The sequence below is a fragment of the Paenibacillus barcinonensis genome (genome assembly GCF_003217495.1).
In the GTDB taxonomy this organism is placed as follows: Bacteria; Bacillota; Bacilli; order Paenibacillales; family Paenibacillaceae; genus Paenibacillus; species Paenibacillus barcinonensis.
In genome coordinates this window covers 1-50,738 of the sequence record NZ_QJSW01000015.1, presented here as the reverse complement: position 1 = coordinate 50,738, position 50,738 = coordinate 1, and the positions used below count along the sequence as shown (strand labels likewise).

The 50,738-nt window shown below is 47.2% G+C and carries 37 protein-coding genes, 1 pseudogene and 3 CRISPR repeat arrays; of the genes and pseudogenes, 32 read left to right on the top strand and 6 right to left on the bottom strand.

All coding sequences use genetic code 11. The features are described 5' to 3' along the window. The 3 genes and pseudogenes from DFQ00_RS29270 to DFQ00_RS20045 form a co-directional block, all read left to right on the top strand. Positions 1-990 (top strand): annotated as a pseudogene (locus DFQ00_RS29270) (hypothetical protein); the annotation flags it as partial. A 216-nt stretch (positions 991-1,206) separates the two neighbouring features. Beyond that, a complete protein-coding gene (locus DFQ00_RS29585; RefSeq protein WP_208643806.1) occupies positions 1,207-1,479 on the top strand; it encodes a hypothetical protein in 273 nt (90 codons plus the stop codon). A 40-nt stretch (positions 1,480-1,519) separates the two neighbouring features. Then, positions 1,520-1,780 (top strand): hypothetical protein, encoded by a 261-nt coding sequence (locus DFQ00_RS20045; protein WP_110898263.1) that lies wholly within the window; start codon positions 1,520-1,522, stop codon positions 1,778-1,780. A 504-nt stretch (positions 1,781-2,284) separates the two neighbouring features. On the opposite strand, the gene DFQ00_RS20040 is transcribed toward DFQ00_RS20045, so the two are convergent. Both DFQ00_RS20040 and DFQ00_RS20035 read right to left on the bottom strand, forming a co-directional pair. After that, complete coding sequence (locus tag DFQ00_RS20040) at positions 2,285-5,092, bottom strand: DUF5689 domain-containing protein (RefSeq protein ID WP_425271046.1); 2,808 nt, start codon at positions 5,090-5,092, stop codon at positions 2,285-2,287. A 201-nt stretch (positions 5,093-5,293) separates the two neighbouring features. Beyond that, positions 5,294-5,770 (bottom strand): RNA polymerase sigma factor, encoded by a 477-nt coding sequence (locus tag DFQ00_RS20035; protein ID WP_110898262.1) that lies wholly within the window; start codon positions 5,768-5,770, stop codon positions 5,294-5,296. A gap of 210 nt (positions 5,771-5,980) precedes the next feature. On the opposite strand from DFQ00_RS20035, the gene DFQ00_RS20030 reads away from it, so the two are divergent. The 8 genes from DFQ00_RS20030 to DFQ00_RS19995 all read left to right on the top strand — a co-directional run bounded on the left by DFQ00_RS20030 (position 5,981) and on the right by DFQ00_RS19995 (position 19,049). Then, positions 5,981-6,694 (top strand): response regulator transcription factor, encoded by a 714-nt coding sequence (locus DFQ00_RS20030; protein WP_110898261.1) that lies wholly within the window; start codon positions 5,981-5,983, stop codon positions 6,692-6,694. Then, a complete protein-coding gene (locus DFQ00_RS20025) occupies positions 6,691-8,157 on the top strand; it encodes a sensor histidine kinase (protein ID WP_110898260.1) in 1,467 nt (488 codons plus the stop codon). The genes DFQ00_RS20030 and DFQ00_RS20025 overlap by 4 nt, the downstream gene beginning before the upstream one ends. Continuing rightward, positions 8,154-9,311: a hypothetical protein gene (locus tag DFQ00_RS20020; RefSeq protein WP_110898259.1), complete on the top strand. Its 1,158-nt coding sequence runs from the start codon at positions 8,154-8,156 to the stop codon at positions 9,309-9,311. The genes DFQ00_RS20025 and DFQ00_RS20020 overlap by 4 nt, the downstream gene beginning before the upstream one ends. 215 nt (positions 9,312-9,526) lie before the next feature. Next, positions 9,527-10,201, top strand: coding sequence for an ABC transporter ATP-binding protein (locus DFQ00_RS20015; protein WP_110898258.1), 675 nt, complete (start codon positions 9,527-9,529; stop codon positions 10,199-10,201). Between the two features lie 32 nt (positions 10,202-10,233). Beyond that, on the top strand, positions 10,234-11,601 hold the full coding sequence (locus DFQ00_RS20010; RefSeq protein ID WP_110898257.1) for an ABC transporter permease: 1,368 nt from the start codon (positions 10,234-10,236) through the stop codon (positions 11,599-11,601). A gap of 69 nt (positions 11,602-11,670) precedes the next feature. Next, entirely contained in the window at positions 11,671-12,747 is a 1,077-nt protein-coding gene (locus tag DFQ00_RS20005; RefSeq protein WP_110898256.1) for an efflux RND transporter periplasmic adaptor subunit, read from the top strand. Between the two features lie 670 nt (positions 12,748-13,417). Next, positions 13,418-15,862, top strand: a complete 2,445-nt coding sequence (locus DFQ00_RS20000) for a glycoside hydrolase family 6 protein (RefSeq protein ID WP_110898255.1) — start codon at positions 13,418-13,420, stop codon at positions 15,860-15,862. 607 nt (positions 15,863-16,469) lie between these two features. After that, complete coding sequence (locus DFQ00_RS19995; RefSeq protein ID WP_244213933.1) at positions 16,470-19,049, top strand: rhamnogalacturonan lyase; 2,580 nt, start codon at positions 16,470-16,472, stop codon at positions 19,047-19,049. A 112-nt stretch (positions 19,050-19,161) separates the two neighbouring features. Here the strand turns inward: DFQ00_RS19995 and DFQ00_RS19990 are convergent, their stop codons facing one another. Next, positions 19,162-19,785: a histidine phosphatase family protein gene (locus DFQ00_RS19990; protein WP_110898254.1), complete on the bottom strand. Its 624-nt coding sequence runs from the start codon at positions 19,783-19,785 to the stop codon at positions 19,162-19,164. Positions 19,786-19,963: 178 nt separating this feature from the next. Between DFQ00_RS19990 and DFQ00_RS19985 the strand changes: the two genes are divergently transcribed. The 13 genes from DFQ00_RS19985 to DFQ00_RS19925 all read left to right on the top strand — a co-directional run bounded on the left by DFQ00_RS19985 (position 19,964) and on the right by DFQ00_RS19925 (position 32,395). After that, entirely contained in the window at positions 19,964-20,578 is a 615-nt protein-coding gene (locus tag DFQ00_RS19985; RefSeq protein ID WP_110898253.1) for a Type 1 glutamine amidotransferase-like domain-containing protein, read from the top strand. Between the two features lie 80 nt (positions 20,579-20,658). Then, on the top strand, positions 20,659-21,741 hold the full coding sequence (locus DFQ00_RS19980) for an AraC family transcriptional regulator (protein ID WP_244213932.1): 1,083 nt from the start codon (positions 20,659-20,661) through the stop codon (positions 21,739-21,741). 239 nt (positions 21,742-21,980) lie between these two features. Next, on the top strand, positions 21,981-22,832 hold the full coding sequence (gene licT / locus DFQ00_RS19975; RefSeq protein WP_110898252.1) for a BglG family transcription antiterminator LicT: 852 nt from the start codon (positions 21,981-21,983) through the stop codon (positions 22,830-22,832). A gap of 199 nt (positions 22,833-23,031) precedes the next feature. Then, positions 23,032-24,969, top strand: a complete 1,938-nt coding sequence (locus DFQ00_RS19970) for a beta-glucoside-specific PTS transporter subunit IIABC (protein WP_110898251.1) — start codon at positions 23,032-23,034, stop codon at positions 24,967-24,969. 27 nt (positions 24,970-24,996) lie between these two features. Then, entirely contained in the window at positions 24,997-25,761 is a 765-nt protein-coding gene (locus tag DFQ00_RS19965; RefSeq protein ID WP_110898250.1) for a ChbG/HpnK family deacetylase, read from the top strand. 175 nt (positions 25,762-25,936) lie between these two features. Beyond that, a complete protein-coding gene (gene melA / locus DFQ00_RS19960) occupies positions 25,937-27,442 on the top strand; it encodes an alpha-glucosidase/alpha-galactosidase (protein ID WP_110898249.1) in 1,506 nt (501 codons plus the stop codon). A gap of 205 nt (positions 27,443-27,647) precedes the next feature. Further along, positions 27,648-28,007, top strand: coding sequence for a PadR family transcriptional regulator (locus tag DFQ00_RS19955; RefSeq protein WP_110898248.1), 360 nt, complete (start codon positions 27,648-27,650; stop codon positions 28,005-28,007). Further along, complete coding sequence (locus DFQ00_RS19950; RefSeq protein WP_110898247.1) at positions 28,004-28,708, top strand: permease prefix domain 1-containing protein; 705 nt, start codon at positions 28,004-28,006, stop codon at positions 28,706-28,708. Before DFQ00_RS19955 ends, DFQ00_RS19950 begins: the two co-directional genes overlap by 4 nt. 32 nt (positions 28,709-28,740) lie before the next feature. Then, a complete protein-coding gene (locus tag DFQ00_RS19945) occupies positions 28,741-29,265 on the top strand; it encodes a DUF4825 domain-containing protein (RefSeq protein WP_208643805.1) in 525 nt (174 codons plus the stop codon). Positions 29,266-29,393: 128 nt separating this feature from the next. Next, positions 29,394-30,164, top strand: a complete 771-nt coding sequence (locus tag DFQ00_RS19940) for an amino acid ABC transporter substrate-binding protein (RefSeq protein ID WP_110898245.1) — start codon at positions 29,394-29,396, stop codon at positions 30,162-30,164. A gap of 154 nt (positions 30,165-30,318) precedes the next feature. Beyond that, on the top strand, positions 30,319-30,978 hold the full coding sequence (locus tag DFQ00_RS19935; RefSeq protein WP_110898244.1) for an amino acid ABC transporter permease: 660 nt from the start codon (positions 30,319-30,321) through the stop codon (positions 30,976-30,978). A 33-nt stretch (positions 30,979-31,011) separates the two neighbouring features. Then, a complete protein-coding gene (locus DFQ00_RS19930; RefSeq protein ID WP_110898243.1) occupies positions 31,012-31,767 on the top strand; it encodes an amino acid ABC transporter ATP-binding protein in 756 nt (251 codons plus the stop codon). Between the two features lie 286 nt (positions 31,768-32,053). After that, positions 32,054-32,395, top strand: coding sequence for a DUF4190 domain-containing protein (locus DFQ00_RS19925; protein WP_110898242.1), 342 nt, complete (start codon positions 32,054-32,056; stop codon positions 32,393-32,395). Between the two features lie 285 nt (positions 32,396-32,680). Here the strand turns inward: DFQ00_RS19925 and DFQ00_RS19920 are convergent, their stop codons facing one another. The 3 genes from DFQ00_RS19920 to DFQ00_RS19910 all read right to left on the bottom strand — a co-directional run bounded on the left by DFQ00_RS19920 (position 32,681) and on the right by DFQ00_RS19910 (position 38,594). Beyond that, a complete protein-coding gene (locus tag DFQ00_RS19920) occupies positions 32,681-34,867 on the bottom strand; it encodes a YhgE/Pip domain-containing protein (protein WP_110898241.1) in 2,187 nt (728 codons plus the stop codon). 75 nt (positions 34,868-34,942) lie between these two features. Continuing rightward, positions 34,943-35,521 carry a TetR/AcrR family transcriptional regulator gene (locus tag DFQ00_RS19915; RefSeq protein ID WP_110898240.1) on the bottom strand — a complete coding sequence of 193 codons (579 nt, stop codon included), beginning with the start codon at positions 35,519-35,521 and terminating at the stop codon, positions 34,943-34,945. Positions 35,522-36,321: 800 nt separating this feature from the next. Then, a CRISPR array of direct repeats spans positions 36,322-37,784; the repeat unit is 33 nt; unit sequence GTCGCACTCCGTATGGAGTGCGTGGATTGAAAT. 579 nt (positions 37,785-38,363) lie between these two features. After that, complete coding sequence (locus tag DFQ00_RS19910; protein ID WP_110898239.1) at positions 38,364-38,594, bottom strand: helix-turn-helix domain-containing protein; 231 nt, start codon at positions 38,592-38,594, stop codon at positions 38,364-38,366. Positions 38,595-39,428: 834 nt separating this feature from the next. Next, a CRISPR array of direct repeats spans positions 39,429-40,532; the repeat unit is 32 nt; unit sequence GTCGCACTCTACACGAGTGCGTGGATTGAAAT. 224 nt (positions 40,533-40,756) lie between these two features. Here DFQ00_RS19910 and cas3 point away from each other — a divergent pair. The 8 genes from cas3 (at position 40,757) to DFQ00_RS19870 (ending at position 50,496) form a co-directional block, all read left to right on the top strand. Beyond that, on the top strand, positions 40,757-43,225 hold the full coding sequence (gene cas3 / locus DFQ00_RS19905) for a CRISPR-associated helicase Cas3' (RefSeq protein WP_110898238.1): 2,469 nt from the start codon (positions 40,757-40,759) through the stop codon (positions 43,223-43,225). Between the two features lie 81 nt (positions 43,226-43,306). Then, complete coding sequence (cas5c, locus tag DFQ00_RS19900) at positions 43,307-44,029, top strand: type I-C CRISPR-associated protein Cas5c (RefSeq protein ID WP_110898328.1); 723 nt, start codon at positions 43,307-43,309, stop codon at positions 44,027-44,029. Then, positions 44,026-45,987, top strand: coding sequence for a type I-C CRISPR-associated protein Cas8c/Csd1 (gene cas8c / locus DFQ00_RS19895; protein WP_110898237.1), 1,962 nt, complete (start codon positions 44,026-44,028; stop codon positions 45,985-45,987). The genes cas5c and cas8c overlap by 4 nt, the downstream gene beginning before the upstream one ends. Then, complete coding sequence (gene cas7c, locus DFQ00_RS19890; protein ID WP_110898236.1) at positions 45,988-46,860, top strand: type I-C CRISPR-associated protein Cas7/Csd2; 873 nt, start codon at positions 45,988-45,990, stop codon at positions 46,858-46,860. After that, positions 46,847-47,506, top strand: a complete 660-nt coding sequence (gene cas4 / locus DFQ00_RS19885) for a CRISPR-associated protein Cas4 (protein ID WP_110898235.1) — start codon at positions 46,847-46,849, stop codon at positions 47,504-47,506. Before cas7c ends, cas4 begins: the two co-directional genes overlap by 14 nt. Next, a complete protein-coding gene (cas1c, locus tag DFQ00_RS19880) occupies positions 47,503-48,534 on the top strand; it encodes a type I-C CRISPR-associated endonuclease Cas1c (protein WP_110898234.1) in 1,032 nt (343 codons plus the stop codon). The genes cas4 and cas1c overlap by 4 nt, the downstream gene beginning before the upstream one ends. Before the next feature lie 9 nt (positions 48,535-48,543). After that, on the top strand, positions 48,544-48,834 hold the full coding sequence (gene cas2, locus DFQ00_RS19875; RefSeq protein WP_110898233.1) for a CRISPR-associated endonuclease Cas2: 291 nt from the start codon (positions 48,544-48,546) through the stop codon (positions 48,832-48,834). 183 nt (positions 48,835-49,017) lie between these two features. Then, positions 49,018-49,796: direct repeats of the CRISPR family, unit length 33 nt; unit sequence GTCGCACTCCGTATGGAGTGCGTGGATTGAAAT. Between the two features lie 178 nt (positions 49,797-49,974). Then, positions 49,975-50,496, top strand: coding sequence for a hypothetical protein (locus DFQ00_RS19870; RefSeq protein ID WP_110898232.1), 522 nt, complete (start codon positions 49,975-49,977; stop codon positions 50,494-50,496). Positions 50,497-50,738: the final 242 nt, after the last annotated feature.

Genomic DNA, 50,738 nt, shown 5'->3' with positions numbered 1-50,738 from the left:
GTGCTGGGCCACAATGCGTATGGCGAACTCGGTCTTGGACATACACAAGCCATGACTTCGCTGATACAGAACAGGAATATGAGCAATGTAGTGGCCGCAGCTGGAGGATTCAATGCAACGTTTGCCATGAAGTCTGACGGAAGTGTATGGTCCTTTGGACAAAATGACAAAGGCCAGCTGGGAGACGGAACTGTGACCAACCGATTGGTACCCGTAAAAGTGCTTGGTCTAGATAACCCGACTCTAAGCAGTATGCAAGTTACACCATCTTACTTTACTGTTGATCTGGGTGAAGATCAGAATGATGAAAATAATTTTGAAGAGGGAGATGTTACCGTAACGGTATCTGTATATGGAACAGATGGAGTTCAAGATGATTCTTTTACAGAAACCAAGACGCTTAAAATTACAAATTCCAGTGATGTGTCACAAGGTGTAGACGGAGATACTAGTCAGTCATTATTACAAGACATTCACTTCATTAATGGAGTTGCTACGTTTTCGCTAACTTTGGATGCGGAAGGGCTTCATGAATACGAATTTGAGTTAGAAGGATTTGAAGATACACAAAAAGTTACTTTAAATGTTGAATCTAAAAATGAAGAAGTGGAAAAAGTCTTAACGTTTGTTTCTCTGCCATCTAATCAAGCTATCAGTGGAGCGTCTTTCAGTGCTCAACCAGTCCTCAGAATCTTAAATCGAAACGGAGAGCCAGTACCAAAGGCTGTAATTACAGCCGAGATTGCAGGTGAAGCTAGAGGCTCACTTATGGGTGTGGTCCAATTATCTTCAGATTCAGAAGGTTACATTAGATTTGAGGATCTGGGAGTTGTCATTGAAGAGTCTGAGGGAGAAATAGTCATTAACTTTAATGTAGCTGACAGTGATTACTTTATTGCTAGTCCAACGATTAAAATTAGTAGTCCTGTTGGTCCTAGTGGTATTGCTCCAAGTAGTTCTAAATCTATCAGATCAATAAAGCTTAAATAGAGAGAGAGGTTCAGGTTTTCCAGGAAATTAAATGATTTAGATAGCAAAGAGCGGGTAGACTAATGATATTTCATAGTCGCTGCTCTTTGTTTTTATATTTTTTTGAATAAATATAACTGTATTTTCTTTCTATTTACACTTGTATTATTCATTTATCCGTAGAAGATACCGATGCTCTATTTAAAGGGGGCGTGAATCATTTTACGGATGATGCTTTTGATTATCACGGGTGCGCTCAGCATTTGTGGCGGATTAACTTTTTTGAAATATTCGATCGTACTGATCGCTGCTACTATAGATGCTGGACTACATGCCTTTTCTGGACCGTCGCTTGGTCGTACATTATGGAGTATGGTAGTAACCTTGCTCCCGTTTGTAGTGGCTATGTATGCTCTGCATCGTAAACGAGAATATCTGTTTATCAAAATTATGGTGTACCTGTTCATCGGGGCCTGGCTTTTGGGCTTTATTTGGTTGATTAATTCATAATATCAAGGCTTTATAAAACATAAATAAAAGGTGATTAGATATGGAAAAGTATTATTTTATCTGGATCGTGTTTGTGGTAGCGGTGTTACTGTACAGGATGATCTTTCAGAAGTTTAAACAACATCATCGGGAAAATATCGGGCTCAGCGCTATTCTGATTATATTCACGGGAAGCAGCTATCCATTGGCGCAGATGAATCTTTTTTTCGTCATTGCTGTTATTGCACTGGGGGTTTATTGTGCGGTCTGGAACAGTATTCTTTTGACGAGAAATGGTTACGAGAAGCCGAGTTTGAAATGATTTTTGGCGCAGGCGAGCTAACGATCCGTACGGGCGCTATTGGTTGCAAATCCTTCGATTTTCCTCACTTTGAAGCGAAATGGAGCTGAATTGCTCGCGCCGAAAACAGACCTGTCATATCACCGCCAAAAAGACAGCTTAATGCTGCGATCAAGCCTCTTGCTAATTACCGTTTTCGGACCGCAATCCACATTCCTGACATGCTTATGTCGAGCATTAACGCCAGTTTCCATGACTCCTGTGTGAGCGGAATGACTGTTGAGCATAATCCTGCCCGTCCTCATAACTCTAATTACCTAGCTCCGTTGTTGAAAAATAACACAAAAAACCGAAACCAGCAGGCCGACTTTCTGGCCTGTGTGGTTTCGGTTTTTTCGTTCCAGCTTGCGTTGCTGGTTAGCATGTTATTATCTTCGCAGCTTCGTCCGCTTCTAATTCTGCTGTTGTTACTTCGATTGGGCGTTAACACCCAATCCTGCTTTTACTCTAAACGCTGCTTCTACACTAGCTCGCCAGTGGCAAAGCCCCTTTACTTACCTGAACCGTAATCGTTTCCGTGCTGGTCACACCTGCGGCATTTACAAGCTCCGCACGGTATGTGTACGTTCCGTTGGCACGACCGCTCAGGTCGGTTTTTGCCATTTGTGCAGATGGCGTAGCGGCAGTCAACGATTGCGTGTCGATCAATACATCATTTTCATACAGGCGATACTCAGTTGCGTTGGTGCCCCACCAGAGGTTCATTGTTACGGTGTATTCACCATCGCCATCCCAGTTGTTCTGAGACAGAACGGCTTTACCTGGAGCAGCATGTGCAATGTTAATCGTCAACTCGTCACTGCGAGTAGCACCTTTGGCATTGATCAGCTCGGCAACGTACGTGTAGGTTCCGTTGGCCTTGCCGTTAATCACTGTTTTGGCAAACTGTGAAGAAGGGGTAGCGGCCGTTAATTTCTGTGTATCCACGAGCACGCCGTTCTCATAGAGCTTGTACTCAGTGGCATTTTCGCCCCACCACAGATTCATGCTGACCGTGTAGGAGCCATCGGACAATCCGCTCGCGTATCCGCTATCGGACGAAAGCACCGGTTTACCCGGCGCTCCTTCAGCTGGAGTGGAAGGCACTTCGCCTCCACCTTGCTCTTCCGCAGCGACAATATCATCGAGACTTCTAGGCTTCAATTGATATACATCCTTGAAAATCGCTGCAATACCCGTGATATCAAGCTTGTCACTAGCAGCGTAAGGGAAGCTGGTCTCACTCACACCTGTGCGTGTATCCACACGGACATGCGTGCTTGTGCCGTCCTCGGCTACCGCATCGAATTCAAATGAACCGGCAGGCGTAGCGCTGGTGATGCTCTGAACCGTCACGTTTTTCAATTGAACAAGCTGCCCCTGATTGGCATCGTTGATTGTGGTAACGAGAGCTGGAGCAGGAACAGTAGCTGTTCCGGTTTTTTCAATCGCAACTACATCCGTTAATTCGAATTCACTGTTATAGATCGTGGTTGGTGCAGTCACTTTCACTTTGTCGCCCACATTGAAGCCGCTGGTGTTCTGGAACACATAGATTCCTGCGGTGTCATCCTGAAGATAGAAGGCTTGTCCGCCAAATAAACCCGGCTTGCTTGTGACTACACCTTCCACTGTTACCGTTGTGCCCACTGCTTTGGTACGTGCTTCAGCTACGGTAATTGCTGCCGGAATCGGTCCTTCTTCCTCTGGTAGCGGCTGTGCAGGCACATTGGCAATGCTCACAGCGCTCGTAATGAGGTTGCTACCATTCTGACGCAGACGCAGGCTGGCATTGCCGTTTGTACCGGGCTTGATGCGTACATTCAGATCCTTGATTGCACGACCTTTGCTATCGGAGGTTACGCTGAACGTTGCACTGTATCCGTAAGAGCTAGGCCATGTACCATTTTCATTCTGGATCATGGCTACCTGGGTTCCACCAGTCAGATAGATCCCTGCGCTGTACCCGGAAACGGTTGTGTTCGGCGCCATATTTTCAACAACGACACGAATCTGGAAGTCCTCCGCGTTAGGCAGCGTATCCTGCTTCACGAAGCTGTAAGCGGCGTTAGCACTGGATGCAGGGCCGCCATAAGAGCCTGGCTTGAACGTAGAGCGGTCGTACCATTTGTATCCGGCGGCAGGAGCAGCCCAAGGCTCAGCTTGCGGCTCGGTAGAAGCGGCAGGCTCCTCAAATGGAAACAGTGCTGTAGCTGTATCCAATGTAAGGCCGTTTACTTCGGACAGTTTAGTGTAGTTTTCTTGTGTAGCGAGCCAGTTTACGGTATTGACGAGCAATACGGCATCATCAACCTCTTTGAAACCGTCATACGTCGTTTTGCGTGTGCCTGTTTCCTCGCGCAAATATTTTGGTGAGGCGTCTTCCACCGGGGAAGAATCTCCGATGAAGGCTGCTTTACCTGCCCCCAGCTTGGACACCGCGACATAAGGGCCTTCTTCCATGCCCCCACCATTGTATACGCCTTGGTCTACGGCGTTATTCCATTTGGCGTTGGTTTTGGGCAGATACACGATGCCCTTGGCTTTCTCGGGGTCTGTGATTGCCAGTGTGGAGCCTGCATGCATGGCTACAGCAGAGACACCTTCGGTGATGCCAAAGGCTTGATCCGCTGGCACGATAATGTTGGCATTGATGTCACCAAGAGCGTTATAACGGAAACGAACACCGAAGTTATCGGACAGCCAATCCGAGCTGGTGATATTTTGCATCGCTTCGGAGCTGCGTTCCTCTGTGCTCATGCCCTTGGCCGGGTCCTCGTATGCACCGCGGCGGTATCCGTTAATGACTTCAGAGCCATCCCATCGGTTTTTGTTACGGTCGGCATTGTAGTGGTCTCCAATAAAGAAGATGCTGCCGCCGGATTGCACATATTGCTTCAAAGCGGCCTGTTCGGACGTTTTGAACGGAATTTGAGGTTCAGCAATAACGAATACGTTATAATCTTTCAGATCATCATAGGTAAAAGGAGTCGTTTTGCGCAGCTCTTTTACGTAATAGCCGTCGTTCGCCAGAGCGTTCCCGAAATCCGAGAAGCCGCCGTCAATGACCCAATCTGCTGCCCCGGCAGTTTGGCCGTGGGAATTGTCGAACAGAACCTTTTTGCCAGCATTTTCATTAACCACCTTGGCTTGAATGAATGGAGCCGGGTCTGTCGGTCCTTCCGCATGAACCGCAGCACCTCCGTTCCATAATCCGACTTGAAGCGGCAAAGCCATAGACAATGCCAGGAGTGATTTTAACCAGACTCCCCGCAAACGTGTCAATTTACCCAACCAAATCCCTCCCAAATAGTAGTGATTCATAAGTTCGTCCATATTCTACCACACGAAAATCTCACATAGTCATAACAAAATGTAAAAATTAGAGGGATATTTGTAAAATTAGGTATTTGGTCGTGTAAATAGGTAATTGGGATGATTGAGTGTTGGGGATTGTAGGGGGACGGTGATATCAAAAGAAAGAAAAAGCCATCTCTATGAGATGACTTTGGCACGAATTCGATTGACGGCATGAAAGACAGATGATTTGATCATGCCCTCACTGCGATTGACCATCTCCGCGGTTTCTTTAATAGAGTACCCGTGGATCAGGCGCAGCTCCAAAATTTTGCGATGCTCGGTGTTGTTAATATGGGAGACGATCTCGTCAACCCCTTCATTAATCTCCATCTGGTGTGTATCCATATGATATGTGGGGACTTCAAGTCGGCTGTCACGCCGCAGGGTGCGGGTGCGTCTGCGAAAATTGTCCATAGCCAGATTACGCGCGATACGCTTGAGGTAATACAGTATTCGATCATCAGGCACAGGTGAAGTCACATTCATCATGCGGATAAAGCATTCTTGTGTTAAATCCTCTGCTTCCTGTGGTTGTTTCAGGATTTGGGATAGATACCTGGTGATTTCTGATTTATAGTTGATATAAGCATCATTGATCTGTGAGTGGTTCATAAGAAGTGAATCCCCCTTGGATATGGATCAAGCCTTGATTCCGGTCGGTATGATGTTTGTTAATGCAAGTATAGCGGTTGGTTGTTTCCAAAAGGTTCAGAGTTGTATCGGAGTTGTAACATTTCTTGATTTCCTCTGTTCAAGCAGACAGCTTGGGATACAAAATATAGGCAGATGAAATTCATAGAGCAGGGAGATTACGAATGTATTATGAGACCAAAAGAGATATTAATTATCGAGGATGAAGAGTCCATTCGCGATATTTTGTCCTATTCACTCCGTAAGGAAGGGTTCGAGATCAAGGAAGCGGCTTCGGGCAGGGAAGGCCTTAATCTGTTACGGGAGTTCAAGCCCGATCTGATTCTGCTGGATCTGATGCTGCCGGATATGAGCGGCTTCGATGTGTGCAGACAGCTGTCTGTGAATTCGAAGATTCCTGTCATCATGATTACGGCGAAGTCAGATATGCTGGACAAGGTGCTCGGTATGGAGCTCGGAGCTGATGACTATATTACCAAGCCTTTTGACATCCGTGAGGTGGTTGCTCGCATACGTGCGATTTTCCGCAGGATTGATCTGATCAGTGAAACGCTGGAGAATCAGTCCTATGAGGTGGTCAGACTGGGCAAGCATATCGAGATACGCAAGGACGAGCGCGAAGTGTGGAAGGATGGAGAACGTGCAGGACTTACGAATAAGGAGTATGATCTGCTGCTCTTCCTTGTAAACCACCATCGCAAAGTACATACACGTTCGGAGCTGCTGGACAAGGTATGGGGATTTGATTTTGCAGGGGATACCCGGACCGTGGACATTCATGTGCAGCGTATTCGCAAAAAGCTGGATAGCGGCGATCAGGGCATATCCATGATAGAAACCGTGTTTGGTGTAGGATACAAGCTGAATATTCAGGTGCAGACATGAAATGGACGATCCAGTTCAAAATGGTCGTGCTGTTCTCAGTGATCGTGTTTATCGGCTTCTCGGCACTTCTGATTCTGTCTAACAGGGTTGCTCAGGAGAATATGTACCGTGAAGTGCGTGAGGATATGGTGCAGTCCAAAAAAAATCTGGATATCGCGCTGAATCAATATTTTTTGATCCATAACAAACGTATTAGCAAAGGCTCTCTGGAGGCTGGCAGCCGGGAGCTGGAGGAGCAGATCGGATCGGCGGTAGGCGGCAAAATCACCCTCTATCGTCCTGATGCTTCAAAATACGGTACCAGTACCAGTGAGGACAAGCTGGCCAAGCAGACGGTTTTGCCAGATCTGAAAGAAGCGATGCAATCGCGAATTGCGTACACAACGATGGTAGATCAAGGACGGGTCATGGCAAGCCTTTCGTTTCCGATTCAAAGCGACCAGCAGCTTGTTGGCATTGTACAGCTTGAGAAGGATTATACGGACCTGTACCGGCGCAATCTGCGTTTTCAGGATACGATCAAGCTGTTCGCAGCAGCTATATTTGTATTTGTTTTTATCGCCTCGATATTTATTTCCCGGAAAATTACACAGCCGATTCGTGTGCTCACCAAACGTTCTGCCGAAGTGGCTCAAGGCAGCCTGAATGCCGATATTCAGATTGCCACGAAGGATGAGATCGGGGAGCTGGCTGCGAGCTTCACGGTCATGATTGACCGGGTACGGGAGCAGATTGATGTCATTGAGCGAGAGCGGGACGAAGTGAAGCAAGTTCAGGCTCGTAGCAAGGTTTTTTTTGACAATGTGACACATGAATTAAAAACACCGTTAACAACCATTCTGGGCTATGCACAGATTTTGCGGGATAACGGGTTCACAGACCCTGATTTTTTCGACAAGGGCATGAATTATATCATTAAGGAGAGCCGGCGTCTCAATACGATGGTTGCAGATATTCTGGAGGTTTCGGTGTCTTCGGCGGTCATTGAGAACTATCGCTTCTCATCGGTTGATGTCTCGGAGATTATCCGGGAAGCATGTGAGGACATGTCGATCAAGGCAGGTAAGTACAATATCGGCATTCATTATGAGCTTGAGGAAGAGCTGTATGTGCAGGGAGATCGGGACAAGCTGAAGGAGGTATTCCTCAATCTGCTGGATAACTCGGTCAAGTATAGTGATGTGAATTCCATTATCGAGGTGCAGGCTACTCGGGAGCAGCAGTTCATTGCCATCCTGATTCGGGATCGGGGAGAGGGCATTAGTGAGGAAGCGCTGAACTATGTATTTGAACCCTTTTATCAAGAGAAGGGGGTTAACCGAATAGAGAAGGGCAGTGCTGGTCTGGGGCTGTCGATTGTGAAAAACATTGTGGAGCGTCATGGAGGAACTGTAGATATGAAAAGTATCATGCGCGAAGGAACTCAAGTCCATATCCGTCTGCCAGGGGAAAGGAATACATGAAACGTATCGGCTTTTGGCGTAAACATCGTGACAAGCTAATGCTCTCAGGGCTGCTTATCGCCTTTGTTGGGGGAATATTCGGAATCGGCAGTCTGTTTAGCATTGGTCAGCTTAAACCACGCACCGAGATTTTGCCTGACAAGCAATTCGACAGCCAATTGGCTCCACCAGCAAGCAGCACAATCCAGATCGAGTCGGCGACTAAAATTCCGAATGATTTCGCCATCTATGATTTTGATATCAAAAATCGGAATTCAATTGTCGTCAACAGCACAGAGCACTCGTATTCGGGACTGAATTTGCTGCTCCTGCATCTGGATGACAATCAGGTGAAGAATATCGCAGGCAACATCGACTATGGGGTGGTGCTTAACGCTGATCGAACGAAGCTGATATATTCACAATATCGTTCGGGACAGCCGCAGCGAACCACCTTTGTGTACGATACAACGAATGGTAAGCGGACCAAGCTGAGCAACGATGATGCTTATTTCAGACGTATTATTGGCAATGAAGCATCCATCAGTCACGATGGGCATGGGTTTACTCGGACTGATCTGAAAACAGGCAAAGAGGAAATACTTTTGTCAGATAGAGATATGCTTAGAAAAGCAGGCGTTCATCAACTGGAGGAAAACTCAGGTTACACCTTTATCGTTATTGACAGTTTCGAGCTTAGTGAAGATCAGAAGCAGATGTATGCACTGGTCATGCATAAAGATGATTTTGCCATCTATCGTGTGTCTCTGGAGAAGGAACCGAAAGTGTCTCTATACATGCGGGCTAAAGGGATACAACAATACCGGATATTGAAGAACGGAGATATGATATTTCTTGGTGAAGTGGATCAGGTACAAGGAGTTTACAAGTATCAGGCGACAGAGAAAAAGCTGAATCTGCTGGCCAAGGGCTCGTTCTGGAATTTTGATCTGAGTGCAGATGAATCCAGGATTGCCTATGTCAATACGGTTGATAACCAGAAGAACGAGCTGCATATTGCCTTTCTGAATGATCAAAGCCTGACGTCCGATACGGTGTTATACCGCAATATCGACAATTTTATCAAGCTGAAATGGTTCGGGGAGGAGCTGTTCTTTATAACCAGCTCAACCAAAAAGAGTGAGTTGTATCGTTTTAGCTTCAGAGCATGGTAGTTTCGTTCCAGAGAGCTGATAGGTAAATACAGATATTTCACGATGGATTCCTGCCCGGCAGCCAAGCGTTATTCGTTTGGCTGCTGGGCTTTTTGTGTCGACTTGTTACAAGTTGGATACAACTCCGTCCAGCCATGTTACATCTGCACACTATAATGAAGAGGATGTTACATAGATATACATAATCAGGAAAAAAGAAAGGAAGACAAGCACGAATGCTTCATGTTGAACATGTATCTCATGCCTTCCGCAATGCACAAGGTGATGTGCCTGTGCTGCAAGATATTAATTTGACGATTCAGGAAGGTCAGATGGTTGCCTTGCTTGGCAGCTCGGGGTCGGGTAAATCAACGCTGCTGAATCTGATGGCAGGTTTAATGAAGCCCACCGAAGGAAAGATCTGGATTGCGGGTCAGGATATTGTACGTTTCAGTGAGAATCGCCTGGCCGAGTTTCGGCGCAGTCATATTGGCTTTATTTTTCAATCCTATGAGCTGTTATCCAATCTGACGATCCGGGAGAATGTTGAGCTTCCGCTAGTATTTATGGGAGTCAGACCCTCCAAACGTAAAGAAAAGGCTTTGCGCCTGCTGGAGCAGGTTGGGCTGAGCGAGAAGGCGAATCTATTCCCTTCCCAGCTGTCTGGCGGCCAGCAGCAGCGGGTCAGTATCGCACGCTCGCTGATCACCGAGCCTTCAGTGATCTTTGCGGATGAACCGACAGGCAATCTGGATACAGAAACGGAGGAAGAGATTATTGCTATTTTGCAGCAGCTGAACCGGGAGATGAAGACAACGTTTGTCATCGTGACTCACGAAGCGGAGGTTGCGGAGCAGATGCAGGTTGTGCTGACGTTGCAGCAGGGGAAATTGGTCGAGCAGCAGGCTTAACGCATATAAGATAGAGCATAAGGAGAGGAACAGTGAAAATACGGGATGTAGTGCGCATGGCCTGGGGACAGATCATTCGCCGTAAAATGGTCACATTGCTGTGTATGATTGGTCTGTCGATCGGATCAGCAGCGATGATTATTGCACTTAGTGTAGGGCAATCGGTTCAGACTTACAGCGAGAAAACGCTGAACGAAAACTATAAAATGGACGAAATTACGATCAGCCCGAATGAGGGAATCAAAACAGGAAATGGCAGCGGAGGCGGACAAACCAAGTTCGAGCGCGGGGCGCTGACGATGGAGAAAATTCGTATTATTCAGCGCCTTCCACATGTCGTTGCTGTAGCTCCCATGTTGAAGCTGGATATGCTTGAAATGGTGCTCCCGGATAATCGAAGTACATACGTGGAAGTCATCGGGACCGAAATGCAGACGCTGAACGGGTTTGGATACCGATATGCACAGGGAAGCGGAGCAGGGAATGGACGAATTGCTGTGGTGAACTACGGAGCGACCTATGGATTTATTGATCCCAAGGTAACCCAGAAGCTGTTTGATCAGCTGAACGCTGATCCGTATAACAATGATCTGCTGCAGCAATACAACGAGATGATGGGTAAACAGGATCAGCTGATGCAGCAACGTATTTTATTCCGTTATCAGGATTTCTCCAATACAAGTAAGACCAAGATGAGCGGATCAATACGTGTATCAGGCGAATTGATGAAGCCTTCAAATCTGGATGATATGAGCGCTCAAGGCGACAAAAAGGTGTACATACCACTGGACACGGCGCGTGCTTTACAGGATGAGCTGGGACTACAGCAGGCTGATGGCTCTGCACTGAAACGTCTTAATTCAGCGTTGGTAAAAGTGGATAACAAGCGTCATGTAGCGCAGGTGGAAGAGCAGATCAAAAAGCTGACGCTAAACACGCAAAGTAATCTGTTTCAGGAAGAAGCGATGGCTGGACAGCTGGCGATGTATCAAAAAGCGGCGATTGGTATTGGTGGTTTTATTATGGTACTGGCCTCGCTGTCAATCATTGTAGCTATGATTATGTCTACCCATCAGCGCCGCAAGCAGATCGGAGTCATGAAGGTATTGGGCGCAAATCTGTGGCAGATTCGCCAGATGTTTATTGTGGAGGCTGCCATGCTGGGGCTGATGGGCGGTATAGCTGGAGTGGGCATTGCATTTGCTGCCCTGGACGGGGTGAATCGTCTGCTTGCAAGTCAAATGGCCGATCAGACGGGTGGACCGATGACGGTGATTATTCAGCAGTCGGCATTGCCGCTCGGCATTGTTTTCGCGGTGCTTGTTGGTGTGGTATCCGGTATCTATCCGGCGATCAGTGCCTCGCGAACCAACGCGCTGAGCGTCATTAAATCCATGTGACGGCGAGAGACGAGCGGAGTCTATGGTTTTTTTCAGAGTCAAACTTATCAGTGAAAGGGAATATAGAGCATGAAGAAATGGATCAGCAGCATCATTACGATTGTACTTATGGCGGGTGCGGGATACTGGGCGTACGAGAAGTACAAACCCCAGCCTGAGGCACCCATTGAGATCCCACCTCCAATTACATTTGATGTAACGCAGGAGACGATGACACAAACCATACTGGTTAAGGGCAAATCGGTGTATACCGAGCAGATGGATGTGTTCGCTCCTTACACTTCAAGCATTAAACAATGGCATGTCAAGAACGGGGATCAGGTAAAAAAAGGAGATATTCTGTTCACGCTGGATACGTCAGCATTACAGACTGAATTGGATCAGATGCAGAGTGATCTCGACAAAGCAAAGCTGGATGTAGAGATGAATCAGATCAGCATCGACCAGGCTGGCATGACCGAAACGCTCGGTGTGACAGAGGAGGAGCGCAAGAAGGCTTTTGCGGATCGGGAAAGCAAACGCTTGGCAAATGAGCTGAGTAAGAAGGCCTTGGTGCTGAAAGAGAAAGAAATCCGCAAGAAACAGGATGTGATGAGTAAATCCACAGTCTATGCGGCAAGTGCAGGTGTCTTTCAGATGAATGAGGGAGATAGCAAAACACGGGCTGTTACGGAAGGACAGCTTCTGGGCTCCATCACCAATACGGGAAAAATGAAATTTCTGACGATTGTCGGTGAAGAAGAGATGTTCAGGCTCAAGACAGGAATGCCCGTGCAGGTACGGATGAGTGCTCAGAAGGAGCTGAAATTTAAGGGAACGGTGAGCAAGGTGTCCAAATTCGCCCGCAAAAGCTCGGATACCGATCTCAAGCAGGCTTCACAATTTGATGTCGTCATTGATCTGAAGCCGGATGCCCGCATGTATGGCGGTGTCAGTCTGGAAGGAGATATTGAAACGATGCGCAAGGACAAGGTAACGGCAGTGTCCAGCCTGGCCATTATGCGTGATCAACCGGAGCCTTATGTGCTGCTGGATAAAGGGAATGGGCAGACCGAGCAAGTAAACGTTAAGACAGGGATGGAGTCAGGGGACAAGACAGAGATTGTAAGCGGCTTGAAGCCGGGCGATGTCGTGGTTATTCCATAGATCAAGTTCCGCAAGCGAAAGCGCAAGGTGGCATAGAGTAAGAAGAGGACATGCGAAGGTTTTATCTGAAAAGGGGGAGCCTAGGCTATCTACATTTCGCGATTTCCATTGCGTGATATAAGGTTCATTGCGGTTTGCAGCCGCAGTGGACCTTTCTCTGTTATGACAGGTATTGTCAAAATCCTGCTTCAAATGTGGAAAAAAATATAATTAATTTTATATAATTCAATTTACAGGTAATATTTACATGTCGTATAATCACACTATAAAGGAGGTGAACAAGCTAGTCGAATCACCGTGAGGTGATCTTGTTTAATGCAATCTTGGTAAGCGCTTACGGTAACAGCTGCACAAGTCCTTGCTCCACCAGGTTTGACCCTTCAACTCTAACTCCTTAGAATACGGCCAGCTACACCCACACCCACCGTGATTTACTCTTACGGCTTCTTACACGGCTTCATACTCTCATGTTTTGACCCCCACACACTCACACAGCAATTCTACTGAATACCATTGACGGTTTGTTTGCTTTGGCTTTTACCCTTTATTTTGTACGGAGGTGAACGAGACACCCAGATGTTAAAGCTCTTTGTGCCATGCATTCTGCTTACACACAGAGGAACAGCGGACATGAGTCCAATTCAATCTTATTCAAGGGAAAGGTGGAACTATGAAGACAACATTGAAAACAAAATCGAAAGGCAAGAAGATGCTGCGTAAAGGTGTAAAACAGATGATGGCCGCTGCGCTGCTTGCGGCTGGAATCTTCCCGGCCATGTCGCCGGGCGTGACAAATGCGGCTGAGGCACATGTAGATAATCCTTTTGTCGGTGCAACAGCATATATCAATCAGGATTATGCTTCGCTTGTGGATACTTCCATTGCCCTCACTAGCGATGCCAAGCTGAAAGCTCAGATGGCGACGGTAAAATCCTATCCAACAGCGGTATGGATTGACCGTATGGCTGCGATCTATGGCGGGGCCGAGAACGCTGGTCGTAAGAGTGTGGAGGAGCATCTGGATGCTGTGCTTGCCCAGAAGAAGCCAGGCGTACCGATTACGGCCTCCTTTGTTATTTATAATTTGCCGGGCCGGGATTGTCATGCCCTCGCATCTAACGGGGAGCTTCCTCTAACACAGGCCGCATTACAGACGTACAAAACGGATTACATTGACGTTATTGCCGATATTTTTGCCAATCCGAAATATCAGGACATTCGGATCATTGCCATTATTGAACCGGACAGTCTGCCGAATCTGGTAACGAACCTTAGTACACCAGCTTGTGGTCAAGCGGCTTCAACAGGCATCTATGAAGCTGGAGTCAAATATGCGCTGGACAAGCTGCACGCGATTCCGAATGTATACAACTACCTCGATATCGGTCACTCCGGCTGGCTCGGATGGGATAACAACCGCTCAGGTGCGGTTGAACTGTATACCGACGTTGTAGGCGGAACGCTGGGTGGATTGAGCAGTGCAGACGGCTTCATTACGAATACGGCCAATACAACCCCGTTGTCTGAGCCGAACCTGTCCAACCCGGATCTGAATATTGGCGGACAGCCGATTCGTTCGGCCAAGTTCTATGAATGGAATCCGTACTTTGACGAAACTGATTTTACGGCTAAGCTGTACGCCGATTTTGTACAGGCCGGATGGCCTGCGAGCACAGGTTTCCTGATTGATACCAGCCGTAACGGATGGGGCGGGGTGAATCGTCCGGCTACAGCTACGGGCAACAACATCAACGATTATGTGAACTCCGGTCGTGTCGATCGCCGGGAGCACCGGGGCAACTGGTGTAACGCAAGTGGGGCCGGTATTGGGGAAGCACCTAAGGCTGCTCCAGGACCTGCGCATCTGGATGCGTATGTATGGGTGAAACCTCCGGGTGAATCGGATGGCTCCAGCTCCGAGATTCCGAATAATGAGGGTAAAGGCTTCGACCGGATGTGTGATCCAACGTATACAACGAAGGATGGCGTGCTGACAGGTGCATTGCCTAATGCACCGGTATCCGGCCACTGGTTCCATGATCAGTTTGTACAGCTGGTGAAGAACTCCTTCCCGGTTCTGTCCGAGAGCAATAGTGGGGGTAACCCTCCAGGTGGCAACACGGCTCCAGCAGCACCTGCAGCTGTAACAGCTACTGCGGGCAATGCTCAAGTAACCTTGTCCTGGACAGCTTCGGCAGGTGCAACCAGTTATAGTGTAAAGCGTGCGCTGGGCGCAACCGGCCCGTTTGTGACGGTTGCAGCCAATGTAAGCGGAACAACCTACACCAATACGGGGCTGATCAACGGTACAACGTATTATTATGTTGTGACAGCTACCAATGCAGTAGGTGAAAGTGTGAATTCGTCTGCAGTTATGGCAACACCAGCAGCAGCTGCAACAGCTCCGGCGGCACCCACGGCATTAACTGCAACACCTGGCAATGCACAGGTAAGCCTGTCGTGGACGGCTTCGGCGGGTGCGACCAGTTATAATGTGAAGCGTGCGCTGAGCGCAGCGGGTCCATTTACGACGATTGCTTCGAATGTGACGGCAACGTCATACACCAACACTTCCCTGACCAATGGTACGACGTATTATTATGTGGTGAGTGCGGTGAACGCAGCTGGACAAAGTGCCAACTCCACCGCGGTATCTGCAACGCCTGCGGGTGTCGTTGTACCGACAAGTGACTTGGTACTGCAATATCGTGCAGGAGACACCAATGCACTGGATAACCAGATCAAGCCTTTCTTCAACATCAAAAACATGGGCAATACCGCAGTTAATCTCAGTGATCTGACAATCCGTTATTATTTCTCCAAAGAAGGCACAGCGGCACTTGATTCTTCCATTGACTGGGCAGTGGTTGGCGGGTCTAATATCGTACGTACCTTTGGAGACGGGTATGTGGAGCTGAGCTTTACTTCCGGCGCTGGCAGCATTGCTGCTGGCGGACAGTCCGGCGACATCCAGCTTCGTATCTACAAAACAGACTGGTCCAACTTTGACGAGAGCAATGACTATTCCTATGATCCTACCAAAACCTCCTATCAGGATTGGGACAAAGTTACGCTCTATCAAGGTGGCAATCTTGTATGGGGCATTGAGCCATAACATTATGATGTGATGTGTAAACAGAGCTGTGTTCTGGTCACGATATGACCGGGGGCAGCTCTGTTTTTTTTGTGTAACGATCTCGGTGGGCCTTATTTGGCAAAAATGAGGCAGGTTTACATTCTAACGATCCGTGGAGACGTCATTGTCGTCGATGTGGGTCATGTTTCTCATTATCCGCTGACTTGCTGTGAAACAAGGTCACTGTGGATCGTTAGATTTTTTGCGACCAGGACGCTGAGTGTGGAGTGATCCCCCTACATATTGAGTAGTCCGCAACAAGTATGGTGATCCGTAACAATCGTGGTCATACGTAACATGTGTGCCAAGCGGAGCGTATTCCCGATATTACACTGAATATTGATCGTTTTGGACGGATATTTGCCTATGGTCGGGCCGCTATGATGTCTATAATAGTACCCGATGGGCGGTTACTCTACGTCAAGGCTTGGAGAACGGAAGGGGGATGGGATCAAGCAATCGTTACGCAGGCGTCGGAAATGAACTTATTTTGTAAAAGAGATAAATGTAAGCGCAATCATAATACACTTTTGAACACTAACATACAGCATCAATATCCATTCCATCCGAGGGAGAGTTAAGGTTGATGAACTTGAAATTAATGAAATCAATAACACGCGCAGGGCAGAAGCAAACCTCTGTATTGAGAGTCGGGGAAAGCTACGAGGACACGAATAGCAGGACGGTCAGCAATAGCAATAACGGTGGCATCATTAATGGGGGAGGCAAGGTCAACCACAACAGAATCACATACAACATCACTCATAACGTCAATCATAACAATACTCCAAGCCAGAGCAGGAAACGTCCCTGTCTGCCGCTAGCTGCTAAAGTGCTCTCGTCTGCACTTGCCGTGGCCCTTGTTCTCGGAGGGACGGCTCAGAACATCGGAGCGCAGGCATCACAGCTCCAGGGAAGTGAAGCTATGGAAGCCTTGATCAACGCCAAGGACAAAGGAGGCGGTCAGGTGACAGGCATCCAACTGGAGAAGCTGGATCGAGGGCTGGTTGCGGCATCGACGTCCGAGGGCGTTTTTCTAAGCTGGAGGTTACTTGGAGATGAGGCGACGGGCTACAGCGACAAGGGACTTACGGGCACGGATTTCAACGTTTATCGGGATGGCAGGAAGATTGCTACGGTTACAGACAGCACGAACTATGTGGACAGCGCAGGCACAACCGCTTCTCGTTATGAAGTTGCGGCGGTAAACAGCAAAGGTAAAGAAAGTAAACGCAGCACATCCGTCACACCTTGGGCGAACGGGTATATGGATATTCCTTTGCAGAAGCCGGCTGATGGTGTAACACCTGCGGGTGAAACCTACACATATTCGGCCAATGACATGAGCGTTGGCGATGTGGACGGAGATGGGCAGTACGAATTTTTCGTGAAGTGGGACCCTTCCAATGCCAAAGATGTATCACAGAAGGGCTACACAGGTAATACCTATGTAGACTGTTACACACTGGACGGACAACTGATGTACCGGATCGACCTTGGGGTTAACATTCGTGCGGGTGCGCATTATACGCAGATGCTTGTGTATGATTTTGATGGAGATGGCAAAGCCGAGCTGATGTTCAAGACTGCACCGGGCACACAGATCATCAAGTACAACAAAAAGGGCAAACCCACCTCACAGAAATACATCACATTGCCGAAGGAGGATCGCAAGGCGGGGGTGACTAACGAAGATGATTATCGCCTGAGTGCTGCTGGATACTACGATCATGTGGTGGATATGTTCAGAAACTGGCACAAGCATGAGGAGGTAGTCAAAGGAAACTGGCCTGTAACGCTGGAGGAGGCATTTGGTATCGAGAAAAAGTATAGCTATCCTCTGTCCCAGCAGGACGCAGAGAGTCTGGCCGACTACTTCATTGATGTGTACGCGCCGCAGCGCAGCGCTCGCAATGAACTGCGGAAGTTTGAAGGTTTTATAGTGAATGGACCAGAGTATATCACTGTGTTTGAAGGCAAATCGGGAAAAGAACTGCAAACCGTTCCGTATGAGCCGGAACGTCATGACGACGGCCTGATGTGGGGTGACTATGCGATGGCACGCATTGAGCCGGCAAACCGGGTAGACCGCTTCCTTGCAGGGGTGGCGTATCTGGATGGCAAGCAGCCGTCTGCGATTTTTGCACGGGGATATTACACTCGCTCTACGCTGGTGGCCTACAACTGGAATGGCAAAAAGCTGAAGAAGGAGTGGATGGTGGACAGCGGCTGGACGCCAATGAAAAATCCGTTTAATGACGGGCCGCACGGTGTAGATGGCACAGATCCGCAGTATGGTTCAATAACAACACAGGGAGCACATTATTTCAGTGTGGCCGATGTGGATGGTGACGGCAAGCACGAGATTATCTACGGCTCGGTCACGATTGACCATGACGGCAGCGTATTGTACAGCTCCACCGATGTGATGCCGCCTCAGAGTGCTGCACCGGGAACGATTACTCGTTTGGGGCACGGGGATGCATTGCATGTTGCGGATATTGACCCGGATCGTCCGGGGCTGGAGATTTTTATGGTGCATGAGGGTGGACCGTGGGCGCCTTATGGATACTCTCTGCGTGATGCGAAGACCGGCGAGGTTATCTACGGTGGGTATACGGGCAAGGACACTGGACGTGGCATGGTCGGGGATGTCGATCCAACCCGGCGCGGGCTGGAGACGTGGGCGGTTGGTTTATGGACGGCACAGGGTGAAAAAATAAGTGATCAGGCGCCCGGAACCAACATGAGCATTCGCTGGGCCGCCGATATGACTACCCAGATCGTAGACGGGGCCATTGATGTCACACCTGCGATTAAGGACTGGAAACGAGGTACATTGCTGACCGCAGCCGGAACGTTGACGAATAACCATACGAAAGGTACACCTTCGTTAGTTGCAGATGTATTTGGAGATTGGCGTGAAGAGATGCTGGTGCGCACAGCAGACAGCTCAGCCATCCGTATCTATCTGAGCACCGAGAAGACAGACCGCAAGCTGTACACATTAATGCATGATGCGATGTATCGTGTAGGCATTGCCGGACAGAACAGCGGGTACAACCAGCCTTCCTACCCGTCCTTCTATATGGCATCGGATATCGACTGGTCGAAAGTGACCCTGCCAAACGACTACGCTCCGGGGAAAGGTAAGGGGGATAAATAGGCTCAGGATGTATGTTTGACCGAATGCCCAAATAAACAAATATAGCTCTGGATATGACTGTGTACGATGAGACAGGAATATTCCAGAGCTTTTTTGTTCCCCAACGCCTCAACTATCCTTCGACGTTCTGGGTTAAGTGGTCTGCTGAAGCAAAGGACTCCAGCGTATATTGACCATCCCGGTAAATCAGCTTCGTAATCGAGCACTCGGGGACCAGACGTTTCTGCACAGCCAGAAAATTCGGATGCCAGCCATTCAGCTCCTGCTCGGAGAACGTTTGCACCAGAAAATCGGTAATCAGACCGCCGTGCGTAGCCAGTACGATGTGACTGCCCGCGGGCTCCTGAGCGGCTAGTTCGTCCAGAAGCGAGGCGAGGCGCATGCCTGCCTGCTTGGCGGAATCGCCGACATGCGGCATGAATTCCGGGTCTGCTGTGCATTGATCCCACAAGGCTACGAACTGTTCAAAGGTTTGCTCAGGATCATCGCCCCAATTCGCACGCTCACGTAACCGTGCATCTTTTGTTACAGCGGCTTGGGTAAGGGAGGCGATGGCTTGGGCCGTTTCTTGTGCTCGCCGGAGCGGACTTGCCACGATGCGGTGGATGGCATATGGAGCGTTTGCAAAATGCCTGGCGGTTAGCTGGGCTTGCTGGCTGCCTTCGGTGGTTAGCGCCACATCACCCATATCACTTTTTTTGATACCGTGTCTGACCAGATAAAAGGTTGTACTCATCCGTGAAATCTCCTTCAGGTTGAATTTTAAAATGTCAGATTAATCTGTCAACAAAGTGGAGAATGTGAATGTTTTAGTTCCACTTCCTTAGAGCTGTGATAATACGTCATCGCATCCTGCATTCAAAGGTATATAATGAAAGCATATCATAAATCAAAAAGCACGGAGGTCTATGAAGATGAAAAAATTATTTTTATCCGCTTCGTTCGAAGAGACAGCAAGTTTGTTACATACACTGGGGGAGGACTTAGCAGGCAGAAGAGTCACTTTCATCCCTACAGCTTCTGTTACGGAGTCCTATGATGCTTATGTACATGCGGGCAGACAAGCTTTGGAGCAGTGGGGGCTTATCGTAGAGGATCTGGAAGTATCCACTGCAGCACCGGAAGAAGTGACGAACAAGCTAGAGCAGAGCGATCTGATCTATGTGTCGGGCGGCAACACCTTTTTCCTGTTACAGGAGCTTCGTCGAAGCGGGGCAGAGTCGTTAATCCGGGCCCATATTCAAGCGGGGAAAATCTATATCGGGGAGTCGGCTGGTTCCATCATCCTTGCTCCAGATATTGCGTATGTGAAGGCAATGGATGACTGTGCTGCAGCACCAGACCTGTCCGATTACCGCGGGCTGAATGCGGTTGATTTTTATCCTGTGCCACATGTAGGCTGCTTCCCGTTTGTTGAATCGGCGGCACAAGTCATTGCAGAATATGAGTCCACGCTGTCGCTTGTCCCGATCACGAATGCGCAGGTCATTGTAATGAATGGAGAGCAGCATCGCATCGTTGAAGTATAACATCAGTCTCTTTTTGTTGAGGTGTATTCCAGCATAACGGCTGCTGTACTTCATACAGCAGATACAGGGAGGTGTACAGGATGGGGATGCATCCGGCTCGCTGCCAAGCGGGCAGTCTTTTTCAGGAACAGCTGAGAACAGAGGACTGGGGACCACGATTTTTCGCGTATTATTACAAGCAGTGGGAGAATTACCAGATGTCCTATCACACCCACGATTCCACGGAGATTATGTACATCATGTCAGGCGTGTGCCGAGTGGATGTGATGATGACGGATGGAAGCTCGGAGCAGGCTGTGTTGAAAAAAGGACAATTCATTCTGCTGGATGCAGGCGTCCCTCATCGGCTTTTGGTGCAGGACGGCGTGCCGTGCCGGATGCTGAATGTGGAATTTGGCTTCGTGCGTCTGTCCCCCGGACATCCCTCCATCCGGCAGCTCGCGCTTGAAGAGGATGAACTCTACACCTTCCTTACCTGTAACGTCCCTTATCTTGTATTGCCTGACCCGGAGGAGGTGTACCACACGATGAAAAGTCTGGTGCTGGAGCTGGACCAGCGCGGTCTGGTGGAGCAAAGACAGGAGCGTACGGAGCACAGGCAGCGACAAGGGACAGCTCAAGGTCGGGAGGCTTCCGGGAGTGCTGCAATTCGAATGGGCGTTATTCCCACCCAAGAGCGCACAATTCATCGTGAAGCACGGAACCTCACCTCCTTGGAGCAGGGCACGCTGGTTCGCTCGTTATTTATGCAACTGCTCGTTCGGATCGCTAGACTGCGAGGGGAGATGGAACGCAGTGCAACGGATCACACAGAGCTATATGTGAAACGCACAATTGAATTCATGCATCACAATATGGATCGCAGCATCCAGGTGAAGGACATGGCAGCGGCGGTTAATCTGCATCCGGGATATTTGCATCGCATTTTCCGTAACTCTATCCGCCAGACCCCTACGGAGTATTTGACGATGCTGCGGATGGAGAAAGCCAAGATGCTGCTGCAGCAGACGAATATCCCGATCTCCGAAATTTCGGACTACGTTGGCATAGGAAGTCGGCAGTATTTTCACATGCTTTTCAAAAAATATACAGGGAGCACACCTGTTCAATATCGGACTTCTATGGAGCGTACTCAGTGGAATTACCCGGATGAATCCGGGTAAGGAGCAAGATTGCCGGGCGGGCAGAAACTAAATGTTGAATTGAAAGGGTATTCATGATATCCTTTGTTCAAAGCAACAGCGTTGACAATAGGTTAGTGTTTAATATCATATATTGAGGATTGTGACTGTTCGGCAGGCGATACCTAAATTGTTCGTAGTAGACATGAGTTGTGCATGTTGCTGCTTCAATTTAGGTTTTTTTTATGGAGCATTAATGGGATGAGATGGGGGTGATGCAAATGAAGATCAGGAAAATCTTTAACAATAACGTCATTTTATTGACGGACGATGATGGGAATGAAATGATTGTCATGGGAAAAGGGATCGGATACAACAAACATAACCGTGATGTTATTGATTTTTCGCAAGTGGAGAAAAAGTTTGTCGTTGAAAAAGCGACGTCTGACAAATTGATCGGTCTGATTGGTGAGATTCCCACCGAACATCTGGAGTTGTCGAATGAAATTATTGAATATGCCGAACAACAGCTTGCTCTTAAATTCAGTGACAACATCTACATCACTCTAACGGATCATATCAGCTTCGCACTAAGAAGGTTACCTGAAGGCATCATTGTAAAGAATGCTTTGTTATGGGAGATCAAAAAATTCTATGCCGCCGAATACGAGGTTGCGCAGCATGCGTTGTACATCATTGAAGAGAAAACAGGTATCAAGCTACCTGAAGATGAAGCGGGTTCCATTGCCCTTCATTTTGTCAATGCACAGCAGCGTGGGCAGGATATGAAACAAACCTATCAGATGACAAAGATCGTTAACGATCTGGCAAACATCGTGAAATATCACTTCGGAATCAAGCTGGACGAAAGCTCGATCAATTACAGTCGTTTCCTCACACACTTGCGATATTTTGCGTACAGAATTTTGCATGATGAGTTGATGCCGGAAGAAAGAGATTCTTTATATGATCATGTGAAGGACAAGTACCCCGAATCATATGCATGTGCCAGAAAGATTAGAAACTACCTGGAGATTAACTACGAGAAGAAAACAACGAATGAAGAAATGGTGTATTTCATGATCCATATTCATCGGGTTACCAATCGTGAGCATGATCTTGCAGAAGAATGAACGGTTTTCGTACAAATTGTATATAAAGGGATTGTGACTGTTCGGCAGGCGAAACCTGAATTGAGGCTTGTATATTGACTAAGGTCAGTAGACGAGCTTCAGTTCAGGTTTTTATTTTGTCATCGTTGCTGATATCGTAGCGGATGATGAAGCAAGACGTGAATTGTAGTAGATATAACAAAAGTATGGGGGGAACAACATGAATCATCAAAAATTGGCTCAAAACATTGTAGACCACGTCGGGGGAAGAAACAACATTCAATCACTGACTCACTGCGCTACCCGTTTAAGATTTGTCTTGAACGATAACCGAAAGGCCGACGCAAAAACGTTGGAAAACACGGCGGGTATTCTGAAGGTCGTTGAAAGCGGCGGCCAATTTCAGGTCGTTGTAGGCAATGATGTCTCTGAGGTATACAAACATATCGTTGCAGAGGGTGAATTCGATGGAACAGCATCCAGTGAAGGCGATGTGAAAGAAAAGAAGGGTATTCGTGCGGCCATCTTCGGCTTGATATCAGGCAGTCTGACGCCATTAATCCCGGTATTTGCCGGGGCTGGTCTGGTGAAGGCCTTATTAATTGTGCTTGAGCAAGCGGGCTGGATTGCTGTGGACAGTGGAACATATGCGATATTGGCTGCGGCAGGAAACTCCATCTTTTATTTCCTGCCGATCCTGCTTGGCATTACGATTGCTAAAGTCCTGAATGTGAATTCTTATATGGCGGCAGCGATTGGAGCCGCATTAATGGAACCGAATTTTACGGCATTGACAGCAGCAGGCAGTACAACTCATTTTCTAGGGATTCCCGTATCGTTAATGAACTACGCTTCGTCGGTCTTTCCGATGTTCATCGCAGTTAGCATCTATGCGGTTCTGGAGAGGTTCCTGAAAAAAATCATGCATAAAAATGTACAATTGTTCGCGGTACCGTTCTTTTCCCTTATCATTATGGTACCCCTCACGGCTATGTTGATTGGTCCATTCGGACAGTATGTAGGCCAGTGGATCGGTGATATCGTTAATTTCCTGATTAACAGCAACTCTGTTATCGCCGGGATTATTCTGGGGGGAACGTGGTCCTTTCTTGTATTGCTTGGATTACACTGGGCGACGGTGCCTATCATTATGGGGAATCTGAGCGCCGGGGGGGATCTCATCGTACCGCTTGCGGCGACATCGGTAGCGGCTTCTATGGGTATTGGTCTAGGCGTATTCCTGAAAACAAAGGATAAGGACCTCAAGGCTTTAAGTGGTTCTGCCTTCCTGTCGGCAATTTTGTCGGGTGTTACTGAGCCTATTCTGTATGGTATTATTCTGCGTTACCGTAAAACACTCATCTATTTAGTAGTAGCTGGAGCTATCGGTGGTGGTTTGATGGGGTATCTCGGTGTAAAGCTGATTGTGTTCAATTTCTTCATTAATGTGTTCACACTGCCGGCACAGAGTCCGATGCTGTTCTACATTATTGGCATATTGACTGCCATTGCAGGCGGAGCCCTATGTGTTGTGCTGTTTGGTTATGAGAGTAAGAAAACCGATCAGGGTGCTGAAGGTACTGAGCTACAAAAAAAACAGAATAAGCAAAGTGAAAGTGAAAATAACCAGCAAGCGATTCCTGGATCATCTACGGAAAAAATGGAACGAGGCGCAGCGGGCATGGATACGAGCGGCATGATGGAATGCATGATTACAAGTCCACTCGAAGGTACGGTTATTCCACTTCATGAAGTGGAGGATGTGGTGTTCTCCTCAGAGTCGATGGGCAGAGGTGCAGCGATCATTCCCTCTAAAGGACAATTGGTATCCCCAGTAGATGGCCTCGTTTCGGTAACGATGAAAAGTGCACATGCCATCGCAGTCACTTCGGATGAAGGAGTAGAAATTCTCATGCATATCGGCATAGATACGGTGAGATTAAAGGGGCAGTATTTTACACAAAAGGTTCAGCAAGGTGACCGGGTCCGAGTAGGCGAGGTGCTGATTGAGTTTGATATGGATCGTATCCAGAAGGAAGGCTTTAAACTGACTACTCCGATTGTGGTGACAAACTCCGATCAATTCCGTGTAATTACGCCGTTGCTGTCACAAGGCAAGGTTGCTGTAAAAGAGGGACTGTTATCTGTTCGATCATAAGTGAAACAGAGAAGGGGGAGGAGCAAGATGAAGCTGATTGTTAATGCAGACGATTATGGGATCACCATGAGAGTCAGCGAAGGTATCATCCTAGGCATGAAACAAGGTCTGATTACAGATACCTCAGCACTGGTGAATTCGGTACATTTTGAGCAGAGCAGTGCCATGGCCCTTGAAGCGGGCATCACGGCTATGGGAGTGCATTTGAACCTGACGTTCATGACCCCTGTGCTGCAAGCTTCGGCTGTTCAGAGTATCGTCGATGAGTCGGGTCGTTTCTATCGAAAACCTGGACTTATCCCTACGTCCTATAATCCTGGAGAAGTCCGGGCGGAGCTGAAGGCACAGATTGAGAAGTTTCTGGCTTCCGGGTTAACGTTGAACCATCTGGATACCCATCATGGGGTGAGTGTGAAGGATGCGCAAATGCATGATTTGGTCATAGAACTGGCTCGGGAGTATAACGTTCCCATGAGAAGAGATGATATCTTGTCTCCCGAGCTGGAGGGAAGGCTTGTGGATGCAGGTGTTCGGTCCACAGATATATTATGTGTTGATCCGGCTATGCCTTCTCTTCAGGAATGCTGGTTTCGTAGTGTGTTGGAGCAGTATAAAGATACCGAATGTATCGTTGAAATTGCTGGACATCCAGGATATGCGGATGGGGAACTGCGCAGTATCTCATCACTCGCAGATGAGCGTGAGCACGATCTCGCTTTATTAATGAATCCGGCACTGCGGGAATATGTGAGACAGCAAGGGATTCAACTAATCAGCTATAGCCAGCTATAAAGGAGGTTTCCCGCAGCCGTGCCGGGGCACAATATGCAAGTTAGGATTTTTGACACCTTGCTTGTGAACAGGTCATGATTTTGATAACGCTATCTAACCCTCCATTGCTACAATGAACCCATGAAGCAAGTCATTAACCGATGCCGGAAGGTTCGGATTACGGGAGGACATGTGCATGTCGTTTAAAGTAGCATTTATTGGAGCGGGCAGTATTGGATTTACCCGGGGGCTGCTGCGGGATTTACTCACTGTACCGGAGTTTAATAACATCGAGATCGCCTTCTGCGATATTAATCAGCATAATCTGGACATGGTAACGGAACTGTGTCAGCGTGACATTCGGGAGAATGGACTGAACATTCAGATTCAGCGGTCCACGGATCGGAGAGAAGCACTCAAAGATGCGAAGTATGTATTATGTACGATTCGTGTGGGTGGACTGGAGGCTTTTGCAACCGATGTAGATATTCCGTTGAAATACGGTGTGGATCAGTGTGTGGGTGATACGCTGTGTGCAGGCGGCATTATGTATGGACAGCGCGGAATCGCAGAGATGCTGGACATCTGCAAAGACATTCGTGAGCAGAGTGCGCCAGATGTATTACTCCTGAACTATTCTAATCCGATGGCGATGCTGACATGGGCCTGCAATACATACGGCGGTGTGCGGACGATCGGGCTCTGTCACGGGGTACAGCATGGTCATCATCAGATTGCAGAAGTATACGGGTTGAAAAAAAGTGAAGTCGATATCGTATGTGCAGGCATCAATCATCAAACATGGTATATTCAGGCGTCGCATAAAGGCAGGGACCTTACCGGCGACTTGCTCGAAGCGTTTGAGAAGCACCCGGAGTACAGTCGCACGGAGAAAGTTCGGATCGACATGCTGCGCCGCTTCGGTTATTACAGTACGGAATCCAACGGACATCTGAGCGAATACGTGCCATGGTACCGGAAACGCCCGGAGGAAATCAACGACTGGATTGATCTCGGGAGCTGGATTAACGGGGAGACAGGCGGCTATTTGCGAGTTTGTACGGAGGGGCGCAACTGGTTTGAGACCGATTTTCCAAACTGGCTGAAGGATGAGCCGATGCAATATATAGCGGAAAAACGTGGTGAAGAACATGGCTCGTACATTATTGAAGGGCTGGAGACAGGGCGTGTGTACCGCGGTCATTTCAATACAGTAAACAATGGCGTAATCTCCAACCTGCCGGATGATGCCATTATTGAAGCGCCGGGTTATGTGGACCGCAATGGCATCTCGATGCCGCATGTGGGTGATCTGCCGCTCGGATCGGCAGCGGTGTGTAATGTGAGCATTTCGGTACAGCGCCTTGCAGTTGAAGCGGCAGTGCATGGAGACGACAAGCTGCTGCGGCAGGCGTTTATGATGGACCCGCTGGTCGGTGCGGTCTGCAATCCGAAGGAAATCTGGCAGATGGTCGATGAGATGCTGGTTGCGCAGGCACAGTGGCTGCCGCAATACGGTGAAGCCATTACGGCTGCTGAGGCGAGACTTGCGGCAGGCGATCTTATTCCAACCAAGACCACCAAAGGAGCTGCACGTCTGAAGGTCAAAACCGTTGAAGAGATGCAGCAGGACAGGGACGCTGCGAACAAAAACGCGGGGGAATCGGACAAAGGCAAGGATCGCGAGAAGGTTCAGCAATAGTTTACAACAGGAATCAGACCGCGAGCCAAAATGATGATCATAAAGGTGAAATTTACTTAGATAATGACAAGGGACGAAACAGCAATGGTGCTGCTTCGTCTTTTTTTTTGTACAGCATAAGACATATTACCTTTACAGACATAGTAATATGTCTTATGCTATACATATAAATGAAGGTAAGAAGGAAAGTCGGTGAAACCCACAGATGGATATACAATTGATCAACAGTGATCTGATTCGAGGCAATATTGATCCGATCATATTGAGCGTGCTGATTCCAGCGGATAACTACGGATACGGAATTATTAAGGAAATTTACCGAAAAAGCGGAAAGCAGTTTGAACTCAAGGAACCTACCCTCTATTCCAGCTTGAAACGACTGGAGAAGGGAGAGTACGTGCAGTCATACTGGGGAGAAGAGACACAGGGCGGCAGACGGAAATATTACCGGATTACGAAAGTGGGGCGTGAAGCTTATCAGATGCAGGTACAGGCCTGGCATGCGGCCAAAACATTAATCGATTGCATGATTGCGTCGGGTGAACAAGGAGAGGAGCAAGGATGAGACTTGAAAAACGGATTGATCAGCATCTGCACAGCTTGTTTGCGGGCAACCGGAATACGCCGGAGCATCGGGAACTGAAGGAAGAAATTCGCGGCAACCTGAAGGCACGGATAGAAGATTATCTATCAGAGGGAATGAGTGAGGAGCAAGCGTTTCAGACAGCGATTCAGCATATCACGAGTGTGGAGCAGGTGATGGGGGATTATCTAAGTGTAGAACGTGTTCCGTACTGGACTACATTATGGCAATCTGCCCTGATTTACAGTCTTGTGGCCTGGATTGTTACCATCCCTATGCGAGTGATGCTTGAAGGCACGGTACTGAACAATTTACTCCTGATCGTAAGCTTGGTCGTGGGGGCAGGTTATGTATTTTATTTAATCAGTAATAGGGGAAACGGAGAAAACGAATCTTCTCTGGGGCAAAAAACAATGCGCATCCGTATGCCGCTGTTGAAGCAGTGGCAACGCAGAGTGTGGTGGCTGTGGGCAGGTGTCATGCTTGCGCTGTGGGGGACGCAGGCAGCGTTGCGATTCGGAAGCAATATCTGGTTTGACCGACCGATTGAGGTGGATGGACCTTACCAGCTGGCTGTTATTCTGATTGCTTTTGCTGTACCCCTGCTTAGCATCATTGTTCCTCTAATCGTTCACCGGGCGTACCGGATTATTAGCACACATGAAGTGAGTGATGGCGTATGAAGACGAGAAACGTGTGGATTGTTTGCCTTTTGGTGATAGGATTAATCAGTCTGGTTGTGGTGGAGGGTTTTGTTAATCCGAGGCTTGCAGCAGATCAGAGCAGGTATGAAGAGCAGCAGAAGCATCCACTGACGCATGATTTTACTGCCGTGACTAAATATCAGAATGCCTACATGGGCAATTTCTCAAATCTCAGCCACTTGAACCAGAATCTCCCGCTGCATGAGCAATTAGATGGTTATCAGCTGTTCCCGGAGACGTTCACAGCTCAGATTAATTACAGCATGAACACGGATGAGATGAACGCAGTGGAGCTTGAACGGGTACTTGTGTATAACGCGGTTGCGAATTTCGTCCTGATTGATAATCTGGAGCAGGTCGCCTATCAATTCAAGGATACACGGATTGTACTTGACCGTAAGCGGGCTCAGCAGTGGGCTGGAATGGAGCTTAAAGCTTTGCAAAAGCCGGAGCAATGGGATTCGGTTGTTCGCCAGAAGCTGGTGGAACCGGTGCAGGTGCAGGCTGCATTTTCACAAATCGTTTACAAATATTAGGTATACATTGCTGAAAAATGGGCAAGATGCTCGACTCTTCTCTCATGCTATGTTATTATAAGTCTCTGATAACGTGGTAACGAACTAAAGCGTTTGGGCTTGTTTATAGACATGGAGGGGTACGAGAGATGAAGAAAAAAGCGATTTTATTATTATTTATCAGCATATGTATGATCATTATGGCGGGTTGTTCCAGCTCCGCAAGCAAGGACGATAACACGATTATTGTTGGTATTGATGACAAGTTTGCGCCCATGGGATTCCGGGATGAGCAGAATGAAATTGTAGGGTTTGATATTGATTACGCTCGCGCAGCTGCGGAGAAAATGGGCAAAAAGGTAACCTTCCAGCCGATCGACTGGTCTTCCAAGGAGTCGGAGCTGAACAGCGGCCGGATTGATATGATCTGGAATGGATATACCATTACGGATGAGCGCAAGGAGAAGGTGCTTTTCACCAAGCCTTATCTGGAGAACAGCCAGGTTGCAATTACACTCGCGGATTCCCCGATTACGAAGCTGGATGAACTGGATGGCAAAAATGTAGGCTTACAGGCACTGTCCTCAGCCGCAGATGCGCTGGCGGCAAGTCCTCTGAAGGACAAGGTCAAAGCCTCTGAGTTCAAGGATAACGTGCTTGCTCTGACAGACCTGAAGACAAAACGTCTGGATGCCGTGATCATCGACGAAGTGGTTGCAAGATATTACATGTCGAAAGAAGAAGGCACCTTCAAGCTGCTGGATGAGTCACTTGCGCCGGAGCAGTACGGCATTGGCATCAAAAAAGGCAATGAAGAGCTGCTGAATCAGTTGCAAAAGGCGCTGGATGAGCTGAATACAGACGGCAAAGCTGCTGAAATCTCCAAGAAGTGGCTTGGTGAGGACAAGGTACTGAAGTAGGTTAACCGATTAGACGGGTCAATTGACCTGAAAATAACGATGTGAGCGTTTCTCTTATGCGGAGATGTGCTCACGAAAACACTGACCCCGTATTCCATGCTGAAGCGTTATGCTTCCAAGGAGTGCGGGGTTAACAGATTAGAGGAGACTTCATATGAGTTGGGACTATATATTGACCATTTTAAAACCGATGCTTGAGGGTGCCCAGACCACGATTTTGATGTTTCTGGTTGCCATTATACTGTCGGTACCGCTGGGCTTCCTTGTCACGTTAGCGATGAGAAGCCGGTTCAAGCCTTTGGGCTGGATTGCACATATGTATGTTTATGTGATGCGCGGAACACCGCTGCTGCTGCAAATTTTGTTTTTTTGCTTTGGACTGCCGCTCCTTCCGGTCATCGGAGAATATCTGGTGTTTGATCGAGTTGTGGCAGCGGGAATTGCTTTTGTGCTGAACTATGCAGCCTATTTTGCCGAGATTTTCCGAGGTGGATTGTTGTCGATTGACAAAGGTCAGCATGAAGCTGCGAAGGTGCTTGGATTAACGAAGTGGCAGACGATGGTCAAAGTCATTATTCCGCAGATGATTCGTGTCGTACTGCCAGCAACAGCGAACGAAGCGATCACACTGGTGAAAGATACGGCATTGCTTTACGCGGTAGCTGTGCCTGAGCTGCTGTATTATGCGCAAGCCGCAGTGAATCGGGATCTGCAGTTAATTCCATTTTTCGTGGCGGCCATCATGTATCTGCTTATGACTCTGGTGCTTACCTTGCTATTCAAGGCTCTGGAGAAACGCTTCTCCCATGAATGAATCCAATCTGATTAATCAAAGGACTGTCTGCATATGACATATAGTATAGAAGTAAAACAGTTAAAAAAATCATTTGGCACACTTGATGTACTTAAACAGGTTTCTTTTGACGTGGCTCCAGGTGAAGTAATTGCGGTGATCGGACCTTCAGGTTCGGGCAAAAGCACAATGCTTCGCAGCCTGATCCACTTGGAGGATATCACGGGGGGGACAATTCGTATCCAGAATCAGTCGCTGGTGGACGATGGACGGTATGCGGGTGCTGCTGAGATTCGGAAAATTACGGATCGAATGGGTATGGTGTTTCAGCATTTTAACTTGTTCCCGCATCTGACTGTACTGGCGAACCTGGAGCTTGCACCCAAGACGTTGAAAAAAGAAAGTGCCAGAGCCATTCGCACTCGCAGCATGGAGCTGCTTGCGAAGGTTGGACTATCGGACAAGGCCGATGCGTATCCGGCTAACCTGTCGGGTGGGCAGAAGCAACGAGTGGCTATTGCTCGCGCCTTGATGATGCAGCCCGACATCCTGCTCTTTGATGAGCCAACCTCGGCTCTTGACCCGGAATTGACCGGTGAAGTGCTGCGTGTCATCAAGCAGCTGGCACAGGAGAACATGACAATGATGATTGTGACGCATGAGATGAGCTTTGCTCGAGATGTTGCCGATCGTGTCTTTTTTATGGACAATGGAGAAATCGCTGAGGAAGGACCACCGGAACAGATCTTCGGCGCTCCGAAACTCGCACGTACGCAAACCTTTCTACAACGGGTGGACATGGACCGGTAATGGGAAGAGTGAGTGAGAGTGAAAGTAAGCGTAGGATTAAGAGCTGTGAGTGGTAAGGCAATCGTTGTAACTTAATATAAAAGAGCTGAAGGAAAACACGTAACGAATGCACATAATATGCCTTGTTTACGTGTTTTTTGGTGCTGGGTGCGCAGATTGAAAGGGGCTTTTGGTTAAAGTAGCATCGGAAGTATCATATTTTTTGCTGGAAACCATAAAATGGAAATACATATTTCTGCTTATCGTTTATAATGTGAGAATACAACAATAACAGGGAGGATTTACCATGAATCAACAAGATTACAATAATGCTGATCGTTATTACGATAACAGCTTTGCGCCACCGCCTTATGCAGCACCTCCAAAAACAAACTCGAAGTCAATCGTGTCACTGGTGCTGGGAATATTGTCGGTTGTTATTCCATACATTGGTTTTCTGATTGGGATTGCGGCTATTATTTTTGCATCCATATCCCTTAAAGAAATTCGCATGCGTATGGAGCAGGGGAAAGGGTTGGCTGTTGCAGGACTTGTCTGTGGTATTATTGGCACAGCGCTCTACGCGATTATTATTTTGATTGTGCTTATCGTGTTACTTTATAGCACTACTGTGTATTCTACATACTAAGATAGAAGGCATGAGAAGAAAGCAGATTGTGATGAATTTTCGTTCCAGGCCAGAAAGTTTTCAGCAGGTGTGCCGGGGGCACGTCAAGGGAAACTGACGCAGCAGGGGGCGATAAGGCGATAAAGATGCACTTCAGTAGGTTTCAAGAAACGCCTAATCAACGGATATGCAAAAGGCATATTCTTCGCATCAGGACTTGCTGAAGGTAGCAGGTCAGGATGGGGGAATATGCCTTTTACATTCTTTTTTCTTCGAAAGGGTATTGTCTATGGCAAAATTGGAATATTAGGCTTGCAGTACAGCCTCATGATTCAGACTGTTCTCCTCGGCAGTCCGATGCTTGAGGAAATACGTTAATGTACCCGCCAGGCCAAGGACGGCATAGAGGCATAGCACTCCAATCTGATCCCAGGCAACGTCAAATTGTCCGCTGGAAATAACAGCTTTATATCCGGTTACGGAGTACGTCATTGGCAACCATGGGTTGAACACTTTTAGCCAGTTCGGAATAAGTTCCAGTGGGAACGTTCCTGCGCTGGTGGTGAGTTGGAAGATCAACAGCAGGATGGCAATGAAACGCCCCGGATTTTCCAGCCAGGTAACGAGTGCCTGAATAATGTACATGAAGGTCAGACTTGTTACAAAGCTGAATAACAGAAATAATGGGACACTCTGTACCTTCAGGCCAAGGCCGTATAAAACGAGCCCAGAGGCGAGAAGGGATTGCACCGCGCTCATGATCGTGAAGGCAAGGGTTTTGCTCACAAAACGATTCCAGCCTGTAGCTTCGCTCACACTACTCCCCCGTGTCGGTACAACCAGCGTGGCAATCAGTGCACCAACAAACAGACCCAGTGACAGGAAGTAAGGGGAAAAGCCTGTGCCGTAATTCGGGACCTGATTCAGCTTGTGTTCATCGACCTTCACGGGTTCAGCATACATCTGGACGAGTTCATCGGTTTTGTGCACACTGCTGGTTTGCTCGGCAGCATCATTTAATTTGGTAGCGAGTTCCCCGGAGCCGTCGGTTAATTTGACCGTGCCCTCTTTCAGCTTGCCCGCACCGTCCGCCAGCTTCTGAGATCCGTCTGATAGAGTGGAGACTCCGCCTTCAAGCTTACTTACTCCAGTCAAAAGCTTACCTGCGCCAGCATTCAGCTGCTCTGAACCTGCTGCGAGTTTGGCCCCGCCTGTAGCCGCTTCATGTAATTTGGCGTTGAATTGTTTCAGTCCAGCGGTGAGTTTCTCTTGCCCGCCAGATAACTGAGCGGCGCCCTCTACCAGCTGCTGCTGCCCTTGCACTAGCTGGCTGCTGCCTTGATGGAGCTGCTGCTGTGCGGCTTGCAGCTGCTGACTTCCGGCAACGAGCTGCTGCCCGCCTTGATAGACCTGCTCACTGCCAGCGGCTACAGCCTGACTGGCTGCAAGCAGCTGCTGAACAGCGGGGCTGGCCGCCATCTCAGGGCTGGATTTGGCTAACTGTGCCAGACCTTGGGCGACTGCTTTGGCGCCTTCGCTGACTTTGCCGCTGCCCTCAACAGAGGCCTGCAGTCCGGCAGTCAGCTTCGCACTGCCTTGCTCGGTAGCGGCGAGTCCGGCGTCCAGCTTGGACGCGCCCTCTTGCGCCGCTTGCACGCCGGCATGCAGCTGCTTGCCGCCGGCTGCCGCCTGGGCCGCACCGTCACCCAGCTTGGTGCCGGCGGCGGCTAGTTGAGCGAGTCCACTGGATAGTGTGCTCGCGCCTGTGTGAAGATCACCTGTGCCCTTGGCAAGGGAGGCTGAGCCTTCTTTTAACGTAACTGTGCCGCTTTGCAGCTTGTCTGCACCGTCCGCCAGTTTCGCCAGGTTTTCTTTTAACGTAGCCGCCCCTTCATCCAGCTTGCTTGCGCCGTCGTGTATCTTCCCTGCGCCATCTCCGGCAGTTGCTAAACCGTCCGAAACGTCTTCTACCTTATCCAGCAACGACTCCGTATACGATTCAGTGACTTTGGCAGAGACTTTGGTTCGAATCTGTTTGACTGCCGTACCGCCAATCTGACCCGCCAGGAAGTTATAGCCTTCGTTGGGCTCGTAGATCAGCTCTGCGGGCTGAGGATGCTCATCCATCAGTGTGGTGGCTTTGGCGGAAAAGTCCTCTGGAATGACAATCGTCATGTAATATTTGTTGTCCTTCATGCCTTGCTCTGCCTGTTCGCGGCTGACGAACTGCCAGTTAAAATCATCACTTTTTTTCAACTCATCGACCAGATTCTGACCGACCTCAAGTGATTGGTCATTGTAAACTGCACCCCGGTCCGTGTTCACCACGGCCACAGGTAACTCATTCATTTTGCCATACGGGTCCCAGAAGGCGTTCAGGAACAGCCCGCTATACAATACGGGAATGAACAGCACAACGAGAATTGGAATAAACACTTTTGGTTTGCTGAAGGCGGACCTCAGATCCTGCCCAAACACGCGAAATGATTTCATGTTGTTCTCTCCCTATCTTACGCTAATCCTATGGTTCTATCTCTAGTATGGTATACGTGCAGTGGTGGCGCTTCTCTAGGCAGGAGATAATCCCTTCTGTAGAAAGACACCGACAAACGCTTTAATCTGGTCCTTGTGCATCGAAGGATGCGTTTTGTTCCAATCCGACGTTAACATGACATACAGCTTCAGCAGTACAAACGAAACCAGCTTGGGATCATCCTTGCGAATCTGCTGTAATTCCATGGCACGACTGACCTGACGCTCGAGGTATTCGAGGATGGCTTTTTCGACCTTTTGCAGACCCTCCTTCGCTTGCGGCGTACCGAATTCATTCACCTCCTGAAACAGCTTGATCAGCAGCTCATGCTCCTCCCGATATTCCAGTAAAGAGTCCATACTCTGATGTACGTTATCCAAAAAAGAGTTTTCTTCATTCACCGTCTGCTCCGTGATCTGTTTCATATCGGCAATAATCGAGCGCAGGATCTCATCGAACAATTCTTCTTTATTCTCGAAAAAGGTATAGATCGTTCCTTTGCCCACATTGGCCAGTCTCGCCACTTGCTCCATCGTTGTGGCTTTGTAGCCAAACAGGGCAAAGGATTTCTCGGCAGAGTCCATCACCTGTTGCCTTCGATCTATCGTTTTCACGGCATATGCACCTCCTTGGGGTGTGACATGGTTAATGGGTGGAGCGGGTGACACGTTGAAGCGATGGCGCTACAGATGAAGGATTCGTAAAACAATGTAAATACAGCGATGAGGCTGGATTTGCTTGTGACCACTTTACTATTCTGGTCACTTGGTCGTTATTTAATGTAGCACTTGAGGGAAATGTTGGATGTGAGGTATGTCATAGTGATGAGCTGAGCCTTAGAAGGAATTAAAATGACGGAAGGCGGAGATTAAGTACGAGGATTGAGTCTCTAGAGTGCATCGCACAGTTCGTATAGAAATGAAGTCGCACCTCGAATGAATTTGGATTGAACGGTAAGAGGAAAGCGGGAGTGTGCTACCGATTGGATGGGGAAACAAATGCGCTAACGATCACACAGGGCCTTATTTCGCACGCTAAGTGATGCTCGGAAATCTAACGATCTCCAGCGGCCCTATTCCACTTCAAACCTCCAAAATTTGGCGAAAAACACGTCATTCCAAGTCAATAAGGTGTGTAGGGATCGTTAGAATCTGGGAATGCTCAAAATGGCCCAAATAGCGTCGCTGGGGATCGTTAGGGATGTGAGGCTCAAGCCTGTCTGTGGTGCGAACCCCAAGCTCACATAATTTTCCTGGGGGATTCGCACCAGAAATCGCTCTTTTTATTCCCTTTTGGCAGCAATGTTGTTGAATAATTTAATTTCTTTGTATAAAATTAGGGGATATATTGAGTACAAATTGCGAAAATACGATATTTTTTCATTTGGAAAAATGTTTATACGTTAGTTTTCGCTGTCGCACTCCGTATGGAGTGCGTGGATTGAAATCATGTTTATCGTTCCTCTCTTTGATTACTTGCTGGTCGCACTCCGTATGGAGTGCGTGGATTGAAATAGCTTGGTTGCACCGTTTTTATCACGCCACTCACGTCGCACTCCGTATGGAGTGCGTGGATTGAAATTGCCAGTCGCTTTTGATGTTCCGCAATCGCCAAAGTCGCACTCCGTATGGAGTGCGTGGATTGAAATAGCTCATCATTCGTGATCTGTAGATCGTCATGAGTCGCACTCCGTATGGAGTGCGTGGATTGAAATGTATTATCACGGATTTCGTCCAGCGTAGGCTGTAAAGTCGCACTCCGTATGGAGTGCGTGGATTGAAATATAGCGGAACCATATAACTATATCAACCGATACAGGGGTCGCACTCCGTATGGAGTGCGTGGATTGAAATTACCTGGTTGCTGGCGCAGCTGCAGGAGCTGATCCGGTCGCACTCCGTATGGAGTGCGTGGATTGAAATCACGGTGAGCTATTTAGCTGTGAAGGCTGAATATGGTCGCACTCCGTATGGAGTGCGTGGATTGAAATCGTTTCATATTGCACCTCCATAGTAGGGGAGACCAGTCGCACTCCGTATGGAGTGCGTGGATTGAAATCTCAATGTCCACAAGCTCCATAGCCTTGTCATGAAGTCGCACTCCGTATGGAGTGCGTGGATTGAAATAATCTGATGATGGCTCTCAAGTTGGAAACGTTGTTGTCGCACTCCGTATGGAGTGCGTGGATTGAAATGGTGTCAAAGTAGTCCCTTGCACCGCCCATATTGGGTCGCACTCCGTATGGAGTGCGTGGATTGAAATGTTTTTCCTATAATACCATTACGCGGCCGAGGTTGGTCGCACTCCGTATGGAGTGCGTGGATTGAAATCTGGTTCGGCAGGGATCGAAGGGTTAGCAGCCTTGTCGCACTCCGTATGGAGTGCGTGGATTGAAATTAACTGTGGCTACTGGTTCACTATTTAAATTACATACGAAGTCGCACTCCGTATGGAGTGCGTGGATTGAAATCTACAAACCAGAAGCCTCGTCCTGAAGGTGTAGTGTCGTCGCACTCCGTATGGAGTGCGTGGATTGAAATCTTGGACGCGATTGAAATAATCACATATCTGGGTCGCACTCCGTATGGAGTGCGTGGATTGAAATTTGGTCACAATGTGTATGGAGGAACAGAAAATTTTGTCGCACTCCGTATGGAGTGCGTGGATTGAAATGACCAACAGAAACGCGATACCGTCCATCTTATGGCAGTCGCACTCCGTATGGAGTGCGTGGATTGAAATATAGCGTAAAGGGCGCGCCTCGCCTGCATCAGTCGTCGCACTCCGTATGGAGTGCGTGGATTGAAATCATGCCGGCATTTTCTTTCCATTCTGTTATCATCTGTCGCACTCCGTATGGAGTACGTGGATTGAAAATCGGCCATCATACGGCCCTTGATTTTGAGTTTTTGTCGTCTCCACTTCAAATGGACTGATTGAAATACTGGTGTGGTTGCTTACTTGGAAGGAAAGTAAGGTTAGTAGCTTAAAAAATAAAAAAAGATACTCGTCTGAGTATCTATACACTGGTATAATTTATAATGTACAGCCAATTTGTGGTGGGAAATGGTCATCTCCTGAAAGGAGGTGCACATGAACTTTACTTTCGAACAAGTGATGCTTATAGCAATGTTTGTAATCGCGTTGCTGACATACATTGATCGTAAGAAGAAGTGACCCGCCACAGGTTGACCGCCAGAGGTGGGGTCACTTCACTTTGGATGAGCACTACTCAGAGGTGATCACATCACATAAGCTGTGCAGGAGTAGCCATTGGCGTGGCTACTCTTATTTTCTCTTATTTTTATTTTATTAAACATCCTTGCCACATACAACCCCCACATACATATATTTATTCTTATAAAGTGAAAAGGCTTCTCGTAAAAGTTGACTACATTCCTTCGAGAAGATGTACAAGAACTCCTGAATGAATGGAAATATGTAAAGAGCCCGTAATTAGTTGCTTTTTGAATTAGCAGGGATATATTCCAATAGCTCCCCCGGTGTAACCTTCAACCCTCTACAAAGTGCACCAAGAGTATCATAATCAATACGCTTAGTAGCATTACCTGCCAAAGAAGTAATCGTATTGCGACTTACACCTGTTAATTCGACCACGTCTTTATTTTGTAATCCACGTTCCTTCATGATATCGCCGAGACGGCAGCGGATAAGTAGTTCATTCATGGAATTTCCTCCAGTAAAAATTTTCTGCACAACATGTTGACATGTATTCAAGAAACTAATATGATGTGAATATAAAATAAGTCAATATGTTGACATTGTGACATGTACTAATTGTTTTACTGTAATCCTAACAAAAGGAATTCTCTATAGCAATACAACATGGAGTAAAGTTTATTTGCTTCCACGTAGTCATTACATTTTCTTCTTTTTTTGTGTGTAGAACTTGTGAAGGAGATACGCAATGAAGATATCAGGAAAGTTGAAACTTGCTTCATTAATACATGCTCCATTAGACGACGGTAAAATGATTTTTGTCTGTACCAAGGTTATGTTATAAATGAATGTTATTTTATTTTTCTTGAAGAGAGTTCTGGGGTACTATGGCTTCGTCATGTGTGCAAAGTGGAACATATAGATAATTTATACATAAACGGAGATGGAGGAGGGATTATGCTGGTTGAGCAAACAAGAGGGGATACGACAGAGATAGTTCAAAGGATCGTTGATCGCTTGTCTGGAATGAATGCTCTTACATTTCTTACAGATGTACTATTATGGACTCCAGAACGGGTAGATATGCTTGAAATTGGATCGTTTTCAATAAGAGTTTAGTTTTTTTTCCAAATGGGTTCAAATAAGATGAGTGCGAATGCCAAGCTCACATGATTTTCCTGGGGGATTCGCACCAGAAATCGCTCTTTTTATTCCCTTTTGGTAACATGTATGTTGAATTCATTGATTGTTTTGTATAAAATGAGTGTGAAATCTTGGTTAGAAAGTGCGGAATTACGGAATATTTTTGATTATGAAAATGTTTATACGTTATTTTTCGCTGTCGCACTCTACACGAGTGCGTGGATTGAAATTCCTTTTCTAGCTTTGTCAAATCCCGTTTATCGTCGCGTCGCACTCTACACGAGTGCGTGGATTGAAATACGTTTAGCAACCGACCCCTCCGCAGACAATAACGTCGCACTCTACACGAGTGCGTGGATTGAAATTTTTTCGCCGCCCAGCTAGAGCGAATTTTTCCGCTGTCGCACTCTACACGAGTGCGTGGATTGAAATTGAAGGAAATGGCGCGGATCGCCAAGGGAGCTGGGTCGCACTCTACACGAGTGCGTGGATTGAAATATCCCCTCTACCGTCATCACGATAAATCCCTTCGAGGTCGCACTCTACACGAGTGCGTGGATTGAAATAAAAAACTCGCATCCAGTTATCCAAGTTGGAAAGTCGCACTCTACACGAGTGCGTGGATTGAAATGACATGATCACTGACCTGTCCAAGCTTGTGGTCGAGGTCGCACTCTACACGAGTGCGTGGATTGAAATAGTTAATTTGTTGTAGTCCATCTGTATATCCCTCCTGTCGCACTCTACACGAGTGCGTGGATTGAAATGATCTACCTCCTTGTATAACTCGCTGTGTTTCCGTGTCGCACTCTACACGAGTGCGTGGATTGAAATTATTCCCCCTCGTATGACACGCAGTCGGCGCAAAAAGTCGCACTCTACACGAGTGCGTGGATTGAAATCCACCGCCCCCACCGGAGCCTTTTGGATCTACCATGTCGCACTCTACACGAGTGCGTGGATTGAAATTACCATAAGTGCAGAGATATCTTTTCTTTCCAAGGTCGCACTCTACACGAGTGCGTGGATTGAAATTTTACTTTTAATTTTATTTGTATTTACGATGGTTGTCGCACTCTACACGAGTGCGTGGATTGAAATACTGTCCGACCTTGTGCATATAGGGCGTTTTGTTCGTCGCACTCTACACGAGTGCGTGGATTGAAATTACTCAAACTATCAATAGGTGCTGACGAATTCGGGTCGCACTCTACACGAGTGCGTGGATTGAAATTAAAGTTAACGGTACGGTATAGATCCGATCCCGTGTGTCGCACTCTACACGAGTGCGTGAAATCAAATGTAACCTGAAAAGACATATCTCATTAAAAGAGATATGTCTTTTGTCATCTAATAAAGGCATAAACTACTTAAAACCGACTGAACCTAACAACAAATTACATAATATTCTATAAAAAAGAGATTTTTAGAAGGGAAATATAAGTCGTTGTCGAAATTTAAAGTACAAGTCTTTTAGCCTATGCAATGGGTAGTAAAGTCTTGATAAATCATGGTGGTGAGCATACATGACCTACATTGCGCATATCCGTCAAAAGGATAACGAGATTCAAACAGTACCAGAGCACTTAATTGAGGTGCAGCATGGGGCAGAACAGGCTGGAGAGAAGATCGGAATCAAAAATTTGGCTGGTATTACAGGTTTGTTGCATGATATGGGCAAATTCACTGAGTTATTTCGAGATTATATTCAAGAAGCTGTAGCTAATCCCGACAAACCTCCACGAAAAGGGTCGGTAGATCATTCCACTGCCGGCGGCAAGCTGATTCATGAGCGTTACCATACGATCCATGCCATACCGCAAGCTAAAGTCACAGCTGAATGGATTGCCAATTGCATCATCTCACATCATCAAGGCTTGAGAGATTACATCTCTCCTGATCAAACTTCTCCTTATATAGAACGTGTCGTTACGAAAGAATTGCAACAATACGAACAGGCCAAAGAAGAGTTTTACAAGCACATCCCTCCCGAGCAACTGGATTCACTATTCGAACTAGCCACAGCAGAACTTCAACACTACATAAAGATCATTAAGGATCACAAGCTACCACCCATTACGGGATCATTACTTATGAAATACATGTTTAGTTGCCTGATTGATGCAGACCGAACCAACACAAGATGTTTTGAGGAAAATGAGACCCCAATTCAATCCATAGACTACCGATCATTTTTTGAAAAAAGCTACAGCCTACTGTCTCAGCACTTGACTACGCTTGAACAAGGAAACTATGCCAATACCCCCATCAATCTATTGCGGAGAGAGATGTCTCGCCAATGTGATGAATTTGCACTTCGTCCGTCGGGGGTATACACCCTTTCCATACCCACAGGTGGTGGCAAAACGCTCGCAAGTATGCGCTATGCACTGAAACATGCCATTCAGCACAACAAACAGCGCATTATCTACATCGTTCCCTATACCACCATCATAGAACAGAACGCGGATGAGATCCGGAGCATTTTGCAAAATGATGACATGATTCTGGAGCATCATTCGAACGTTATTGATGATAAGTTTGAAGACCGTCAGGAGGATGATGACGGCGAAGCCTATGAAGTTCGTGCCAAAAACCTCAAGCTGGCCCGTGATCATTGGGATCGCCCAATTATTTTTACAACGATGGTTCAGTTTCTTAATACGTTCTATGCCAGTGGGACTCGTAATGTCAGAAGGCTGCATCAGTTATCTAATGCGGTTATTGTGTTTGATGAAGTGCAATCGGTTCCGGTGCATTGTATCTCGCTTTTCAATGCAGCGCTCAATTTTTTGCATGTGATCGGGCGTTCTAGCTTACTGCTGTGTACCGCGACGCAGCCTGGACTTGATTTTGTCAAACACAAGCTTCATTTCTCGGACGAACCCGAGATTATTCAAGATTTGGACCACGTGGGACGCAGTTTCAAACGCGTTGAATTACATGATCTTACACAACAAGCGCCATCTGGCTGGGGTGCTGAGGAACTTTCTTCTTTTGTGCAGGATCAAATGCGGGAAGTGAACAGTGTGCTGGTTATTTTGAATACCAAAATGGCTGTTCGAAAGCTATTTGAAGCATTAAATGAAGCAGAGTGGCTTCAAGAAGAGGGAGTACAAGTTGTACACCTGAGCACAAATATGTGTCCGGCACATCGGAAAGCTGTTTTTTCGGGCAATGAGGAACAAGAGGGTCTGATTCAACGATTGGCAAAAGGAGAGCGGATCATCTGTGTAAGTACACAGCTGATTGAAGCGGGCGTTAATATCAGCTTCGAATGCGTTGTACGATCATTGGCTGGACTGGATTCGATTGCACAAGCGGCTGGACGATGCAACCGTCATGGCAGAGATGCGATACGCAATGTATATATCGTTCGAGCGGCGGATGAAGTGTTAACCCGTCTACCAGAGATCAAAATCGGTGCAGACAAAACAGAGCGAGTCCTCCAGGAGTATAGGGACAATCCGGCGTCCCTTGGCAATGATCTGTTATCTTCAGCGGCGATTGCTCGTTATTTTGAATATTATTTTTATGAGATTGAAGACAAGATGCATTACCCGATCAAGAAGCTTGAACAGAAAAATTTGTTTGATCTGATGGATCGTAACCGTTATTACGTCGATGCTTATAAACATAAACACGCCAAGCCGCCAGAGGTACTGAATCATTATGCCATCGCTACAGCGGAGAAGTATTTTGAGGCCATTTCTAACAATGCTACAGCGGTAATTGTGCCTTATAGTGACAAAGGGAAGAAGCTAATTCTGGATCTGAATGGTGAATTGGAGCCTAATGAATTAGGGGAACTTTTGCGTGAAGCTCAACAATACACGGTGAACATCTATGATCAGGAACTACGGCAATTAGAGAAAAATGGTGATGTCATACATCTGTTGCACGGTCATGTCCTCGCTTTGCGCGAACCGGCGTACTCCGAACATTTTGGAGTGGAGCCTAAGGGCGAGGGGACTTGGGATATGGCCATGCTTTAACACGAAAAGATGCTTCAGTAGCAGGGAGATTCATGTCACATGTTCTCCCTGCTACATGATACAGAAAGGAGTGAACCAACATTGAGAAATCAGATTGAATTTGAGGTTTCAGGAAGATATGCGTTGTTCACCGATCCGCTGACAAAGCTTGGGGGAGAGAAGTTTTCATATCAAATTCCTACCTATCAGGCGCTCAAAGGCATCGTGGAATCTGTATATTGGAAACCAACGCTGATCTGGATTGTGGACGAAGTACGCATCATGAATCCTATTCAAACCGAATCGAAAGGCATGCGTCCCATTGAATACAGTGGGGGGAACACGCTGGCGTATTATACGTATCTAAGAGATGTTCGTTATCAGGTGAGGGCTCATTTTGAATTTAATGCTCATCGTGAGGATTTAATTCATGATCAGAACGAACATAAACATCACAACATAGCCAAACGAGCCGTTCAGGTCGGAGGAAGAAGAGATATTTTTCTAGGCACGCGTGAATGTCAGGGTTATGTAGAGGCTTGTACATTTGGTGAAGGTGAAGGCTTTTATGATGGTATCGGGGAGCTTGATTTTGGCACGATGCTGCACGGAATTAGCTACCCTGACGAGACAGGGCGCAATGAGCGTGAAGTACGCCTGTGGAAAGCAAAAATGAAAAATGGCATTATCCGATTTGATCGTCCAGATCAATGTACGTTGGTTCGCAAAGCTGGGGAAGGTTCAGCGAAAGTGTTCGACACCTCGAATATGGAGTCGGTGGATGAGCTTCATTCCGAATGGTTTGGAACAGAGGTGAGTGAATGAACTGGCTTGCGAATTTAAGCAAAACCTATGATGACCATGCCAAGGTTGTCGGACAGTTTGAAACGAAGAAGAATGGTAAAGAGTACGCCTTGATTCCAATCTCCCATACCACGCAGACAGCGCATATTGAGGTGCATTTGAATGCATCAGGTGAGATTGTAAACGCGAGGGTTGTAGATAAAAACGATGGTAGCACTATTATTCCGTGTACTGAAGCTGCTGCAAGTCGCACGAGTGCGCCAGTGCCGTATCCGCTTTTTGACAAATTAATGTACGTTGCCGGTGATTACACTTCCTACTGCGGTGAGGTGAAAGGAACTCCCCATCAGGATTATGTAGCTCAGCTTAAAGCTTGGTGCGAGTCACCTTTTAGTCATGCCAAGGTACAGAGTGTGTTGGATTATGTGAGCAAAGGTACGTTGATCGCTGATTTAGTAGATCGGGGTGTGCTGCACACGGATAACCGTGGAAAGTTGCTAGATAAGTGGGTGGCGGGTGCAGAAGATCAGGAGAGTGAAAAACCTAAGATTTTCAATGTTATTGCTTCGGATCAAAGTGGGGCATTTGTCCGATTTCGTGTGAATATTCCAGGGCAGCCCGAATCAAGATTGTGGCGGGATGCATCCGTGCAGCAGTCGTTTATCCAGTTTTATGAGATGAGCTTGCAAGATAAAGATATTTGTTTTGTCACGGGAAATTACTTGCCTGTGGCGGATAAACATGCATCGCGCATACGTCACTCCGGGGATAAATCCAAGCTAATATCGGCCAATGACTCCAGTGGCTTTACTTTTCGAGGACGATTCCGTACCAGCCGTGAAGCCGCCGCCGTCAGTTATGATGTCTCACAGAAAGGGCACAACGCGCTCAAGTGGCTGATAGATAAACAAGGAACGACAATTGATGGCAAAGTTTTTCTGGTGTGGGGCAGTACGAGTCTGAATATGCCGGAACCGCAAAAAGACAACTTTAATCTCTGGGAAGATGAAGACGATGAAGGGATTATAGACGGTGACACAACCCATAAAGAATATGCTTTACAGGTGAGAAAGGCACTATATGGCTTTCGTTATGATGGGGAGTACCAGTCCAAGCATAAAGTAACCATTATGATTGTTGATGCTGCTACACCTGGAAGAATGTCGATTATGTATTATCAGAGAGTCGATCAGAATGAGTATCTGGATCGAATTGCAGTTTGGCATGAAAGTTGTTATTGGTTATATCGAAATTGGAAAAGTAAAGATGGGAAAAAAGTTCGTTCTATTGGTACACCTACTCCCAAGGAGATTGCTTTTGCCGCCTACGGTCAACGTGCCAGTGACAAGATTGTAAAAGGATTAATGGAGCGAATGCTTCCATGCATCATTGATCAACAACCTATTCCATTGGATATTGTTCGTAGTGCTATCCATCGCGCATCTAATCCAGTAGGTATAGAAGATGGCGGATGGGAAGAAACGTTAGGTATTACATGTGCATTGGTAAGAAAACATCACGAGAGTGAGGGATTTGAAATGACGCTTAATACTGAGACGGCAGATCGTAACTATTTATTTGGAAGATTACTTGCCGTGGCTGATGTTCTCGAAGAACGTGAATTAGATCGTGAGAAAGTGCGATCTGAAGGGACTAACAGGAGAGCGACGAATGCTATCCGATATATGAATATATTTTCACAGCGTCCGGAGCGAACATGGAAAATCATCTATGAAAGTCTGCATCCACATCTGACTCGAATGGGCGGGAAGGCTTCTAATTATAACAGACTTATACAGGAAATCAGTGATAAATTCAAAATTGAAGATTTCAATGACAGGCCTTTGTCTGGTCTGTATCTGCTCGGATATTCCAGCCAGAGAAACGACCTGTATACGAGTAAAAAGGATAAAGACTCACTCACAACCACACCCGAAGATCACGAAGAAAACCAATCTAATGAACAAGGGGATAACTAAATGAGTACACTAGATCGCAAAATTGATTTTGCCGTTGTATTGTCTGTTCGTAATGCAAACCCGAATGGTGATCCGCTAAACGGAAATCGTCCGCGTCAGAACTACGATGGTCTGGGCGAAATCTCAGACGTGTGTATTAAGCGCAAGATTCGTAACCGCTTGCTGGATATGGGAGAGTCCATCTTGGTGCAATCGGATGAGAAACGCACGGATGCTCATCGCTCCATTAAAGATCGTGTAGATGCCAATGAACTTGTGCAGGAACATGCCAAAGGAAAAAAACAGAATAAAGAACTGTATGCGGATGCCGCATGCCAGTCCTGGATGGATGTGCGCAGCTTCGGGCAAGTATTTGCTTTTAGTGGGACAGACAGTGTATCGGTTGGTATCCGTGGCCCGGTCTCCATCCATACGGCTGTCAGCAAGAATCGGATTGATATTACGAGCATGCAGATTACGAAAAGTGTGAACTCGGTAACAACGGCGAAAGACCCGGACAAAAAAGGATCGGATACGATGGGAATGAAGCATCGTGTAGATTTTGGGGTGTATGTATTTTACGGAAGTATCAACACGCAGCTTGCCGAGAAAACAGGTTTTACATATGAGGATGCAGAGAAAATTCGTGAGGCACTAAGAACATTATTTGAAAATGATACATCGTCTGCTCGTCCTGATGGCAGTATGGAGGTTCATCAGTTGTATTGGTGGGAACATAACTCCAAATTGGGGCAGTATTCATCCGCCAAAGTACACCGTTCACTGCAAATTGCATTGAAGCCGGATGTCTTGGAACCGAAATCTTATGATGATTACGAGTACACTATCGTGCCGCTGGAAGGCTTGGAAGTTCAGCAGTATGAAGGACTATAACGAAGAGGATTACCTGCTGTTATCCGGCATTCAGCATTTTAACTTTTGCCGGAGACAGTGGGCGTTGATTCATATTGAACAGCAGTGGGAAGATAACGTGCGTACTATCGAAGGAGATCATTTGCATCGTAAAGCAGACGAACCTTTAATTCGTGAAAAACGAGGGGATAAGCTGGTGGTACGGGCATTGCCCGTGCAATCTAGAACACTCGGAATTACAGGCATCTGTGATGTGGTAGAATTTATCCGTGATCCGCAAGGTATATCGCTGGCAGGGGAGGAAGGTTCATACCTTCCTTTCCCTGTGGAATATAAACGTGGTAAGCCTAAACGGAATGACTCGGATCATTCACAATTGGTTGCACAAGTGATGTGTCTCGAAGAGATGCTCTTATGTGAGATACACAAAGCGTATTTTTATTACGATGAGATTAAACATCGGGTAGAAGTCGTCATTACCCAAGCAGATCGGGAACGAGTGCGATCAAGTATCCAGGAGATGAGACAGTATTTTGAACGAAACCATACGCCAAAAGCTAAAGCTGGACCACACTGTCAAAGTTGCTCATTGATCAACATATGTGTGCCAGATATTTTAAATAAACGATCCGTCTCCAGTTACATCGAAAGCAGGTTGAACGAATGAAAAAGCTGCTAAACACTCTATTTGTTACACTACCGGACACATACCTTTCGCTGGATGGAGAGAATGTGCTCGTGAAGCAGGAAGAGCAGACATTAGCTCGTTATCCGCTGCATAATCTGGAAGCTATATGTGCGTTTGGATATGCAGGTGTGAGTCCGGCTTTGATGGGCGCATGCGCAACTCGTAACGTAAGTCTCACCTTTATGACACGTACCGGACGGTTTTTGGCTCGAGTGATTGGGGAGGATCGGGGGAACGTGGTTCTTCGCAAGGAGCAGTATCGTATCTCGGATGATGAGGCGCGAAGTGCGCGGGTCGCACGAAACATGATTACAGGCAAGCTATATAACAACAAATGGATTCTGGAACGGGCCACGCGAGATCATGCCTTACGTATAGACACAGAGCGGATAAAGAAGGTAGCCGGTTCTCTTGGAGAAACGATGAAGCTGCTCCGTGAAGTGGAGCAATTGGATGTGCTGCGAGGGCTGGAGGGCTCGGCGGCTGTGCAGTATAACTCTGTATTCGATGATCTGATTCTTCAACAAAAGGAATCCTTTTATTTTTACGGGCGCAGCAGACGTCCTCCTTTGGATAAAGTAAATGCCCTACTCTCGTTTGCATATACGTTGCTTGCCAATGATATGAAATCAGCACTTGAATCTGTTGGACTGGATGCATATGTTGGATTTTTGCATCGAGATCGTCCGGGCAGGGCCTCCTTGGCGTTAGATATGATGGAGGAGCTTCGGGGTGTGTATGCGGATCGCTTTGTCCTCTCGTTAATTAACAAAAAGATCGTGAATGATAAGGGGTTCTACGTCAAAGAGAACATGGCTGTCATTATGGATGACGATACTCGCAAGAAAGTATTAAAAGCGTGGCAGGAGCGTAAACAGGAAAAGATTACTCATCCCTATCTGAACGAAAAGATACCTTGGGGACTTGTCCCCTATACTCAAGCCTTGTTGCTCGCAAGATATATTCGTGGTGATCTGGATGAGTACCCTCCATTTTTATGGAAGTAGGTGCGGAATATGCTTGTATTGATTACCTATGATGTGAGCACGATGGATCGTGAAGGTCGAAGAAGACTGTCCAGAGTTGCGAAAAAATGTGTGGATCACGGTCAACGTGTGCAGAACTCAGTGTTTGAGTGTATTTTAGACGCTACACAATTCAGGCGTTTGAGGTTTGAACTGGAAGAACTTATTGACAAGGACACGGATAGTTTGCGTTTCTATAATCTTGGTGACAATTACAAAAGCAAAGTAGATCATGTGGGAGCCAAGGACACCTATGATATGGGTGATCCGCTGATCCTTTAGCAAGTGCGAATGCCAAGCTCACATGATTTTCCTGGGGCATTCGCACCTTGAAAAACACTTTTTCGTGACCTTTTGGCAATGAATTTGAGAAAAAATGATATTTGGAAGACAAGTAAATATAAATTAAAGCGGAGATACGTAGGTTGTTTATCAATTGATGGAGTATCTACGTTATTTTTCGCTGTCGCACTCCGTATGGAGTGCGTGGATTGAAATTCGTAATAGCCAGATGTGATCCGGCCTGCTGCTATCGTCGCACTCCGTATGGAGTGCGTGGATTGAAATCGGCTGTCGGCAGATCAAACCACAGGCGTTGTGGAGTCGCACTCCGTATGGAGTGCGTGGATTGAAATTGTGTAAGTTCCAGCAGCCACGGTTATGATTAAGTCGCACTCCGTATGGAGTGCGTGGATTGAAATTCAATGGTTATTGGAGTCTGCATCTCGTGGCCGGGGTCGCACTCCGTATGGAGTGCGTGGATTGAAATTGCTGTGCTGATCTGGTATGAAAAATCCGTTCTGGATAGTCGCACTCCGTATGGAGTGCGTGGATTGAAATTGTCTGGTAATGGTGCCAAACTGGCAATCCGGCCCGTCGCACTCCGTATGGAGTGCGTGGATTGAAATTAAATGGCTCAAGGAATCTGAAGAAAAAGGCGAGTCGCACTCCGTATGGAGTGCGTGGATTGAAATGGAGTCACCTACATGAAGAGTGAGGAACACTTGTAGTCGCACTCCGTATGGAGTGCGTGGATTGAAATAAACGATCCGAGACGCAGACGGCAAGGTATTGTACGTCGCACTCCGTATGGAGTGCGTGGATGAAATCTCCGGCGCGCCGTAGAAGAGGGCTGGAAGCCTGGTCGCACTCCGTATGGAGTGCGTGGATTGAAATACTCACCCCACCCCCAAGGAACTATATTAATCTATGTCGCACTCCGTATGGAGTGCGTGGATTGAAATGTACTTACACAGGAACACAGCCAGAAATGTCGTCGTCGCACTCCATACGGAGTGCGTGCTTTAAACACGCCACGTTTAACCGGGTACATTTATTTCATTCTGTCATGTTTCGAAGGTTGGCGACACATTGATGAATATATTGAGCAGAGCCTACAGGAAAGGGGATGAATGACAAAACATGAACGATGAGTGTATAAAGCAACTCGTTGGTGCAGTCTCTCTGGAACAGTATGTAGTACAGGGAACGTTCCAACGGTGTTTATCTGCCGATGTGCAGATCACACTGGAGCAGGCTAAGGCACAGGCGGATGAGATCTGGAGTGTGAGGAAGGAGGAGTTAGAAGTCATTAGCTTTGATTACGAGGGGTATACAGTGAATATGACATTTCAGACAGATGGATTGCTTCTGTTCGATAGTGTGGATATTTGGGCCAAAGAGGGAGGCGGAACGACGACAGGCTCGTCTAAACCGGGTGCACTGGAGACATTAGAAGGATGGCAACATTATGCGGAAAACGAAGGAATGCAGCTGGAAGGATTTGATATAGGGGATGAGCAGGTATATTTGCTACCGAGCGCGGTTACGTTACACTATCTGAAGCAAGAAAATAAATGGAGGCTGGTTAAGGTCGCGGGGGCTTATCGAAGTGTGGAGCAAGTTAGAGACCGTTTGCAAAACATAGCAAATGCAAGAATGTAGAGCGGCTAAGCTCTAACGATCTCAGGAAACCTTATTAGCTGTTTTTCGTGCTTTCCCAATTCTAACGATCGCCAGTGACGTTATTCAGAAGAGAAACGGCTGAATGTGCTGAAAAGTGGGATGAATGGTGGAAATAAGCCCTCTGAGGATCGTTGCTATGAACGTTTTAGTCAAGCCCAACACAAAAATGATGCAATTTAGCCCGAAGCCCTAAGCGCGGGGGTCCATATGCGAGCGACGGT

Excerpts from the sequence above, each read along its gene's own strand:
- DFQ00_RS20045 (WP_110898263.1), top strand. The coding sequence starts at position 1,520 with ATGGAAAAGTATTATTTTATCTGGATCGTGTTTGTGGTAGCGGTGTTA.
- DFQ00_RS20035 (WP_110898262.1), bottom strand. The coding sequence starts at position 5,770 with ATGAACCACTCACAGATCAATGATGCTTATATCAACTATAAATCAGAA.
- DFQ00_RS20030 (WP_110898261.1), top strand. The coding sequence starts at position 5,981 with ATGAGACCAAAAGAGATATTAATTATCGAGGATGAAGAGTCCATTCGC.
- DFQ00_RS20025 (WP_110898260.1), top strand. The coding sequence starts at position 6,691 with ATGAAATGGACGATCCAGTTCAAAATGGTCGTGCTGTTCTCAGTGATC.
- DFQ00_RS20020 (WP_110898259.1), top strand. The coding sequence starts at position 8,154 with ATGAAACGTATCGGCTTTTGGCGTAAACATCGTGACAAGCTAATGCTC.
- DFQ00_RS20015 (WP_110898258.1), top strand. The coding sequence starts at position 9,527 with ATGCTTCATGTTGAACATGTATCTCATGCCTTCCGCAATGCACAAGGT.
- DFQ00_RS20005 (WP_110898256.1), top strand. The coding sequence starts at position 11,671 with ATGAAGAAATGGATCAGCAGCATCATTACGATTGTACTTATGGCGGGT.
- DFQ00_RS20000 (WP_110898255.1), top strand. The coding sequence starts at position 13,418 with ATGAAGACAACATTGAAAACAAAATCGAAAGGCAAGAAGATGCTGCGT.
- DFQ00_RS19995 (WP_244213933.1), top strand. The coding sequence starts at position 16,470 with ATGAACTTGAAATTAATGAAATCAATAACACGCGCAGGGCAGAAGCAA.
- DFQ00_RS19990 (WP_110898254.1), bottom strand. The coding sequence starts at position 19,785 with ATGAGTACAACCTTTTATCTGGTCAGACACGGTATCAAAAAAAGTGAT.
- DFQ00_RS19985 (WP_110898253.1), top strand. The coding sequence starts at position 19,964 with ATGAAAAAATTATTTTTATCCGCTTCGTTCGAAGAGACAGCAAGTTTG.
- DFQ00_RS19980 (WP_244213932.1), top strand. The coding sequence starts at position 20,659 with ATGGGGATGCATCCGGCTCGCTGCCAAGCGGGCAGTCTTTTTCAGGAA.
- licT (WP_110898252.1), top strand. The coding sequence starts at position 21,981 with ATGAAGATCAGGAAAATCTTTAACAATAACGTCATTTTATTGACGGAC.
- DFQ00_RS19970 (WP_110898251.1), top strand. The coding sequence starts at position 23,032 with ATGAATCATCAAAAATTGGCTCAAAACATTGTAGACCACGTCGGGGGA.
- DFQ00_RS19965 (WP_110898250.1), top strand. The coding sequence starts at position 24,997 with ATGAAGCTGATTGTTAATGCAGACGATTATGGGATCACCATGAGAGTC.
- melA (WP_110898249.1), top strand. The coding sequence starts at position 25,937 with ATGTCGTTTAAAGTAGCATTTATTGGAGCGGGCAGTATTGGATTTACC.
- DFQ00_RS19955 (WP_110898248.1), top strand. The coding sequence starts at position 27,648 with ATGGATATACAATTGATCAACAGTGATCTGATTCGAGGCAATATTGAT.
- DFQ00_RS19950 (WP_110898247.1), top strand. The coding sequence starts at position 28,004 with ATGAGACTTGAAAAACGGATTGATCAGCATCTGCACAGCTTGTTTGCG.
- DFQ00_RS19940 (WP_110898245.1), top strand. The coding sequence starts at position 29,394 with ATGAAGAAAAAAGCGATTTTATTATTATTTATCAGCATATGTATGATC.
- DFQ00_RS19935 (WP_110898244.1), top strand. The coding sequence starts at position 30,319 with ATGAGTTGGGACTATATATTGACCATTTTAAAACCGATGCTTGAGGGT.
- DFQ00_RS19930 (WP_110898243.1), top strand. The coding sequence starts at position 31,012 with ATGACATATAGTATAGAAGTAAAACAGTTAAAAAAATCATTTGGCACA.
- DFQ00_RS19925 (WP_110898242.1), top strand. The coding sequence starts at position 32,054 with ATGAATCAACAAGATTACAATAATGCTGATCGTTATTACGATAACAGC.
- DFQ00_RS19920 (WP_110898241.1), bottom strand. The coding sequence starts at position 34,867 with ATGAAATCATTTCGCGTGTTTGGGCAGGATCTGAGGTCCGCCTTCAGC.
- DFQ00_RS19910 (WP_110898239.1), bottom strand. The coding sequence starts at position 38,594 with ATGAATGAACTACTTATCCGCTGCCGTCTCGGCGATATCATGAAGGAA.
- cas3 (WP_110898238.1), top strand. The coding sequence starts at position 40,757 with ATGACCTACATTGCGCATATCCGTCAAAAGGATAACGAGATTCAAACA.
- cas8c (WP_110898237.1), top strand. The coding sequence starts at position 44,026 with ATGAACTGGCTTGCGAATTTAAGCAAAACCTATGATGACCATGCCAAG.
- cas7c (WP_110898236.1), top strand. The coding sequence starts at position 45,988 with ATGAGTACACTAGATCGCAAAATTGATTTTGCCGTTGTATTGTCTGTT.
- cas4 (WP_110898235.1), top strand. The coding sequence starts at position 46,847 with ATGAAGGACTATAACGAAGAGGATTACCTGCTGTTATCCGGCATTCAG.
- cas1c (WP_110898234.1), top strand. The coding sequence starts at position 47,503 with ATGAAAAAGCTGCTAAACACTCTATTTGTTACACTACCGGACACATAC.
- cas2 (WP_110898233.1), top strand. The coding sequence starts at position 48,544 with ATGCTTGTATTGATTACCTATGATGTGAGCACGATGGATCGTGAAGGT.
- DFQ00_RS19870 (WP_110898232.1), top strand. The coding sequence starts at position 49,975 with ATGAACGATGAGTGTATAAAGCAACTCGTTGGTGCAGTCTCTCTGGAA.